At 58.3% G+C, this 56045-nt stretch carries 61 protein-coding genes (2 of these 61 cut by a window edge); 22 read left to right on the plus strand and 39 right to left on the minus strand.

Going from position 1 to position 56045, the window contains the following annotated elements; translation table 11 throughout:
* On the plus strand, nucleotides 1-267 hold the 3' portion of the coding sequence (locus Q1B46_RS08930) for an AzlD domain-containing protein (RefSeq protein ID WP_299662839.1). The gene continues 66 nt to the left of window position 1, outside the view; the window shows 267 of its 333 coding nt (coding positions 67-333); its start codon lies beyond the left edge, outside the window; it ends in the stop codon at nucleotides 265-267.
* Here the strand turns inward: Q1B46_RS08930 and Q1B46_RS08935 are convergent.
* From Q1B46_RS08935 to Q1B46_RS08965, 7 genes are all read right to left on the minus strand, one after another.
* A complete protein-coding gene (locus tag Q1B46_RS08935; RefSeq protein ID WP_299947098.1) occupies nucleotides 256-888 on the minus strand; it encodes a hypothetical protein in 633 nt (210 codons plus the stop codon). The two genes, Q1B46_RS08930 and Q1B46_RS08935, sit on opposite strands and share 12 nt — an antisense overlap.
* 21 nt (nucleotides 889-909) lie before the next feature.
* Nucleotides 910-1044 carry an aa3-type cytochrome c oxidase subunit IV gene (locus Q1B46_RS08940; protein ID WP_299947100.1) on the minus strand — a complete coding sequence of 45 codons (135 nt, stop codon included), beginning with the start codon at nucleotides 1042-1044 and terminating at the stop codon, nucleotides 910-912.
* A gap of 68 nt (nucleotides 1045-1112) precedes the next feature.
* Nucleotides 1113-1667 (minus strand): hypothetical protein, encoded by a 555-nt coding sequence (locus tag Q1B46_RS08945; RefSeq protein WP_299947102.1) that lies wholly within the window; start codon nucleotides 1665-1667, stop codon nucleotides 1113-1115.
* Entirely contained in the window at nucleotides 1654-3492 is a 1839-nt protein-coding gene (locus Q1B46_RS08950) for a glycerophosphodiester phosphodiesterase family protein (protein ID WP_299947104.1), read from the minus strand. The genes Q1B46_RS08945 and Q1B46_RS08950 overlap by 14 nt, the downstream gene beginning before the upstream one ends.
* Nucleotides 3493-3556: 64 nt before the next feature.
* A complete protein-coding gene (locus Q1B46_RS08955) occupies nucleotides 3557-4006 on the minus strand; it encodes a DUF6173 family protein (protein ID WP_299662834.1) in 450 nt (149 codons plus the stop codon).
* 4 nt (nucleotides 4007-4010) lie between these two features.
* Nucleotides 4011-5057 carry an MBL fold metallo-hydrolase gene (locus Q1B46_RS08960; protein WP_299947106.1) on the minus strand — a complete coding sequence of 349 codons (1047 nt, stop codon included), beginning with the start codon at nucleotides 5055-5057 and terminating at the stop codon, nucleotides 4011-4013.
* Nucleotides 5057-6760, minus strand: coding sequence for an acyl-CoA dehydrogenase (locus Q1B46_RS08965; RefSeq protein ID WP_299947108.1), 1704 nt, complete (start codon nucleotides 6758-6760; stop codon nucleotides 5057-5059). The genes Q1B46_RS08960 and Q1B46_RS08965 overlap by 1 nt, the downstream gene beginning before the upstream one ends.
* A 132-nt stretch (nucleotides 6761-6892) precedes the next feature.
* Between Q1B46_RS08965 and Q1B46_RS08970 the strand changes: the two genes are divergently transcribed.
* Nucleotides 6893-7840 (plus strand): L-threonylcarbamoyladenylate synthase, encoded by a 948-nt coding sequence (locus Q1B46_RS08970; RefSeq protein WP_299947124.1) that lies wholly within the window; start codon nucleotides 6893-6895, stop codon nucleotides 7838-7840.
* On the opposite strand, the gene Q1B46_RS08975 is transcribed toward Q1B46_RS08970, so the two are convergent.
* Nucleotides 7837-8391 (minus strand): YqgE/AlgH family protein, encoded by a 555-nt coding sequence (locus Q1B46_RS08975; protein WP_299662829.1) that lies wholly within the window; start codon nucleotides 8389-8391, stop codon nucleotides 7837-7839. The genes Q1B46_RS08970 and Q1B46_RS08975 overlap by 4 nt on opposite strands.
* A 148-nt stretch (nucleotides 8392-8539) precedes the next feature.
* On the opposite strand from Q1B46_RS08975, the gene Q1B46_RS08980 reads away from it, so the two are divergent.
* Nucleotides 8540-9352, plus strand: coding sequence for a protein-disulfide reductase DsbD domain-containing protein (locus Q1B46_RS08980; RefSeq protein ID WP_299947126.1), 813 nt, complete (start codon nucleotides 8540-8542; stop codon nucleotides 9350-9352).
* Between the two features lie 4 nt (nucleotides 9353-9356).
* The gene (locus Q1B46_RS08985; protein WP_299947128.1) at nucleotides 9357-9791 is read left to right on the plus strand and encodes an NUDIX hydrolase; all 435 of its coding nucleotides are present in this window, start codon (nucleotides 9357-9359) and stop codon (nucleotides 9789-9791) included.
* On the opposite strand, the gene Q1B46_RS08990 is transcribed toward Q1B46_RS08985, so the two are convergent.
* The 6 genes from Q1B46_RS08990 to Q1B46_RS09015 form a co-directional block, all read right to left on the minus strand.
* Nucleotides 9771-13172, minus strand: a complete 3402-nt coding sequence (locus tag Q1B46_RS08990; RefSeq protein ID WP_299947131.1) for an efflux RND transporter permease subunit — start codon at nucleotides 13170-13172, stop codon at nucleotides 9771-9773. The two genes, Q1B46_RS08985 and Q1B46_RS08990, sit on opposite strands and share 21 nt — an antisense overlap.
* Nucleotides 13173-13177: 5 nt before the next feature.
* The gene (locus tag Q1B46_RS08995; protein WP_299947133.1) at nucleotides 13178-14635 is read right to left on the minus strand and encodes an HlyD family efflux transporter periplasmic adaptor subunit; all 1458 of its coding nucleotides are present in this window, start codon (nucleotides 14633-14635) and stop codon (nucleotides 13178-13180) included.
* A 105-nt stretch (nucleotides 14636-14740) separates the two neighbouring features.
* Nucleotides 14741-15283 carry a molybdenum cofactor biosynthesis protein B gene (gene moaB / locus Q1B46_RS09000; RefSeq protein ID WP_299947134.1) on the minus strand — a complete coding sequence of 181 codons (543 nt, stop codon included), beginning with the start codon at nucleotides 15281-15283 and terminating at the stop codon, nucleotides 14741-14743.
* A gap of 6 nt (nucleotides 15284-15289) precedes the next feature.
* A complete protein-coding gene (locus tag Q1B46_RS09005; protein WP_299947136.1) occupies nucleotides 15290-15910 on the minus strand; it encodes a LysE family translocator in 621 nt (206 codons plus the stop codon).
* Nucleotides 15907-16506: a metallophosphoesterase family protein gene (locus Q1B46_RS09010; RefSeq protein ID WP_299947138.1), complete on the minus strand. Its 600-nt coding sequence runs from the start codon at nucleotides 16504-16506 to the stop codon at nucleotides 15907-15909. The genes Q1B46_RS09005 and Q1B46_RS09010 overlap by 4 nt, the downstream gene beginning before the upstream one ends.
* Nucleotides 16503-17267, minus strand: a complete 765-nt coding sequence (locus tag Q1B46_RS09015) for a uracil-DNA glycosylase (RefSeq protein ID WP_299947140.1) — start codon at nucleotides 17265-17267, stop codon at nucleotides 16503-16505. Before Q1B46_RS09015 ends, Q1B46_RS09010 begins: the two co-directional genes overlap by 4 nt.
* Nucleotides 17268-17352: 85 nt before the next feature.
* Between Q1B46_RS09015 and Q1B46_RS09020 the strand changes: the two genes are divergently transcribed.
* From Q1B46_RS09020 to Q1B46_RS09060, 9 genes are all read left to right on the plus strand, one after another.
* Nucleotides 17353-17967 carry a scavenger receptor class F, member 2 gene (locus Q1B46_RS09020; protein ID WP_299947142.1) on the plus strand — a complete coding sequence of 205 codons (615 nt, stop codon included), beginning with the start codon at nucleotides 17353-17355 and terminating at the stop codon, nucleotides 17965-17967.
* Between the two features lie 59 nt (nucleotides 17968-18026).
* Nucleotides 18027-18962, plus strand: coding sequence for an aspartate carbamoyltransferase catalytic subunit (locus tag Q1B46_RS09025; RefSeq protein ID WP_299947144.1), 936 nt, complete (start codon nucleotides 18027-18029; stop codon nucleotides 18960-18962).
* Complete coding sequence (locus Q1B46_RS09030) at nucleotides 18959-19477, plus strand: hypothetical protein (protein ID WP_299947146.1); 519 nt, start codon at nucleotides 18959-18961, stop codon at nucleotides 19475-19477. Before Q1B46_RS09025 ends, Q1B46_RS09030 begins: the two co-directional genes overlap by 4 nt.
* On the plus strand, nucleotides 19462-19848 hold the full coding sequence (locus Q1B46_RS09035; RefSeq protein ID WP_299947148.1) for a hypothetical protein: 387 nt from the start codon (nucleotides 19462-19464) through the stop codon (nucleotides 19846-19848). Before Q1B46_RS09030 ends, Q1B46_RS09035 begins: the two co-directional genes overlap by 16 nt.
* Nucleotides 19845-21125: a dihydroorotase gene (pyrC, locus tag Q1B46_RS09040; RefSeq protein ID WP_299947150.1), complete on the plus strand. Its 1281-nt coding sequence runs from the start codon at nucleotides 19845-19847 to the stop codon at nucleotides 21123-21125. Before Q1B46_RS09035 ends, pyrC begins: the two co-directional genes overlap by 4 nt.
* Nucleotides 21125-21730: a glycerol-3-phosphate 1-O-acyltransferase PlsY gene (gene plsY / locus Q1B46_RS09045; RefSeq protein ID WP_299662803.1), complete on the plus strand. Its 606-nt coding sequence runs from the start codon at nucleotides 21125-21127 to the stop codon at nucleotides 21728-21730. The genes pyrC and plsY overlap by 1 nt, the downstream gene beginning before the upstream one ends.
* Nucleotides 21727-22002, plus strand: coding sequence for a hypothetical protein (locus Q1B46_RS09050; protein WP_299947153.1), 276 nt, complete (start codon nucleotides 21727-21729; stop codon nucleotides 22000-22002). Before plsY ends, Q1B46_RS09050 begins: the two co-directional genes overlap by 4 nt.
* A gap of 172 nt (nucleotides 22003-22174) precedes the next feature.
* Complete coding sequence (locus Q1B46_RS09055; RefSeq protein WP_299662799.1) at nucleotides 22175-22648, plus strand: YHS domain-containing (seleno)protein; 474 nt, start codon at nucleotides 22175-22177, stop codon at nucleotides 22646-22648.
* 262 nt (nucleotides 22649-22910) lie between these two features.
* The gene (locus Q1B46_RS09060; RefSeq protein ID WP_299947155.1) at nucleotides 22911-23444 is read left to right on the plus strand and encodes a porin family protein; all 534 of its coding nucleotides are present in this window, start codon (nucleotides 22911-22913) and stop codon (nucleotides 23442-23444) included.
* Between the two features lie 42 nt (nucleotides 23445-23486).
* On the opposite strand, the gene Q1B46_RS09065 is transcribed toward Q1B46_RS09060, so the two are convergent.
* Nucleotides 23487-24470, minus strand: a complete 984-nt coding sequence (locus tag Q1B46_RS09065; RefSeq protein ID WP_299947157.1) for a quinone oxidoreductase — start codon at nucleotides 24468-24470, stop codon at nucleotides 23487-23489.
* A gap of 215 nt (nucleotides 24471-24685) precedes the next feature.
* Here Q1B46_RS09065 and Q1B46_RS09070 point away from each other — a divergent pair, with 215 nt between their 5' ends.
* Nucleotides 24686-25543: a DUF2189 domain-containing protein gene (locus tag Q1B46_RS09070; protein ID WP_299947160.1), complete on the plus strand. Its 858-nt coding sequence runs from the start codon at nucleotides 24686-24688 to the stop codon at nucleotides 25541-25543.
* Between the two features lie 15 nt (nucleotides 25544-25558).
* Here the strand turns inward: Q1B46_RS09070 and Q1B46_RS09075 are convergent, their stop codons facing one another.
* Nucleotides 25559-26545, minus strand: a complete 987-nt coding sequence (locus Q1B46_RS09075) for an NAD(P)H-quinone oxidoreductase (protein ID WP_299947165.1) — start codon at nucleotides 26543-26545, stop codon at nucleotides 25559-25561.
* A 72-nt stretch (nucleotides 26546-26617) separates the two neighbouring features.
* Entirely contained in the window at nucleotides 26618-27310 is a 693-nt protein-coding gene (locus Q1B46_RS09080; protein ID WP_299947168.1) for a COQ9 family protein, read from the minus strand.
* Nucleotides 27311-27421: 111 nt separating this feature from the next.
* Between Q1B46_RS09080 and rpsU the strand changes: the two genes are divergently transcribed.
* Both rpsU and Q1B46_RS09090 read left to right on the plus strand, forming a co-directional pair.
* The gene (gene rpsU / locus Q1B46_RS09085) at nucleotides 27422-27628 is read left to right on the plus strand and encodes a 30S ribosomal protein S21 (protein WP_005614280.1); all 207 of its coding nucleotides are present in this window, start codon (nucleotides 27422-27424) and stop codon (nucleotides 27626-27628) included.
* 296 nt (nucleotides 27629-27924) lie between these two features.
* Nucleotides 27925-29118 (plus strand): CAP domain-containing protein, encoded by a 1194-nt coding sequence (locus Q1B46_RS09090; protein ID WP_299947170.1) that lies wholly within the window; start codon nucleotides 27925-27927, stop codon nucleotides 29116-29118.
* A gap of 52 nt (nucleotides 29119-29170) precedes the next feature.
* Here Q1B46_RS09090 and ppk2 read toward each other — a convergent pair whose 3' ends face one another.
* Together ppk2 and Q1B46_RS09100 are read right to left on the minus strand one after the other, a co-directional pair.
* Nucleotides 29171-30088, minus strand: a complete 918-nt coding sequence (gene ppk2 / locus Q1B46_RS09095) for a polyphosphate kinase 2 (protein WP_299947172.1) — start codon at nucleotides 30086-30088, stop codon at nucleotides 29171-29173.
* 171 nt (nucleotides 30089-30259) lie between these two features.
* A complete protein-coding gene (locus Q1B46_RS09100; RefSeq protein WP_039540625.1) occupies nucleotides 30260-30718 on the minus strand; it encodes an Lrp/AsnC family transcriptional regulator in 459 nt (152 codons plus the stop codon).
* A 135-nt stretch (nucleotides 30719-30853) separates the two neighbouring features.
* Between Q1B46_RS09100 and ald the strand changes: the two genes are divergently transcribed.
* The gene (ald, locus tag Q1B46_RS09105; RefSeq protein WP_299947175.1) at nucleotides 30854-31972 is read left to right on the plus strand and encodes an alanine dehydrogenase; all 1119 of its coding nucleotides are present in this window, start codon (nucleotides 30854-30856) and stop codon (nucleotides 31970-31972) included.
* Between the two features lie 186 nt (nucleotides 31973-32158).
* Here ald and Q1B46_RS09110 read toward each other — a convergent pair whose 3' ends face one another.
* Nucleotides 32159-32965 (minus strand): mechanosensitive ion channel domain-containing protein, encoded by an 807-nt coding sequence (locus Q1B46_RS09110; RefSeq protein WP_299947177.1) that lies wholly within the window; start codon nucleotides 32963-32965, stop codon nucleotides 32159-32161.
* Between the two features lie 220 nt (nucleotides 32966-33185).
* Here Q1B46_RS09110 and Q1B46_RS09115 point away from each other — a divergent pair, with 220 nt between their 5' ends.
* The gene (locus Q1B46_RS09115; protein WP_299947180.1) at nucleotides 33186-33884 is read left to right on the plus strand and encodes a glutathione S-transferase N-terminal domain-containing protein; all 699 of its coding nucleotides are present in this window, start codon (nucleotides 33186-33188) and stop codon (nucleotides 33882-33884) included.
* A gap of 47 nt (nucleotides 33885-33931) precedes the next feature.
* On the opposite strand, the gene Q1B46_RS09120 is transcribed toward Q1B46_RS09115, so the two are convergent.
* The 9 genes from Q1B46_RS09120 to Q1B46_RS09160 form a co-directional block, all read right to left on the minus strand.
* Entirely contained in the window at nucleotides 33932-34378 is a 447-nt protein-coding gene (locus Q1B46_RS09120; protein ID WP_299947182.1) for a YtoQ family protein, read from the minus strand.
* Between the two features lie 84 nt (nucleotides 34379-34462).
* Nucleotides 34463-36859: a phenylalanine--tRNA ligase subunit beta gene (gene pheT / locus Q1B46_RS09125; protein ID WP_299947185.1), complete on the minus strand. Its 2397-nt coding sequence runs from the start codon at nucleotides 36857-36859 to the stop codon at nucleotides 34463-34465.
* A gap of 87 nt (nucleotides 36860-36946) precedes the next feature.
* A complete protein-coding gene (locus tag Q1B46_RS09130; RefSeq protein WP_299947188.1) occupies nucleotides 36947-37354 on the minus strand; it encodes a cupin domain-containing protein in 408 nt (135 codons plus the stop codon).
* Between the two features lie 51 nt (nucleotides 37355-37405).
* Nucleotides 37406-38209: a polyhydroxybutyrate depolymerase gene (locus Q1B46_RS09135; RefSeq protein WP_299947190.1), complete on the minus strand. Its 804-nt coding sequence runs from the start codon at nucleotides 38207-38209 to the stop codon at nucleotides 37406-37408.
* 563 nt (nucleotides 38210-38772) lie between these two features.
* The gene (gene pheS, locus Q1B46_RS09140; protein ID WP_299662762.1) at nucleotides 38773-39846 is read right to left on the minus strand and encodes a phenylalanine--tRNA ligase subunit alpha; all 1074 of its coding nucleotides are present in this window, start codon (nucleotides 39844-39846) and stop codon (nucleotides 38773-38775) included.
* A gap of 70 nt (nucleotides 39847-39916) precedes the next feature.
* Nucleotides 39917-41287 (minus strand): glutamate--cysteine ligase, encoded by a 1371-nt coding sequence (locus Q1B46_RS09145; RefSeq protein ID WP_299947193.1) that lies wholly within the window; start codon nucleotides 41285-41287, stop codon nucleotides 39917-39919.
* A 64-nt stretch (nucleotides 41288-41351) separates the two neighbouring features.
* Nucleotides 41352-41879, minus strand: a complete 528-nt coding sequence (locus Q1B46_RS09150) for a hypothetical protein (protein WP_299947195.1) — start codon at nucleotides 41877-41879, stop codon at nucleotides 41352-41354.
* On the minus strand, nucleotides 41876-42724 hold the full coding sequence (locus Q1B46_RS09155) for a GNAT family N-acetyltransferase (RefSeq protein ID WP_299947197.1): 849 nt from the start codon (nucleotides 42722-42724) through the stop codon (nucleotides 41876-41878). Before Q1B46_RS09155 ends, Q1B46_RS09150 begins: the two co-directional genes overlap by 4 nt.
* Nucleotides 42721-43446: a 16S rRNA (uracil(1498)-N(3))-methyltransferase gene (locus tag Q1B46_RS09160; protein ID WP_299947199.1), complete on the minus strand. Its 726-nt coding sequence runs from the start codon at nucleotides 43444-43446 to the stop codon at nucleotides 42721-42723. Before Q1B46_RS09160 ends, Q1B46_RS09155 begins: the two co-directional genes overlap by 4 nt.
* Nucleotides 43447-43458: 12 nt before the next feature.
* Here Q1B46_RS09160 and ubiA point away from each other — a divergent pair, with 12 nt between their 5' ends.
* The 3 genes from ubiA (at nucleotide 43459) to Q1B46_RS09175 (ending at nucleotide 46708) form a co-directional block, all read left to right on the plus strand.
* A complete protein-coding gene (ubiA, locus tag Q1B46_RS09165; protein ID WP_299947202.1) occupies nucleotides 43459-44421 on the plus strand; it encodes a 4-hydroxybenzoate octaprenyltransferase in 963 nt (320 codons plus the stop codon).
* A gap of 66 nt (nucleotides 44422-44487) precedes the next feature.
* Nucleotides 44488-46386: an OmpA family protein gene (locus tag Q1B46_RS09170; RefSeq protein ID WP_299947557.1), complete on the plus strand. Its 1899-nt coding sequence runs from the start codon at nucleotides 44488-44490 to the stop codon at nucleotides 46384-46386.
* 1 nt (nucleotide 46387) lies between these two features.
* Nucleotides 46388-46708, plus strand: coding sequence for a hypothetical protein (locus Q1B46_RS09175; RefSeq protein WP_299662747.1), 321 nt, complete (start codon nucleotides 46388-46390; stop codon nucleotides 46706-46708).
* A 5-nt stretch (nucleotides 46709-46713) separates the two neighbouring features.
* Here the strand turns inward: Q1B46_RS09175 and Q1B46_RS09180 are convergent, their stop codons facing one another.
* The 3 genes from Q1B46_RS09180 to pgsA are packed head-to-tail and all read right to left on the minus strand — an operon-like array spanning nucleotide 46714 to nucleotide 48076.
* Complete coding sequence (locus Q1B46_RS09180; RefSeq protein WP_299947206.1) at nucleotides 46714-47157, minus strand: molybdenum cofactor biosynthesis protein MoaE; 444 nt, start codon at nucleotides 47155-47157, stop codon at nucleotides 46714-46716.
* Between the two features lies 1 nt (nucleotide 47158).
* Nucleotides 47159-47404 (minus strand): molybdopterin converting factor subunit 1, encoded by a 246-nt coding sequence (gene moaD, locus Q1B46_RS09185; RefSeq protein WP_299662741.1) that lies wholly within the window; start codon nucleotides 47402-47404, stop codon nucleotides 47159-47161.
* 3 nt (nucleotides 47405-47407) lie between these two features.
* Nucleotides 47408-48076, minus strand: a complete 669-nt coding sequence (pgsA, locus tag Q1B46_RS09190) for a CDP-diacylglycerol--glycerol-3-phosphate 3-phosphatidyltransferase (protein WP_299947209.1) — start codon at nucleotides 48074-48076, stop codon at nucleotides 47408-47410.
* Between the two features lie 190 nt (nucleotides 48077-48266).
* On the opposite strand from pgsA, the gene Q1B46_RS09195 reads away from it, so the two are divergent.
* Nucleotides 48267-49151: a DMT family transporter gene (locus Q1B46_RS09195; protein ID WP_299947212.1), complete on the plus strand. Its 885-nt coding sequence runs from the start codon at nucleotides 48267-48269 to the stop codon at nucleotides 49149-49151.
* On the opposite strand, the gene uvrC is transcribed toward Q1B46_RS09195, so the two are convergent.
* From uvrC to Q1B46_RS09230, 7 genes are all read right to left on the minus strand, one after another.
* The gene (gene uvrC / locus Q1B46_RS09200; RefSeq protein ID WP_299947559.1) at nucleotides 49148-51022 is read right to left on the minus strand and encodes an excinuclease ABC subunit UvrC; all 1875 of its coding nucleotides are present in this window, start codon (nucleotides 51020-51022) and stop codon (nucleotides 49148-49150) included. The genes Q1B46_RS09195 and uvrC overlap by 4 nt on opposite strands.
* A gap of 290 nt (nucleotides 51023-51312) precedes the next feature.
* A complete protein-coding gene (locus Q1B46_RS09205; protein WP_299947215.1) occupies nucleotides 51313-52092 on the minus strand; it encodes an SDR family oxidoreductase in 780 nt (259 codons plus the stop codon).
* 21 nt (nucleotides 52093-52113) lie between these two features.
* Complete coding sequence (locus Q1B46_RS09210; protein ID WP_299662726.1) at nucleotides 52114-53076, minus strand: calcium/sodium antiporter; 963 nt, start codon at nucleotides 53074-53076, stop codon at nucleotides 52114-52116.
* 168 nt (nucleotides 53077-53244) lie between these two features.
* Entirely contained in the window at nucleotides 53245-54042 is a 798-nt protein-coding gene (locus tag Q1B46_RS09215) for a S49 family peptidase (RefSeq protein WP_299947220.1), read from the minus strand.
* A 104-nt stretch (nucleotides 54043-54146) separates the two neighbouring features.
* On the minus strand, nucleotides 54147-54908 hold the full coding sequence (locus tag Q1B46_RS09220; RefSeq protein WP_299662719.1) for an ABC transporter permease: 762 nt from the start codon (nucleotides 54906-54908) through the stop codon (nucleotides 54147-54149).
* On the minus strand, nucleotides 54905-55834 hold the full coding sequence (locus Q1B46_RS09225; RefSeq protein ID WP_299947224.1) for an ABC transporter ATP-binding protein: 930 nt from the start codon (nucleotides 55832-55834) through the stop codon (nucleotides 54905-54907). Before Q1B46_RS09225 ends, Q1B46_RS09220 begins: the two co-directional genes overlap by 4 nt.
* A 92-nt stretch (nucleotides 55835-55926) precedes the next feature.
* Nucleotides 55927-56045, minus strand: partial view of a CoxG family protein gene (locus Q1B46_RS09230; RefSeq protein WP_299947227.1) — the 3' portion only. 397 nt of this gene lie beyond the right edge of the window; the window shows 119 of its 516 coding nt (coding positions 398-516); its start codon lies off the right edge, out of view; its stop codon occupies nucleotides 55927-55929.

Here is a 56045-nt window from a genome sequence, read left to right on the forward strand (position 1 = left end):
CTGAGATTTACCTTTATCGGGTTGGTCGGGGATCGCCCGATGCCCCCCTGGTTGCTGCGTCATTTGCGCTATACGGCCGTTGCGATCATTCCGGCCCTGATTGCCCCGTTGGTGGTGTGGCCAGCGGCCACGAACGGGCAACCGGATGTGCCACGCATGGCGTCAGCAGCGGTTGCACTGACGGTTGGAATAGTCACGAAAAACGTATTGGCAGCCATCTTCTCGGGGGCCGCTACGCTGTACGGTCTGCTTTACCTAGTTGGTTGAGGCCGCTTCAAGCTGATTGAGCCGCGCGTTGTTTGCGGCCAGACCCTGCTGCAGATCGGCCGAGTCACTCTCGCGGTATTCCGTGGTCACGACACCCGGAATCTGGCCAAACTGCTCGGACAGTTTCACAGGATAGAAAGTGGTGCTCATTTGCTCGAAACCCGGAACCTGCTGCAACAATTGCGAGGTTGAGTTCGCGCAGTACGCTCCGGCCACCGGGCCCATCTGCTTGGCCAGTTGCAGCGCGATCTCGGCCTGTTGTGGCGTCACTTCAATGGTCTGGATGCGGGCATAGTGCGTCTCGCGCGCGTGGCTGCTGCGATAGGCGCGCTCGACATTGGGTGTGATGCCATAAAGAACGTCGTTCTTGATAGGCACGACATCCGCCCGAAATGAACCGGCAGGGTCAAAAATCACCCTTTCGCTGCCGCTGATCATCAACGATGTATGCGCGCCTGATCCGGTGCGCGTGCTGATCATGGTGTACAGCGTCAGCGTCGAAGGCCCAGGATCGCGATACGAACGCGATGCAACCTCGGACTGGTCAGCCTGAGGGCGCTGAGACCCGACACAACCAGCAACCAATGCCGCCAGCAGGCAGGCTATCAAAATTCTGAACATGGAGCGCGCGCCTCTGGGTACTTAGGCCGCAAACACCGCCAGGAAAACACAAAGGGCAATACATGCCACCACAAACCAGGTGGTGAACTTGACGAACCCGTCAAAGGTTTTGGTTTGAACGGTGATGTCCATCTCGCCGTGCTTATGATCAGCCATGTGTCAAAGAATCCCAATTCGCGTGTTTGGAGTGTTGGATAATGCAAAATGTCTGGCCTGTCACGACGTCAATCGCGCGCAGGTGCGTCAAAAACTGAACACCCAGGATAACCAAACCCCCAACGCCATGGCAATCCGCTGCAGGGGCCACCGCCAAAGCGTACTGCCATGAACATCGCCTCAGAGGTGATCGAATGGACTGATCGGATCTGATCCGGCGACATGTCATAGCGTTCGGCATATTCGTCGGCATAGGTTTCGCCATGGGTTTTAACGCATGTGCGCAGGGCGTCGTCGGCGGCGAGGCGGGCGTCAAAGCTTGCTTTGGCCTGTAACGCACCGCCCGCGTTATGATAGGCACGATCATGGGTGACGCAGCAATATTCCCACGGCGGATGCGCCTCATAAAGTAGGCTGAACTTGGGAAAGGTCTCAGCAACCAGACGCCAGCTGGTGGACAAGCCGCCCGAACAGCCGTCCGTTTCAAACGGGGACAGTGCAGCATCACGGATGGACTTTACCAACGCCCGATGCGCAGGCATTTCAACGCTGCGCATCAGATCTTGCCCGGCTGCAGGCAACGCGCAGCAGGCGAGAACGACGGCGAGTCTAAGGGCTCTCATCGCGCATCTCGGACGTATCGAGCGACAAGCCAAAGCTCGTTGCCAACCACAGCATCAACCGCTCACCCGGCCCCATCTCGGCGCGGATGCGTAGCACCTCGCGCGCCGTCGCCGGACGGTCTGTGATCAACCCGTCAACCCCCATCGAGGCCATCGCAGACATCTGCAGCGGGTCATTCACCGTCCAGACGTAAATGTCCTTGCCCGCATCATGGATCGAGCGGATCAGACCCGGTGTAACCGTCGCCGCGTTCACGGCGACAAAATCGCCCTCTAGCCCCGACAGATCGCCAATTGCCGTAGCCGCCAGAACACCCGCGCGCCAGTCAGGGCGCAGCGCTTTCATCTTCTGCACTACTGGGTACTTCAGCGACATTGTGGCGATGTCGTCCTGCATCTCCAGCTCTTCGACAATGGTTGCAACGCGGTTTTCCAGATCGACGTCATGACCATAGTATTTCAGCTCGATGATGACCTTGGATTTGCCCTTGGCTGCCTGCAGAACATCGTGCAGCGTCGGTGTGCGTTCCGAGGCATATTCCGGGTCAAACCAGCTGCCGATATCAATCTCGGCAACATCTTCCATCGTTGCATCCCAGACCTTAAGCGGCACGCCCGCCAACTTCATGAAATCGCTGTCATGGGCAATGATAACCACATCATCGGCAGTTTCCTGGACGTCAATCTCGACCCAGTCGGCCCCATCTTCGATGGCCTTCAGGACCGATGCCATGGTGTTTTCAGGCCGCAAGGCCGCTGCACCACGATGAGCGATGACATCCGCATGATCCGGGGCTTGAACACGCTCCAGCAACTCTTGCCCGAACCAGAGGCCGACCAACACGGCAATGATCGCTCCACCTACTACGGAATAGAGTGGTGCGCGTAAATTTCCGGGTTCAGGATGCGGAATCTCCCGTCCTTGTGTCTCAAAGAACCCGTCCAACAAAACTGCCAGCGCACCCAGCGCAATGGCTGCCAGCACTAGGCCCGCCAGCGACCACAGACCCGCTATGACCAAGCTGTAGATCAGCGCAAAACGCAGGTTCGCGCTGTCTTGAAGCGGCACAAGATCAAATAGCAACCCAGCCACAACGGCGATCAGCGCAGCGATCGCAACCCGTGTGGCGAGCCAGAGGCCCAACTCGATCTTGAGCCTGCCGCGTTTGCCTTCCATCCGGTCCGTGCTGATCGCGAAGGCCTCGGCAGGCTTGCAATCCTCGAACAGTACAAGATGCAGCGCAAGCGCCCAGGCTGAGAGTCTGCGGATCAGGACCCACGCCAAACACAGCACGACAAAACCGATCAGTACCACCGCGACCCAGAACGAAGGTGGATGGAAGGTAAGGTAATAGTTGATGTCGTATTCCGTCAGCATCCACCATGCGATCACTCCGGCAACAACGACAAACGGCAACGCCAGTACCAGCACCCGCAGAATGAACCGCGCAGCGAACTCGAACAACGCAGGCAGGCGCGTCACGATCAACCGGATCGAGGCGCTGCCCGCGCGCCACGGATCGCGTTCGCCCATCCGCAGCGATCCAGCCATCACCGAAAAGACAAAGACCTCGGCCAGTAGGAACAGGCTAAGGACCACAACCGCCGCGATGAACCCGGCAGGCGACAGCAGGAACATCGCAATGTCCTGATCCGTCAGCGCCGACTGGTCTGATAGCGAAACAGCAAGATTGACGGCAATCGCAACGCCCGGCGCGATCAGCGCGACCAGCAGCAGCCGCACGGCAACATAGACAGGCACAAACACGCGCCGCCGAGCCCACGCGCCCCGATAGGCATTTGTAACGGCTGAGAAATTGGTCACGCGCGCGCCTCCTGAATTGTCGGTACATTCAAGGCTGCGCAAGTGTGAATTGCAAGGGTTAGCGTCAGCTTTCTTCCAGGTCCGCTGCCAGTCGGAAGCCGATGCGATTGGCCGGCTTGTTCTCGACCGTCTTGGGCAGAGCACGCAGCATCACGTTCAACTGGGTGACATGCTGGACAAGCTGGGTTTTTGCCCCCGTCGCATCCGAACCATAAAAGGTTATGATGTCCGGGTCGAAATAACCCATGCCTTCGATCCGCATCACGCCCGCATCGCCGCCGGTAAAGCCCATGGCGACCTCGTGATCGCCATCCAGCGTTTTCTCGAAATTCTGAATGTAGAGGATCAGCCGCTCATAAGCCCATTGCGCCGGGCTTTTGGTTTCAACCGGTTTTTGCAGGGGTTTTGGCAGGTCTTTGTTGCCCGACGCCGTTTCCGGATTGGCATGTACCTCGTAACACCGTGGCAAAGCTGCGGATTCTGCGGCCTCGGCCGATGTTTCGATCTTTTCCATTGCTCTACCCTTTGCGCTGATACTCCCACGCCCCGTCCGCGCGCCGCGTCCGGGTGACCACTCCAATGTGGTAGAGATGGTTCACATGTGCAACCGCCTCAACCAGCGCCAGGCCGTATTCCCCACCCTTGATGGGGCGCTTAAACAGCGGGGCAAAGCATTCCGCGGCGGTTTTGGGTTGATCGAGATCGTTCAGCAGACGTTCAAGCGCGCCGTGGTGGTTGTCGATCAACTGACGCATGCGGACTGGTAACCCTGTGAAGGGCAGTTTGTGCCCGCCCAAAACCAGATGATCGGGTCGGGAGAGCGGTCTCAGACGTTCGCAGGCCTCAAGCCAATCGGCCACCGGGTCAGCCATCGGCTCGGTCGCATAGACACCCAGATTTGAACTGATCGAGCTGAGAATCTGATCTCCGGTCAGAACCAGATTGTCGTCACGGCTCCAGAATGTGCAGTGTTCAGGTGCGTGACCATTGCCCATATGCACATCCCAGTCGCGGCCTCCCATGCGGATCACATCGCCCTGTTTGATCCGGGTAAAGCCCAGCGGCATCGGGTACACAGTGTCGGCAAAATTGAACGGACGCTCGGCCATCCTGCCAGCCAGCACATCCGCATCCATGCCAGCGCTGCGATAGTAATCCAGCGTTTCCTTTGGCCAATTCTCCTGCACGTCCAGCGTCAGCATTCGGGCGAACAGCCAAGCTGTGCGGCTGGTCACAAGCTCTGCCCCGTGCTCGGACTGGAACCAGCCCGCATTGCCGATGTGATCGGGGTGGTGGTGTGTCACAACCACCCGGCGCACTGGATTACCCGCCAGAGGTCCGGCCATCAGGGCCTGCCAAATGGCGCGTGCTTTCTTGGAAGAAAGCCCGGTATCGACAATCGTCCAACTATCGCCCTCATCCAACGCGTAGACATTCACATGATCCAGCGCCATGGGCAGCGGCAACCTGATCCACAGAACCCCTTCGGCGACCTCGATCCACTCGCCAGAAGCAGGCGGTTCTGCCCACGGATAACGCATCACTTGCGGAGCCTCGCCGTCCATCAGACCGCCAGCTCTTCGGCGCTGAGCGCATAGAGGTCATCGGCCCCGTTCTGCGCCTGCGCCAGCAAACCGGTGTATTCGGGCATCAGCGCGTTGATGTAGTACTTCGCCAGCTTGGCGCGCCGACCTTCAGGGTCGGCCAAAGCCGCAGACAGGTGGTAATGCCCGCCCAAAACCCGCGCGAAAGCCTTGAGATAGGCAGTCGCACCTGCAAACCGGTTGTTCATATCTGATTGTGCGACCAGCCATTCGGTTGTTTCCCGCAAGGATTCGGTGGCCTCCCACACCGGACCCGCGAGTTCAGGAATGGTTGCGCGGGCTTTTTCTGCCTGATCCTCGATCTCATCCAGCAGGCTCATAGCCGCCTCACCCCCGTCCATCATCTTGCGGGCCACAAGATCCATGGCCTGAATGCCATTCGTACCCTCATAGATCGCCGTGACACGCACATCGCGGTAATACTGCGCAGCCCCGGTTTCTTCGATAAAGCCCATTCCGCCATGCACCTGCACCCCGGTCTCAGACACGCGCATGCCGGTCTCGGTGCCAAAGGCCTTACAGATCGGCGTCAGCAAAGCCGCCCGCGCCGCCCAATCGGCCTCACCTGTGGCCTGCGCCATGTCGATGGATGCCGCGTTGGCCAGCATGATCGCGCGCGCAGCAAACACGTCCGCGCGCATGGACATCAGCATCCGCCTCACATCAGCATGGTCAATGATCGTACCCGAGGGCGTCTTACCCTGCTTTCGCTCCAAAGCATATTCCAGCGCGTGTTGATAAGCGCCTTCGGCCGCGCCAACACCTTCGCCACCGACGCCGAGGCGCGCGTTATTCATCATCGTGAACATCGCGGCCATACCGCCATGTTCTTTCCCGACCAGCCAACCCTTGGCCCCGTCATATTGCATCACGCAGGTCGGCGAGCCGTGGAGACCCATCTTGTGTTCCAGCGACACAACTTTCAGGTCATTGGCCACACCGGGATTGCCGTTTTCGTCGGGAATGTATTTCGGCACCAGAAACAGAGAAATCCCCTTGGTTCCCGGCACGCCATCGGGCAGACGCGCCAGCACCAGATGGCAGATGTTTTCGCAGAAATCATTGTCGCCCCAGGAAATGAAAATCTTCTGCCCGGTTACCGAGTAGGTGCCATCTCCATTGTCTTCTGCCTTGGAGGTCAGAGCCCCCACATCCGAACCAGCCTGCGCTTCGGTCAGGTTCATGGTGCCCGACCATTCACCTGCCATCATCTTGGGCAGATAAAGCGCCTTCAGCTCGTCGCTCGCATGATGCTCCAGCGCTTCAATCTGGCCTTGTGTCATCAGCGGGGCCAGTTGCAGCGACAGGCAGGCCGCGCTCATCATCTCGTTCACGGCGGTGGTCATGGTCATAGGTAGGCCCATTCCGCCATATTCGGGATCACCACTCATCCCGATCCAGCCGCCTTCGGCAATCGCCTTCCACCCCTCGGCATAGCCCGGAGAGGTCTGCAATACTCCGTTTTCCAACCGCGCAGGTTCCAGGTCACCGGGGCGCTGCAGCGGGGCCATGATTTCTTCGCACATCTTCCCGGCTTCGGTCAGAATGGCGCTGACCACATCTTCGCTGGCTTCTGAAAACTTCTCGGTCGCGGCGATCTGGTCAAAACCGATCACGTTGCGGAACAGGAATTCATAGTCTGAGATCGGGGCGCGATAGGGCATGGTTTCCCTCTAGGTCTGGCATGTTCGTTGCGTGGGGTTGGAATCCCGGCCCCACGCCGGTATTCATCTGGGCTGGCACGATTACCTACCGTTACCTGAACTGCAAGCAACCAAAACGCGGCGTCACGACCTATGACCCTTCTCGGCACGCAAGATTTATCCGCAGATTCCCAAGGCATCGCCAAGGCCGCTGACCTGCTGCGGCAGGGCCTGCTGGTCGCGTTCCCGACCGAGACTGTCTATGGCCTCGGCGGTGATGCAAGGAACGGCGACGCGGTGGCCTCGATCTATGAGGCAAAGGGACGACCCAGCTTTAACCCTCTGATCGCCCATGTCGCCTCAACCGAAACCGCGAAACGGTTCGTTGAGTGGACCGATCAGGCCGAGCTACTGGCGCAGGCATTCTGGCCCGGTCCACTGACACTGGTTCTGCCCTTGCGCTCTGACCATGGGATTTCGTCGCTGGTCACTGCCGGGCTCGATACTCTGGCGGTCCGCGTACCCGCGCATCCCACCGCGCGGGCCTTGCTGGCAGCGTTTGATGGCCCAGTGGCAGCCCCCTCGGCCAACCCTTCGGGTCAGATCAGCCCAACCACAGCGGCCCATGTCCGGGCGGGGCTTACGGGGCGCATTGCCGCGATTCTGGATGACGGGCCCTGCGGTGTCGGGCTTGAATCTACCATTGTCGGCCTGACGGGTGCCCCTGCTTTGTTGCGCCCAGGTGGTGTGGCGCTGGAACAGATCGAAGAGGTTATGCAGGCCAATCTGCATCACCATCAACCCGGTGATCTGTTGACCGCGCCGGGGCAGCTACAATCGCACTACGCGCCGGACGCACCAGTCCGCCTGAACGCAGAGTCGTGTCAAGGGGACGAGGTGTTGCTGGGATTTGGCACGGTCACCTGCGACCTGAACCTGTCTGAAAGCAGCAGCCTGCCCGAAGCCGCAGCCAATCTGTTCGCAGCGCTGCACAAGTTGAACGAAACCAGTCGTCCGATCGCCGTTTCACCGATTCCCAATCACGGGTTGGGGGCAGCCATCAACGACCGCCTGCGGCGCGCCGCAGCACCCCGCGATTAAGCGCGCCCTGCGCTGGCCGAGAGCGACAGGGGATCCACCCCAAGGGTGGCCAACGCGGCCTCCCATTTCTCATCATCGGGCACATCAAAGACCAGCTTCGAAGACGCGTCTGTCGTCAGCCAACCATTCATCGCGATCTCATCCTCAAGCTGATCCGGCCCCCAACCGGAATAGCCCAGCGTCAGCATCGAATTCAGCGGTCCTTTGCCCGTGGCCAGATCCTCGAGCACATCCAGAGTGGCGGTCATACTGAAATCATCTGCGATCTGCATCGAATGCAGGTTTGCATCATAATCCGAACTGTGCAGTACAAATCCGCGCGACATCTCAACCGGGCCACCAAACTGCACCAGACGTTCGCCCACCACCGGGATGCGGCAGGGGATGTTGAGTTGTTCCAGCAACGTCTTGATCCGCAGGTCAGAGGGTTTGTTGATGATCAGCCCCATCGCCCCGTCGTTACCATGACTGCAGATATAAACGACCGAATGCTCGAATCGCGGATCGCCCATGCCGGGCATCGCAATCAACAGTTTTCCCGTAAGGTCCATCAGCAGACATCTCTTATGCTCTGGGTTGGTCCTAGAATGACCCTGCGGAACCGGGAATGGCAAGGGATCAGCCGGGATTTCCGCGCATTTCACTGATGTGACCTGAACGTGACTTGGCATTCATGCCCGGAATGCGCATGTTCTGCATATGAAATTGCTTTGGAAATCCACCGTGGCCGCCCTGGCCACCACGCTTTGCATCGGTGCCCCTGCCCTCGCGCAAGGGGTAGACAATCTTGTGCAGCTTGAGGTGTTGGACGGTGGCAAAACCACCAATGGCACCTATCAAGGAGCTTTGCGCCTGACGCTCAAGGAAGGATGGAAGACCTATTGGCGCGCGCCTGGGGATGCGGGCATTCCACCCCAGTTTGACTGGAAGGGCTCTGGCAACATCGCGGATATCGCCATCACATGGCCCACGCCGCATGTGTTCGACCAGAACGGGTTCCGCTCGGTCGGGTATGTGGATCAGTTGGTTCTGCCGGTCGAAATCACGCCCAAGAACCCTGCGAAACCGGTACGATTACGCGGTGAGATGGATCTTGGCGTGTGCAAGGATGTTTGCGTGCCGGGCCGCTTGGACTTTGACCACACGCTGGACGCCAACGCCGGGCGCAACCCAACCATCGCTGCAGCCCTCGCCCAGCGCCCGTTTTCTGAGCGCGAGGCCGGAGTAGCAGGCGCAACATGCCATCTGACACCCACCGCCGACGGAATGCAGATCGAGGCGCATATCACCATGCCCTCGGCAGGCGGGGCCGAGTTTGCCGTGATCGAGCCGGGCAACCCGGCGCTTTGGGCGTCACAGCCCAAGACACGCCGTCAGGGCAACACACTGGTTGCCAGCTCCGAGGTCATCAGTGCCTCTGGCGGACCTTTTGCGCTGGATCGGTCCGAGGTTCGGATCACCGTGCTGGGGGCGAACCACGCGGTGGACATCAAAGGATGCAGTGCAGGCTGACCGGATGAGCCAGACCCCAAAGATTGGCGCGCTGGCCGTTGTGATACATGAAGGTCAGGCGTTGTTGGTTCAGCGCAACAAAGAACCCGATGCAGGCCTTTGGGGCTTTCCCGGCGGCCATGTCGAATGGGGTGAAACCGTTCTGGACGCCGCCGCCCGTGAACTGCGGGAAGAGACCGGTGTGATCGCCGAACCAATGTCCTATCTCGACAATCTAGACCTGCTGCTGCGTGATAGTGACGGGCAGATTCGGGCGCATTACCTACTGGTTGGTGTGGCGTGCCGCTATATCTCGGGCACGCCAATTGCAGCGGATGACGCGCGGGATGCGCAGTGGTTCCCCGTAGATCAAATCATAACCGGAGACCTTCCCATGAGCGACCGTGTGCCCGATCTGCTAAGGCTTGCAATTGCGCGATCAGGCCTTGGCGCGACCTGACAGGCGCGCATAAAACAGGCTCGACAGCAGTACACCCAACAGCAGGATCACTGTCGCGCCAGCCGCGAAGACGCCAAAACCCATCTGCAACACGCTTGGACCGTCAGCAGCTGGATAGAGTCCTGAAAGCAGCGGCAGCGGCGCGCCAGTTACCGCAGGCCAGATCATCGACGCCCCCAGCCAAGCCGCAAGCGCTGCGCCTGTTGCGCGAACTGCTGTGCGCACTGCGCGCTCTGGCGCGCGCAAGGCGCGCCGCATCGATACCATCGGGCGCGAAATGTCGTTCAGGATGGCCAGCAGCGCAGGCACCAGCAGCAAGATCAGCACCATCCCAAAACCCAACCCGTAGACCAGAGTGATCACCGTTGGTTTCAGGAACTGTGCTTGCTGCGAGCTTTCGTACATCAACGGCGTCAACCCCAGGACCGTGGTCAGCGTAGTCAACATCACCGGTCGCAACCGGTCTGCCGTGCCTTCAACAATTGACGGCACCAGCCCACGTTCCTGTTGATATCCATCGATCGTAGTCACCAGAACGATCGAGTCGTTGATGATGATCCCGGTCATTCCCAACAAGCCAACGACAGTGAACATACTCAGAGGGACTCCCCAGAGGTAATGCCCCCAGATCGCGCCCACGAGGCCAAAGGGAATGATCGCCATAACGACCAAAGGCCGCGTCCAACTGGCAAAGACCCATGCCAGAACCAAATAAATCCCCGTCAGACACAGGATCAGTCCGGTTCGCGCTTCTGTGAGGAACTCGTCCTCTTGCTCACTCAGACCTGACATGCGCCATTCGACCTGACGTTCAGCGGCAATGTTAGGCAGAATTTCTTCGCGCATGGCGCGTGCGATCTCGGCGGCCTGTACCGGGTCGTCCTCGGAAATATCGCCATTCACTGAAATCACCCGCAGGCCGTTCTCACGCCGGACGGTCGAGAAGCCCGACTTACGCTCGACCGACACAATATCGGCCAGCGGCACATAGATGCCATCAGGCGTCCGCAGCAGCGTGCGTTCCAGAAAATCGGCGGTCAGTTCGCCTTCGGGCAGTTCAACCCTGATCTCGGTGCTGCGTGGACCATCTGGGAAGGTCGCCGCCTCGATCCCGTTCAGACGGTTTCGCAGCACACGACCCAGCGTTTCGATGCGGAAGCCCAGCGCCTGGCCCTGCGCGGTCAAGTCCAGAATGAACTCTTCCTTATCATAGGCCAAATTGTCTTCAAGCGCCGAGACCTCGGAGTATTTCGAAAGCGCCAGTTGCAAATCTTCCGACGCGGATTTCAACGTGTTCACATCCGCGCCATAGAACTCGACGTCAATCGCATCGCCACCGGGACCAGAGCGCCAACCGCGGAAGCTGAGCAACTCGACCTTTGGATGACGCGGCACGAAATCCTGCAATTCACCCACAAATTCAAAGCTGGAATAAGGGCGCAGATCAGCGTCGATCAGTTCAATCGAGATACCGCCCAGCAGATCGTGATCCTTCCCATCTGCCGCGCGCAGTCCCCACCCTGCCGATCCGCCGATTTCGGCCAGAACATATTCGATGGGATTACGTCCATGACGCTCTTCGTAGATCTGGCCCAGTTCGTCGGTGGCCTGCTGGACCATGTGCATCATTTCCAGCGTCTCAGCGCGCGTGGCACCCTCGACCATGATGAAATTGCCCGTGACCGAGCCGCGTTCCGGCGCATTGAAGAATCGCCAGTTCACATCGCCCCGGATGAACAGCGCGATCTGGCTGGTTAGTATGACCACCATCAGCGCAACCACCACATAGCGCGCCCAGACCACCCATGCGACCAACGGGCGGAACAGGTGATCCCGCACCCAGCGGAAACCCTTATTCACAACGCGGTTGGGCCAGTCGTACCAATGTTCCTTGGCCGAATGCGCGATGGCATGGGCCATGTGGTTCGGCAGGATCAGGAAGCATTCAATCAAAGAGGCGATCAGAACGGCGATGACGGTGAACGGGATATCGCGGATCAGCTCTCCAAACCGGCCACCGATGGCAGTCAGGCCAAAGAAGGCAATGACCGTGGTAACAGTTGCCGCAAACACCGGCATCGCCATGCGGCGAGCGGCGCGCTCGGCGGCGACCATTGGGGCCTCACCCAGACGGCGGGCGCGGAAATCCGCATGTTCGCCCACCACGATGGCATCATCTACCACGATCCCCAACGTAATGATGAGACCAAACAGAGACACCATGTTCAGTGACAACCCGCCCAGATACATCAGTGCGATCGCCGCCGACATCGCCACCGGGATACCAGCGGCCACCCAAAAGGCGATCCGGGCATTGAGGAACAGAAAGAGCAAACAAACCACTAGGCCGAGGCCCACCAGGCCGTTGTCCACCAGAATATCCAGACGGTCAGTGATGGCCTGCGCGCGTGTGCGGATCAGCTCAACCGTGATGCCTTCGGGCAGGCTTGCCTGCATTGCGGTCACCACATCTTCGACATCGCGCTGAATTCCGATGGCATCACCGAGGTTCGACCGATCAACGCGGATCGACATCGCCGGGTTTTCGCCCACGAAATAGCTGCGGTTGCGTGTGACCCCCTCAACCCGGATCTGCGCCACATCACCCACAACCAGTTTTGAACCATCGCCAAAGTTGCGAAGGGCAATTCCTTCGATCTCTTCGGGGGTGCGTTTTTCGACGCCTGTTCGAATGCGCGCATTGGCACCCGAGACATCGCCTGCAGGGTTAGCGGTGACCTCGGCCGCGATGGCCGCTGCAATATCCGAGAGCGATATATCATTTGCGATTAGCTGCGCGGTGGGCACCTCGACCACCACGCGCGGTGCGGCCAGACCCCGGATCGTGGTGCGCGTGACGCCCGCCGCAAACAGGCGACTGATCAGCTCATCGGTAAACTTTGCCAATTGCTCGGCCTCGATGGGGCCGGTGATGACTACATCCGTCACGCGATCGCGCCAGGCCCCGCGCCGAATTGTCGGTTCTTCGGCGTCTTCGGGCAGGTTGGTGACGCTGTCGACGGCGGTCCGAACCTCCTCGACCGCGCGGGACATGTCCCAGTTAGGCTCGAACTCCAACCGGACCTGCGCCGAACCTTCGCGCGAGGTCGATTCGGTGCTGGCCACGCCTTCGACGGCCAAGAGCGCCGGTTCAAGCAACTGGATAATACCGTTGTCGACATCCTCAGGGCCTGCGCCGTCCCATTCGACATTCACATCGACACGTTCAAGGATCACGTCAGGAAAGAACTGCGCCCGCATGTTGGGGATCGCCGCAACGCCCAGCACCAGCATGACCAGCAGCAACAGATTGGCCGCTGTCCGATGTCTGGTGAAATAGCTCAGGATACCGCCTGCCGCGTTGGGAATGTCGCGGATCATAGCGCTTAGCCCCCTGCCCGGTTGTCATCAAGGCGGCGCACGAGGGCCGCGGGCACCTTTGCTTCGCTCAGTTGACCCAGAACCTGCGCCTTGTCTTTCTGCGACATCGCATTGCTGGCTTCGACTTGCGCGACAAGCTGGGCGCGCTTTTCATCCGAAAGCTCCACCATGCCCGGATCAACTTCGGCGCTGGCTTCGATCCGCAGGGGCCGTACGCGAACACCAGATCCCAGCAGAGGAGTTCGCCCGATCACGACCTCCCGGCCTTCCAGACCTTCACCGCGCAGCAGCACTTCGTCCCCCTGACGGCGGATCAGCTGTACAGCCAGAGGTTCCAGCCGATCATCCGGACCAAGCACCAATACATTGCCCGCAGCATCCAGAACCGAGGACGGCAGACGTACCACGTTATCGAGCGGCTGTTCCTCAATCGAAACGGTGACGAAATCCCCCGGCTTAAAGCCGGGCGCATCGTCGAGGCGGGCATAGATCAGACGCCCGGTCTGCCCTTCACCCGCAGCCCCGCTGTCACGACTGATCCGGCCCGTGGCGCTCAGATCCGTTCCCGTGACCTCAAGCGATACGGTGACCGGTGCCGAAATCAAGTCGCCCTGCGCATCCAGCAGCCGCACATATTGCGCAGTCGAGACCCGGAACGCGACTTCAAGCGCGTTGGGGTCAACCAACTCGGCAAGCTTTTCGTTGGCTGCAACCAGACGCCCTTCAACCAACGTGACCTCGGTCAACGTCCCGTCGAACCCGGCATGGATCGTCATGTCTTCGAGATCACGTTCGGCCCCTTCCAACGCGATGCGGGCGCGGGCGAACAAAGTAGTGGCCTGATCCACACGGGATTCTGCCTGCGCCAGGGCAATTCTGCGCGCCAGCACCGCCTGATGAGCCGATGTTGCGGCCAATTCCGCTTCCTCAGCGCTGGCAGCCGCACCAACGCCGCGCGCTTGCAGATCCTGCTGACGCTGTAGTGCCCGGTCACGCAATTCGGCCTGAGCCTCGGCTGATTTTAATTCGTCCTGCGCCAGCAGCAGCGAGCGTTCGGCATCCCGCTCTTCGAACTGCGCATCCAGCACATCGGATTTGGCGCTGTCCAGTGCCGATTGCATATCGGCCGGGTCCAACTCGACCAGCAGTTCACCCGCTGTCACGGTGCCACCATCTTCAAAATCTTCTGCCAAGGATACGACACGCCCACCCAAGGCCGCGCGCAGTTCCAATCGACGGCGGCTTTGGATCTGACCAAACGCCTCCAGATAGGGCGTGATGGTTTCCGGCTCGGCGGTGCGAACGCTGACTGCGAAGATCCGTTCCCGCGCCTCTGGGGCCTGTTTGTCCTTCGCCAGCACATCCTGCACCGCACCAGAAATCATCTGTGCGGCCACGATCAAAAGGCCCAGCGTCAGAAACGCCAGGAACACCCCAACAAGGCTTTGCCGCAGAAATCGCATCGGTTACTTACCTCGGGTCGCACATGCTGCTTTCCGCAAAGGTAGCCGGGTCGCAAAAAATGCCAAGCCACAAAGCGGTTATGATGCGTTAAACGCAGAACCAGTCTACTTCCGTCGCAGATGTTCGTCCAATCGGGGCATTATTTCCACGAAATTGCAGGGGCGGTGGCGATAATCGAACTGTTTTTCCAGAATCGCATCCCATGCGTCCTTGCAAGCCCCCGGGCTGCCCGGCAAGGCAAACAGATAGGTGCCACCCGCCACACCGCCGGTAGCGCGAGATTGAACCGCCGAGGTGCCAATCTTTTCCATCGACACGATGGTGAACACAGTTCCAAAGGCCTCAATCTCTTTTTCATAGACGTCGCGATGTGCCTCAACGGTCACATCTCGGCCCGTTAAACCGGTCCCGCCGGTCGAGATCACCACATCGATCTCGGGGTCGGCAACCCATACACGCAGCTGATTGGCAATCTGGGTGCGCTCATCCTTGATGATCTTGCGATCCGCTACTGAATGTCCCGCCTTTTCAATCCGATCCACCAGTGTCTGGCCTGATCGATCTTCGGCCAAAGAACGCGTGTCCGAGACGGTCAGAACCGCAATTCGGACCGGAATGAATTCCATGCTCTCATCAATGCGTGACATATGGCGTCAGGCCCTTTCCAAGACGGCAAGCCGAATAGCCAAAGCCGCAAATATACCGCCGGTAATCCAACCCATGATACGAGAAGCACGCGGGTTCGAGACGAGAATGCGCCCTGCTCTGCCTGCGAAGATACCGACCATCCCGTTCACTAGAACGCTGCCCGAAGCAATGATAGTGCCAAGGATCAGAAACTGCCCCAGAACCGAGCCCCGTGCGGGGTCCACGAACTGAGGGATAAAGGCCAGCACAAAAAGGATGACCTTGGGATTGGTCAGGTTCACCAGCAACCCCTCGCGGAACGCGTAATGGGCGGGCTTGGCCGGTGCATCATCCGAAACCGCCCCGTTCCGAATTGCGCCCCACGCAAGGTAAAGTAGATAGGCAACACCCATCCATCGGATCGCATCGAACAACCACGGTATCGCCGATACCACGGCACCAAGCCCAAGCCCGGCCAGCAGGACATGGACCAACAGCCCGACCGAAACGCCGAGATTGGCCAGCCACGCAGAGCGCGCGCCGGATCGCAGACCCTGGCCGAAACAGAACATCATATCGGCCCCGGGCGTGAAATTCAGCACCATTGCCGCCGGGATAAAGGCCAGCAGAGTGACCGTCTCGATCATGTTTTTACCTCGAACCAGTGCACTTTCGGGCCCAGATTTGCGACCTGTGTACGCCCGATTGTGCCGCGATAGCCCCAGCTGTCGTGGATATGGCCACAAAAGACGAAATCGGGTTGTATCCGCTCAACCGCGTCACGGACTGAGGTCGAACCGACGGACACACCCTGTGATGTCACATCGCCGTATCCTTTTGGCGGGGAATGCACGATCAGAATATCTGCAGCTTCACAGCGATCCAGCAGCTCTGCCGCTTCGGATTCGGTCAAATCACAGGACCAATCGCCAAAAGGCGTCGCCGGAACACCGTAGCCAAGCCCAAACAGGCGCAAACCATCCAGTGTCATACCCGTACCATGCAGAACATGTGCGCCATCAGGTGCGGCGGCGGTCAGTTCCTCGGCGCTTTCGGCATTGCCGGGCACAAGAACCAGCGGGGCAGCGATGCCCGACAGCATCTGCATTGCCTCATCCAGACCCTGCCGCGTATTGCAGAAATCTCCGGCGCCGATGACCAGATCGGCCTCGGTGCTGGCGGCAACCAAATCGGCTGCGCGGCTGCGTGCCATATGCAGGTCGGAAAACGCCAGAACCTTCATGATCCGGCCCCCAAACGCGCTTTTAACTCCAGCAGATCGGCCCAGGCCTGCCGTTTCATCTGCGGTTGGCGCAGCAGGTAGGCAGGGTGGATCATCGGGATGACCGGTAGGCTCAGCGCTTGATCCCATTGCCCGCGTAGCCGTGTTATGCCGCGTTTGCCCAGCACGGCCTGACAGCTAATATTGCCCATCACGACCAGAACCTCAGGCTTGGCCAGCGCCACGTGGCGTTCAAGAAACGGCTTCATCATACCAATCTCTTCCGGCTTGGGGTCGCGGTTCTGCGGAGGCCGCCAGGGCAGCACATTGGTGATGTAGACGTCCTTGCGGCGATCCAGCTCAATCGCCGCCAGCATCCGGTCCAGCAACTGCCCGGCGCGCCCGACAAAGGGCTTGCCTTCGCGATCCTCATCGCGGCCGGGTGCTTCACCTATGATCATCACCCGTGCGCCGGGCGTACCATCCGCAAACACCAACTGGCGCGCACCGCGTTTGAGGTCACACAGGTCGAACGCATCCATCGCAGTGCGCAAATCGGTCAGCGATCCGGCGGCTTTCGCCGCCTGCTGCGCAGCCGCAGTGGCGTCGACCGATTCTGGTTTCTTCGCAGGCTCAGCCGCAGTGGGCTTTTTCACTTTGGGCGCTTTGTCCGGCAACGCAAAACGGTCGATCGGCGCATCCGCGATCGCATCCGTTGCGCCCAGCTCGATCTGCCATTCCAGCAGTGCGCGCGCGCTGTGATAATCCAAGCCCGATTCCATAGCCCTCAATCTAACCGGCTTTTGTCCGAGGGAAAGCGAATAGAACTTGCCAGAACCCATTCACGGGACGACGATACCAATATTCATGCTGTTAATCCTGCGAATCCTTCTGGTCGGACTGTTGCTGATCTTGGTCAGCGATCCCGTTCAGGCGAGCTTTCTCGACCGAAACGGGCAATGCCGACCCGGTCAATTGCAATGTGGTCGGGGGTGTTGCCCTGCTGGCCAGCGCTGCAGCTTTGATGGGCGCTGTATCCCACCGGGGCACACCTATTGCGGCGGCGGGCGCACCTGCGGCCCGTTCGAGCGCTGCGTAGCAGGCGGCACGCGTTGCGCGCCTGCAGGGTTAAACAAATGCACCTCGCGGCTGGATTGCCCCGGCGACAGCTTTTGTAACGGGCGTGGGGAGTGCGAGCGCAACTCACCGGATTTCAATCCCGGCCCTGCCGTCACATGCAAGGATGGCCTGACCTGCGGACCCGGTTCCTCCTGCCTGCCTGGTGGCGGATGTTCGCGTCCGGGATGGTTTTTATGCGAAGAAACCGGCTCGCAATGCCGCCCTGGGTTCAAATGTTCGGCCCATCAGGGCTGCGTACCGGTCAAGGCCATTGATTGCGGCTATGGAAAGTGGTGCAAACCCGGTGAGCAATGCCTGCCCGAAGGCGGATGCGCAAATCTGCCTGAAGGGTCGGAACCTTAGGTTGCCTTGGGCCACGCGGCTTTCTATAAGCAGGCCGATTGTCCGACAGGAGCCAGCCCATGCGTTTCGCCCATCGTCACCTTCTTGGCATCGAGCATCTGTCGCAATCCGATATCACTGCCATCCTCGATCTGGCCGAGACATATGTCGATCTGAACCGGCAATCGGACAAGCATTCCGACGTGCTGTCAGGGCTCACTCAGATCAATATGTTTTTTGAAAACTCCACCCGTACGCAAGCCAGTTTTGAGCTGGCGGGCAAACGGTTAGGTGCGGATGTGATGAACATGGCGATGCAGGCCAGTTCGATCAAAAAGGGTGAAACGCTGATTGATACGGCGATGACCCTGAATGCGATGCACCCCGACCTGTTGGTGGTGCGCCATCCCCATTCCGGCGCGGTGGACCTGCTGGCGCAGAAGGTGAATTGCGCCGTGCTGAACGCGGGCGACGGGCGGCATGAGCACCCGACGCAAGCCCTGCTGGACGCGCTGACCATCCGCCGGGCCAAGGGTCGTCTGCACCGTCTGAACATCGCGATCTGCGGGGATGTGGCACATTCGCGCGTTGCACGCTCGAACCTGATCCTGTTGGGCAAGATGGAAAACCGCATTCGCCTGATCGGGCCCCCAACGCTGGTGCCTTCGCAATTTGCGGATTTCGGGGCCGAAATCTATGACGACATGAATGAAGGCCTTCAAGACGTCGATGTCGTGATGATGCTGCGCCTTCAAAAAGAGCGGATGGATGGCGGGTTCATCCCGTCGGAACGCGAATATTATCATCGCTACGGGCTGGACGCCGCGAAGCTGGCGCTTGCCAAGCCCGATGCCATCGTCATGCATCCCGGCCCCATGAACCGCGGGGTCGAGATCGACGGCACCCTGGCCGACGACATCAACCGATCCGTTATTCAGGAGCAGGTCGAGATGGGCGTGGCCGTCCGGATGGCTGCCATGGATCTATTGGCCCGCAACGTGCGAGAGGCCGCATGAGCGATCTGACCATCGCCCCAAACGAACGCGGCGTAATCCGCCTGTTCGCGCTGGATATGCGCCCGGAAGAGGCAAGGTTCCTGCGTGAACCGGGGGCTGCCGCTCAGGTGTTGGGGGTTGACGAGCTGGACCCCGAACAAATCGATATTTTCCCCGTGGCCGACCTCGAAGATCTGGGGCTCTATGGTTATCTGAACGAAGGCTGTGGCGTATCGGAAGACCAATTGGACCGCACGCGGCTTAAGGCTATCGAAGGTTGGGTGATGGTCTTGCGCAGCGCCGCGTTTCAAGGGCACCCAGCAAATCTTGCGCTAGATCCCCGTGTGCGCCTGCTGGGCCTGTTCACCGAAGAGGCCACCAACTGGACCGGCGGCCCGATCGAGACCGAAAGCGCCAAACCGTTCTCTGCCCCTCAACCCCCGCCAACCAATAACGAACCCCGGCGCATCGGATCATCCGTCATCGCTTTGCTGATCCTGATTGTCGTAGGAGGTGCCCTGTGGCTGATCCTGTGATCTTTACCCCTGACAGGGGCGCCTATATCCGCACCAATGCATGGCTGGCTGCCTTTGCGATGACCGGCGCGATGGTGGTGCTGTGGCTGATCGGAAACGCCTATATCTGGACCGGCGCGCCGGCCGGTCTGGCCGCGATTGGCATCCGGGCATGGTATCTGGCCTCGGAAGAACTGACTGCCACGTGGGAGATGACTGACACGACCCTCACCGGTCCGGGCCCGCGCAAAGTGGCGCTGAAGCAGATCCAGTCGGTCAACACGATGGGCAGTTTTGTTCAAATCGTTACCACAAGCGGCGACAAGCACTTGATCAAATACCAGGCCGATCCGGCCGCCACCAAAGCCGCAGTCGAAAGGGCCATGGCATGAGCAACTTGATCTTCACCAACGCTCGCCTGATTGATCCTGAGGCTGGCACGGACGGCATCGGCTGGTTGCAAGTCAACGATGGCCGGATCGCGGCGCGCGGCGAAGGCAAAGCTCCGAACTCTGATGCATCTGTCATCGACTGCGGTGGCCAGTGCCTTGCCCCAGGCATCGTCGATATTGGCGTCAAGGTCTGCGAGCCCGGTGAACGGCACAAGGAAAGCTATAAGTCTGCCGGACTGGCTGCAGCGGCCGGGGGCGTGACAACCATCGTTACCCGCCCCGATACGCTGCCTGCAGTGGACACGCCCGAAACGATGGAATTCGCAACCCGACGGGCACAGGCGGATGCGCCTGTCAACGTCTTGCCGATGGCCGCCCTGACCAAAGGGCGAGAAGGGCGCGAGATGACCGAGATCGGGTTCCTGCAGGATGCGGGTGCCGTGGCCTTTACCGATTGCGATCACGTCGTCAGCAACACCAAGGTGTTTGTACGTGCATTAACCTACGCGCGGTCCTGCGACGCATTGGTTATTGCCCACCCGCAAGAGCCGGGGCTCAGCAACGGCGCGGCGGCGACCAGTGGTAAATTCGCCGCTTTGCGAGGGTTACCAACAGTCTCGCCCATGGCCGAGCGCATGGGGCTGGACCGCGATATCGCCCTGCTGGAGATGACAGGGGCAGCCTACCATGCCGACCAGATCACCACCGCGCGCGCTCTGCCCGCGCTGGAGCGTGCCAAGCGGAACGGGCTGGATATCACGGCCGGAACCTCGATCCACCATCTGACGCTGAATGAGCTGGATGTGGCGGACTATCGCACTTTCTTCAAAGTGAAACCTCCACTGCGTTCTGAAGACGATCGACAGGCCGTAATTGAAGCAGTGCGCAGCGGCTTGATCGACACCATCAGTTCCATGCACACCCCGCAAGACGAAGAAAGCAAGCGTCTGCCCTTTGAAGAGGCGGCCTCGGGCGCAGTCGCACTAGAAACGCTGCTGCCTGCGGCGCTGCGGCTGTATCATTCCGACCAGCTGGACTTGCCGACACTGTTCCGCGCCATGGCCCTGAACCCGGCCAAACGGCTGGGGCTGGATAGTGGCCGCCTGACAGAGGGAGCGCCCGCTGATCTGGTGCTATTCGACCCGGATGTTCCCTTTGTTCTGGACCGTTTCACACTGAAATCAAAATCGCAGAACACACCGTTTGACGGCCAGCGGATGCAAGGTAAGGTCACCGCAACCTATGTCGCTGGACAAGAAGTCTACCGGAGAGCCTGATGCCCCTGATTGACAGCACGATAACTCAGCTCATCTTGTGGGCCGCGCTGGGCTACCTGATCGGATCCATCCCGTTTGGCATGATCGTCGCGCGCGTGATGGGGCTGGGAAATCTGCGGCAGATCGGTTCAGGTAATATCGGTGCGACCAATGTCTTGCGCACCGGGAACAAAGCGGCGGCAGCGTTGACCTTGTTTTTTGATGCCGCCAAAGGGGCTGTGGCCGTTCTGCTGGCAGGTGCGCTGGCTGGTGAAGATGCCGCACAGATTGCAGCGCTTGCCGCATTTCTGGGGCATTGCTTTCCGGTTTGGCTGGGCTTCAAAGGCGGGAAAGGCGTGGCAACCTTTCTGGGCCTGTGGCTCGCGCTGGACTGGCGCGTCGGGATTGCCTGCTGTTTGACCTGGCTGGTGGCGGCGCTGATCTGGCGCATATCGTCAGTTGGCGCGTTGGCTGCTGCTGCGTTGTCAACCACTTGGATTATGGTCCTGACAGATGGCAGTACCTTTATCCTTGGAATTATTCTGACTCTTTTGGTCTATTGGCGGCACAGCGCCAACCTTGTGCGGATCAAGGCAGGAACTGAGCCGAAAATCGGAAAATCGTGACTGCGCCCGACGCTTTTCTGGATGCAATAAATAGCTTGCCTACGGGCACATTCACCGGGACTGCCCGGCAATCTAGATATGTGGTTTCCCACCAGATCATGGCGGGCGGGAAGTCTCACAAGCTGGTGGCGCACCAACTGGGCGGTCCCGACTACATCAGCCTGAACCTTTACCTTACGAAGAATAGCGGCGCGTTGCTGCGCCCCTGCGAAATGCCCGCTGAAAAAGTGGTGACATTTGTTCTTGCGCTAGTTCCCGACGTGCAGAAATGAACATCCAGTATTTGTGACCGCACAATCACAATTGATTGCTTTGAACGTGAACAGGCCACTGCCCAACTGAGATTTTGTGACGACCAATTGTAGGCGTCGCGACAATCAAATCCGGTTCGCCCGGGCAAAATTACGGTGCTCTCAAGCGAGCCTATTCACGAAAGGTGAAGTCATGAACAAGTTCAAATCCATCATCAGCGGTGTTGCGCTGTCCGTTGCCATTGCAAGCTCGGCTATGGCCGCTGGCGTCGAAATCAACGCAAGCTCGACAGGTCTGGCAATGCAGGGTTATGACCCGGTCGCCTATTTCACCGCAGGTGAGGCCACAAAAGGTGACTACAAAATTACCACGCTGCACAACGACGCGCTGTACCGTTTCTCCTCCGAAGAAAACAAAGTGGCATTTGAGGCAAACCCAGAGGCGTACCTGCCTGCATATGGTGGCTACTGCGCCTTCGGTACCGCGATGGGCTTCAAGTTCGACGGTGACCCGAACTACTGGAAAATCGTCGACAACAAGCTGTACTTGAATCTGTCGAAAGACATTCAGGAGCGTTGGGAAGGCGACATCCCGGGCTTTGTTGAGCAAGCAAGCGCGAAGTGGGACGATATCGCTGACAAGGACCCCGCTGAACTGCAGCAATAACTCGCTGAAAATACCTTTTTACATCGGCGGCAGATCGTATCTGCCGCCGATTGTCGTTTGAAGGTGCCTTGTTGCGACCTATCTAAAACGAAAGACAAGCTCCCAAATTGAATGGGCCAGCGCCGTCAATATCGGCCACACAAAATCGGTTCGGAATAGACAAAACATCACTGATCCGGCCAGGGGGTCGGACCGTGGTTTCTAGCGTGGGGCTGTCGACAAACAGGCGCGGCAGCAGATTTCGACCAGAAGGAAATAGACGATGACAGGAAAATTGGCACTGCTCGCGTCAGTCGCGACATTGGCAGCAGGATCCGCGATGGCGCAATCTTCAGGCAACTGGACCGGTTTCTATGGCGGTGCACAGATCGGGTACGCTGACATCGACACCAACGTCTCAGGCGTGGACGGGGATGGCGCGATTGGCGGTATTCTCCTTGGATATGATTATGATCTGGGCGACTGGGTTGTCGGTGGCGGCTTCGATTATGATTGGAGCGACATCGATCTCTCAAGCACCGCCACAGTCGAGAAGGTTTGGCGGGTCAAGGCGCGCGCGGGCTACAAGGTGAACCCGCAGGGTCTGCTATACGGGACCGCCGGATATGCCGATGCGGATACAGATAACCTGGGCAGCGACAATGGTTGGTTCATTGGCGCGGGCTATGAACAGATTGTTGCCCCCAATATCAGCGTCGGTGGCGAGCTTCTGTATCATGAGTTTGACGACTTCAACTCTTCGGGCGTTGATGTAGATGCAACGACGCTCCAGCTTCGCGTCGCGTATCGGTTCTGAGGGTTTGTTACGGGCCCGGCAGTTTGTGCCGGGCCTTGTCGATCATGGAACCAGAATTGTACTGCCGGTGGTCTGCCGCGCTTCGAGCGCGCGATGGGCATCCGCGATCTGATCCATCGGAAATTCCTGGTCGACATGGATCTTGACCTCGCGCCCGTCCACTTTGCCAAACAGACGCCGCGCCATCGCCTGGCAGGTTGCGTGATCCGAGATATGGGTGAACAGGGTCGGACGTGTGATTTTCAATGATCCCCGTTGCGCAAGCATTCCCAAATCGACAGGTGGTACTGGCCCCGAGGCATTGCCAAACGAGATCATCATGCCCAAGGGTTTCAGGCAATCCAGCGATCCCTCGAACGTGTCCGCGCCGATGGAGTCCATCACCACATCAACCCCTTTGCCTCCGGTAATCTCAGTGACACGTTCAACAAAATTTTCTGCTCGATAGTTAATGCAATGCGCCGCGCCATTGAATTGCGCCAGGCTACATTTCTCATCCGTTCCGGCGGTGCCGATCAGCTTGATCCCTTCGGATTTCGCCCATTGGCAGGCGATCAGACCAACCCCCCCGGCGGCGGCATGGAACAGCACGGTATCGCCGCGCCGAAGCGGGGTCGTGCGGTGAAACAGGTATTCGACCGTCATGCCTTTTAGCATCATGGCCGCAGCAGTGCGGAATGAGATACTTTCGGGCAACGGGCAAACCTGAGCGGCAGGCATAACGCGTGCTTCAGAATAAGCACCCGGCGGTCCAGCCGCATAAGCAGCACGCTGACCTGGTGTTAGGTGTGTGACACCCTCGCCCACAGCCTCGATCACACCCGCCGCCTCCATCCCCAACGCATGGGGCAGATCCATTGGATAAAGGCCGGTGCGCTGATACACATCAATGAAATTCAAACCGCAGGCATGATGGCGAATGCGCACCTCTCCCGGTCCCGGTTCCCCCAGCGGGCGATCCTCGATCCGTAAGACCTCTGGTCCGCCGTGTTCGTGAATGACGACTGTGCGCGCCGTTTGCTGCATGATACCCTCCGTTGCCTGTTGAAACCAAGCTAACATGCCTGATCGGCAGGGCAATCTTTGTGATCTCATAACGGTGATCAGGCAAAACTTCGCAAAATATGTTATAGTGCCGACAGACGTTGTGAATGGGCAGACGTTGCCGGCTGATCCGGTCACGCGAATTTGCCACACCGGATACATCCCGCGGCGCACCCACGCCAGAAAAGGGGATGAAGATGGACAAGACAATCGGTAACCCAATCACCTGGGTCGCCCGAAATCTGCGGGCAACCACTGAGCATGTTTCGGAATCGGTGACCGAGATGGGCAGTGCGGATGTCCGCACTTTGCCGACCGTGCACACTCTGACCATGCAAGATCTGCGCGCCTGCCTGAAGGCTGGATACACCGATTTTCTGGAAACTCGGGCAGATGCAATCTTTATCGTCCTGATCTATCCAATCGCAGGCCTGTTGATGTTTGGGCTTGGGCTGAACATGAATCTGGTGCCATTACTGGCCCCCCTTGTCATGGGCTTTGCCCTGATCGGGCCCGTCGCAGCCGTTGGACTTTATGAGATCAGTCGCAAGCGGGAACAGGGCGCCGAGGTTCACTGGCTGGACGCGTTCGGCGTATTCCGCTCACCTTCCTTTGGTGCAATTCTGGCGTTGGGCTTCTATTTGGTCATGTTGTTTTTGGTCTGGCTGATGGTCGCACAAGGTATATATGCGCAGACGCTCGGGCCAGAACCTCCGGTTTCGGCCACAGTATTCATGACCGAGGTTTTCACCACCGGAGCTGGCTGGATCATGATCATCATCGGCACCGCCATCGGCTTCTTGTTCGCGCTGGTCGCACTGGCGCTTAGCGTGGTCAGCTTTCCACTGCTGCTGGATCGCAAGGTTGGTGTACCTGTGGCCGTGGTAACTTCGGTCCGGGTCCTGCGTCAAAATCCCAGCGTGATCCTGACCTGGGGCGCCATCGTGGCGACGCTTCTGATACTGGGTGCCATTCCGATGTTGCTGGGACTGATCGTCGTCATGCCCATTCTGGGCCATGCCACATGGCATCTATACCGCCGGGCGGTCGCATGACCGCGCGGCGTCAGCTTAACCGGTGACCTTCAGAACGATCTTGCCGATATGTCCTGAGCTTTCCATTCGTGCATGGGCGGCTGCGGCGTCGGCCAGATCAAATTCGGAATCCATCACCGGCGCGACCTTCCCCGCCTCAAGCAGAGGCCAAACGGCTTCGCGCAGGTCCTGCGCAATGCGCGCCTTGGCCAGATCGCTTTGTGGACGCAGGGTGCTGCCGGTCAGCGTCAGGCGTTTGACCATCATTAATGCGAAGTTCAATTCGACAACCGGGCCCTGCAGGAACGCGATCTGAACCAGCCGCCCGTCCTCGGCCAGCGCTTTGACATTTCGTGGAATATAGTCGCCGCCTACCATGTCGAGGATAAGATTTGCACCACCCTCAACCCGCATCGCGGCCACAAAGTCTTCGTCGCGATAGTTAATCGCCTTTTCCGCACCAAGTGCTAGGCAAGCTTCGCATTTCTCAGCCGACCCAGCGGTGGCAAATACCCGAGCGCCAAACGCATTGGCCAACTGTATTGCAGTCGTACCGATCCCGCTGGAGCCGCCATGGACCAGAAGCCGCTCACCCGCTTTCAAACCACCACGGGTGAAGACGTTGGACCAGACGGTAAAGAACGTCTCAGGCAGGCATGCCGCCTCTTTCATACCCATTCCCGCCGGAACCGGTAGGCAATGCGCGGCAGGCGTGGCGACATATTCGGCATAGCCACCCCCCGGTAGCAGGGCACAGACCTGATCACCAATGGCCAGTCCTTCGACACCAGAGCCAATCGCCACCACTTCGCCCGAGGCCTCAAGCCCCGGCAAGTCGCTGGCGCCCGGGGGCGGATCATACGCCCCCGCCCTCTGCAGCGCGTCAGGACGATTCACACCAGCATAGGCGACTTTGAGTATCACCTGACCTTCAGCCGGTTCCGGCATCGGACGTTCGGCTAGCTGTAACACATCCGGACCGCCCGGCTGGGTGATCTCAACAGCGCGCATCGTCTGGGTCATCGGCATATCTCCTTTGCCCAATGCCTAGCAGGCAGCAGTGCAGAGGCCCAGCAACAAGTGAAAGCGTTGCGATTATTTCCTGGGTGACAGCGAACCGGGCAGGTTATCGGACATCTTGACCGGCGCTTTGACATGACCTGCCAGCCAGTTTGGTACGGCCAAGAACGGTTTCAGTAGCGGATTGCCATTCACCTGCGCCTTCAGCTTCTCGAACTGCATCACGCCCTCAATCCGCCGATCAAGGAAATCCCACGTCGCCTGATAATTCGGGCTGTCATCACCCAGCCAATACAGCAGAGTCGAGGAATACACTCCCGACAGCGTCGCGCGTTTGGTGTACCAATTCACATCGTCCGAGCTGTCGCCCAATGCGTTCCAGATCAAATCGCAGGTGCCCCAAACTGCTTTGGCACCATCCGCAGCATAGATCGGCAGCGCGAACAGGGTCACACCCCGGCGCACGGCTTCATTGTTATCGACCGCTTGCAAACGGAACCTCACGGCGGCGGCTATCTTGTCGCGGAACTTCAGCCCGCTCAGGTCCTCGGTTTTGATCCGCTCCTGCATCGCCCGGTCACCGCGCGCATGAAAAGCCAACGCCAGATCGACAGCGCCGCGCGGGCAGATCGCACGGGCAAGCCCAACGTCCAGATCGCAATCGTCGATGGCGGCGCGAAAGCCGGATTCGGACCAGCCATCAAAGGGCACATGGTCCAGAATCGCATCCAAAAGCTGTTCTTTGGTGTCTTCGTAAGTGGCGGTCATGTCAGGTCTCCGGTCTGCAGGTCCAGTACTAGACAAGTTATGCGCGCTTTGCTATACGGCCACTTCCTGCAATTTCCTTGCAACTCTATCTAGAAAGGTGGTGACAACCACATGCAGGTTAGTGTTCGCGACAATAACGTCGATCAGGCGCTTCGTGCCCTGAAGAAAAAGCTGCAGCGCGAAGGCGTGTTCCGCGAAATGAAGCTCAAGCAACATTTCGAGAAACCGTCCGAGAAAAAAGCGCGCGAGAAAGCTGAAGCGATCCGCCGTGCCCGTAAACTGGCACGTAAGAAAGCACAGCGCGAAGGTTTGCTCTAAAAGCTGCCCGCGACTCGTCCAGCTTTGGATGACACTATTTGACGACCCCCGAGGCATCGCCCGGGGGTTTGTCGTTTTAGGGCGGGCATTCCTGCCCATTCCCCAAATTGACCAACGCGGCAACTTGCCGATTCCACCGCGTGTTGCTTTGTCGGCATTTTACAGCGCAGCGAATCGCCGTTTGGTTGCATTTCGCCGCCGAAAAACGCCCCTTCCGATTACTCCTCTGTTCAGCCTTCTTTGATCGCCGGTAGGTGGGGCCGTCCACTCAGACATAACCAAAAAAGGAGGCACTGATGTCGACAGCAAGTACAATCGAGCGCGAAATGCTCACGCTGATCAACCAGGAGCGCACATCCCGCGGTCTTGACCCCCTACAACTTGAAACCCGCCTGAACGACTCGTCCGAAGATCACAGCACCTGGATGCTGGATACCGACCGGTTCAGCCACACCGGTCAGGGCGGATCATCCGCGACTCAACGGATGCAGACCGCAGGGTTCGACCTGTCCGGCAGCTGGCGCACCGGTGAAAACATCGCCTGGCAATCCGAGCGCGGCGCACCGGGTGTCAGCGATGATGTCGCCCAATTGCACCAGAACCTGATGAACAGCCCAGGCCACCGCGCCAACATCCTGAACCCCGATTTCAAATATATCGGCATCGGGATCGAAGAGGGCGACATGCAAGGTTATGACGCGGTCATGGTAACGCAGAACTTTGCCGCGACTCAGGGTGACGTCGTTCTGGATAATGGTGGCACCACTCCGCCCGTAACACCGCCGGTTGATGAAGTAGCGGAACCAGAAGAGGAAGAGGTCACCAACCCGACCGAGCCCGAAGTTCCGGATACCGATGTGACCGAGACTGAAGAGCCGGTTGAAGAAACGCCGGATACAGACGTCACCGAAACTGAAGAACCGGTAGAGGAGACCCCAGAACCGGACGTCACCGAGACCGAGGAACCCACGGACGAAACGCCGGATACAGACGTCACTGAAACCGAGGAGCCGACGGACGAAACACCGGATACGGACGTAACCGAGACCGAAGAGCCCACGGACGAAACGCCGGATACAGACGTCACCGAGACCGAAGAGCCGACGGACGAAACGCCGGATACAGACGTCACCGAGACCGAAGAACCGGAAACACCCGACACCGATGTGACCGAGGTTGAAGAACCCGAGCCGGAAACACCGGAAATCGTCGATAATGGTGATCCGGGGGCAGATTGCTTTGACGTTCAGGCCTTCCTGGCCGGGATCGAAGCATTCGTGAATGCATTGCAGGCCCATTTCGACCAATTCGAATGGTCCCCGGTACAACATGCCGACATGGTGCCCGAAACGGATGATTTCGATCTGATGCTCGACAATGACACGACGGACGACATGATGGAAACCGTTGAAAACACAGTCGAAGACATGAATGACGATATGTGCGGCATATTCGTGTTTGAAATGAACTGCGGGTTTGATTTCGGTTGATCAGCCCATTTAGGTGCGGGGGATAATTTCCCCGCACCACACACCATCCAGATCAGTAAATCTTGGGTACGTACAAATCATCAGGCAGAATGCGCCGTTCATACTCGGGGTTATAGCGCCGATCGGGCAGGTTAACCTTTTCCTGTGGTACGTCTTCATAAGGAATTTTGGTTAATAGGTGCTCGATACAATTGAGGCGTTCGCGTTTTTTGTCATTGCCTTCGACAATGTACCACGGTGCCTCTGAGATATTGGTGCGAAAGAACATATCCTCTTTGGCCTTGGTGTAGGCCTCCCACCGGATGCGAGATTCCAGATCCATCGGCGAGAGTTTCCACTGTTTCATAGGGTCGTGAATGCGCATCAGGAATCGCAACTGCTGTTCTTCGTCGGTGATCGAAAACCAGTATTTCAGAAGAATGATCCCTGATCGCACTAGCATGCGTTCGAATTCGGGAACGTCCTGAAAGAACTGTTCGACCTGATCCTCGTTAGCAAAGCCCATCACACGCTCAACACCCGCGCGGTTGTACCAAGACCGGTCGAAGAACACGATCTCACCTGCGGCAGGCAAATGCGGCACATAGCGCTGAAAGTACCACTGGCTTTGTTCGCGACGGCTGGGCGCTGGCAACGCAACCACGCGCGCGACACGTGGGTTCAGGCGCTGCGTGATCCGTTTGATCACCCCGCCCTTGCCCGCACTGTCACGGCCTTCGAACAGGATACAAACCTTGGCCCCGGTGTGTACCACCCAATCCTGAACCCTGATCAGTTCGGCTTGCAGGCGCAAAAGGTTGCGGAAGTAGACCCTGCGATCCAGCAAATCGGGATGCTGATCCTTGTAGATCTTGCGAACCTCCATCGAAAGCATGGGTTCGCTGAATTCGATCTCGAAATCCTCGTCCAGCGAATCTTCCAGTTCGGCTTCCAGCCAGCCTTTGGGGGTTCCGTTGCTTTCGTAAGCCAAGGTCTGCTCCTTATCGTTCGTCGGGTTCGGACCGTACGGGGCCAGTGTAACCATCAGATGTCAGCGCGCGTTGCCAAGGTGGCACATATGGTCAGAACCATCGATTTTGAACCGATCAGGCGGCAGATACAAGCAGCGCGACGGACACAAGGCGCCCGATTGCTGGCTTTCTCACACCGGTAGAGCGGTGGTCTTGAAAACCGTACGCAAGGCAAACGAACTTTGCATCTGCGCCACCCCCGGTAGGCGAGACAGGTATTGCCGATGGATACGAGCAAAATCTTCGGTGTTTTCAGCAACAACTTTCAGAATGTAATCCGCCGTTCCGGCCATCAGGTGACATTCAAGCACATCAGGTATCCGGGCAACGGCCTTTTCGAAGGCTTCCAGCACCTCTTCTGCCTGACCTTGCAAAGTGATCTCGACAAACACGGTTGTCGGCACGTTCATTTTGCGCGCATCCAGCAAGGCAACATAGTCCTTGATATAGCCTTCCGCCTCAAGCCGCTGCACACGCCGGTGACAGGCAGAAGGTGACAGATTCGCCTGCTCGGACAATTCCGAATTGGACATTCGTCCTTTGCGCTGCAGGGCCGCCAGAATCTTTCGATCAGTCGCATCTATCGTCATCTGCGCACATCCATTGCGTCATTTCATCATATGATCGGATAATTTCCCACAACTTTATACTTTGGCAAGCAGGGTTTCATAAAAATTGCGCCACAACATGCCCATAATTTAGGCAGCTTATGAATGGAGTCTCTTATGAAAATCGGCTGCCCCAAGGAAATCAAACCCCAGGAGTTTCGTGTCGGGATGACCCCGAACGCTGCTGGCGAAGCTGTAGCCCGCGGTCACGAGGTTATCATCGAAACAGGTGCTGGGATGGGCTCGGGCTTTGACAATGACGCCTATATCGCCGCAGGTGCCCGCATCGTCGATACCGCAGAAGAAGTTTTTGCCACTGCCGACATGATCGTAAAGGTCAAGGAACCTCAGGCGGGCGAGCGCAAGATGCTGCGTGAAGGCCAGTTGCTGTTCACCTACCTGCACCTGGCACCCGATCCAGACCAGACCCACGATCTGCTTGCCTCGGGCTGCACCGCGATTGCCTACGAAACCGTCACCGACGCAAATGGCGGCCTGCCCCTGCTGGCACCGATGTCCGAAGTTGCCGGTCGACTGGCACCGCAGGTCGGATCCTGGACCCTGCAGAAGGCCAACGGTGGCCGCGGCGTCCTGATGGGCGGCGTCCCAGGTGTTGGTCCTGCCAAGGTGATTGTCATCGGCGGTGGTGTCGTTGGCACCCACGCAGCCAAGATCGCAGCGGGCATGGGCGCAGACGTAACCGTACTGGACCGCTCGCTTCCGCGTCTGCGTTATCTGGACGACGTGTATGGCGGAACCTTCAAAAACCAGTACTCAACAGCAGGCGCAACTGCTGAGCTGATCCAGGACGCCGACATGGTCATCGGCGCGGTTCTGATCCCCGGCGCCGCAGCCCCCAAACTGATCACCCGTGAGCAGCTATCGACCATGAAACCCGGTGCGGTTCTTGTCGACGTGGCGATCGACCAGGGCGGTTGTTTTGAAACCTCAAAAGCAACCACCCACGCCGATCCGATCTACGACGTTGATGGCATCATGCACTACTGTGTGGCCAACATGCCGGGTGCCGTGGCCCGCACATCGACCATCGCGCTGGGGAACGCCACATTGCCGTTTATGCTGTCATTGGCGGGCAAGGGCTGGAAACAGGCATGCCAGGATGACCCACATCTTCTCGAAGGGCTCAACGTACACGCCGGTCAACTGACTTATGACGCCGTTGGTGTAGCACTGGGAATTGACGTCGTATCACCAGCCGAGATCGTCAGGTCGTAACGCTCCCGCCCCTGTAAGCGCTCTCTGACGAGTGCGCTTTACAGCGTTGGGCCGCGCACCACGCCAAAGGCGCGGCGCTTGGGTCATCAAGCCCAGCCACATATGAAAAGGCGCTGCGCAATATGCGCAGCGCCATGCCCAACCGGAGGAGGGCATTTCCAATGCCTGATCGACAGGCGGGAGGGCTTAACCCTCTTTGTGAATTTCCACCGAATGCGGATAGGGTATAGATACACCCTTGGCGTCAAACGCTTCTTTTATCGTCTTCGTAAGCTCGAATTTCACGTCCCAATAATCGGCAGCGGCGCACCAAAGGCGCGCGGTCAGATCGACCGAGCTGTCGCCCAGGTTGGTCACCCGCACCCAAGGCTCAGGATCGCTCATGACACGAATGTCAGCCTTGGCAACGTCCAGAATGATCCCCATCGCCTCATCCGCGCTGTCGCCATAGTCGATGCCAAACACCAGATCGACCCGGCGCGTATCATGGGCTGAATAGTTGGTGATCACCGAGCCCCAGGCCTGACCGTTAGGAACGATGATCTGGACATTGTCGGGTGTCACCAACTCGGTCGTAAACAGGTTCAGGTCTTTTACCGTACCCGCAGTGCCACCGATATCGACATACTGACCCAGTTTATATGGGCGAAATACAACCAGCATCACGCCAGCAGCCAGATCGCTGAGCGTGCCCTGCAACGCCAAACCAATAGCCAGCGACGCGGCACCCAGAATGGCAACAACGCTGGTCGCTTCAATTCCGAAAATGCCAAGGATGGCAACCACAACCATTGCCAGAATGACCCACTTGACCAGGCTGGCAACGAAATTGCCCAAGGTCGGGTCAATATGCGGCGTCGCATTGATCCGACGACGTACGAGACCTGCGATAGCCCCTGCCACGATCCAACCCAGGACCAGAACGATCAGCGCCTTGACCGCGCTCATGATCAGCGGGCCAAATGCGCCCACCTGTGTTACGACATCTTCCACGTGCTTCTCCTTTGCACCAACAGCAAACCCGCGCCTTTGGCGCGGGATCGTCGGAAAGTTTGGGCTAGTTTTACGCTCAGGTCTAGGTGCGGGATTCCCGAGTTTTCCCCCTGCTGTTCTCCAGCAAACATCCAGTGACCGACCACGCACAGTCATGCACCTTACAATCCGGACCAAATCCACCACATTGGGACAGATGTCACCGTTTCAGGAGCCCCCCATGTTGGACACAACCTCATTCCCGATCATGGCCAAATGGCCACCACAATTTCCCGACCGCATCCAACTCTATTCCTACGCAACTCCCAACGGCGTCAAAGCCTCGATCATGTTGGAAGAGACCGGCCTGCCTTATGAAGCGCATCTGGTCACGCTGGCAGATGCAGATGTCAAAAGCCCCGAGTTTCTGTCGCTGAACCCCAATAACAAGATCCCGGCGCTCATTGATCCGAACGGGCCCGATGGTGCTCCGTTAGGTCTTTTCGAAAGCGGTGCGATCCTGCTCTATCTGGCCGAGAAAAGCGATATGTTGTTGGGGCAGACCAAGGCGGACAAACACCGGGTCACCCAATGGCTGATGTTTCAAATGGGCGGGCTGGGTCCGATGTTCGGCCAGCTGGGCTATTTCCAAAAATTCGCCGGCAGTGAGATCGAAGACCCCCGTCCCCGCGAACGATATGTGAACGAGGCCAAGCGTTTGTTGAATGTTCTGGATACGCAGCTAGACGGACAGGACTGGATTGCCGGGGACTATTCGATCGCGGATATCGCCATCGCGCCCTGGCTGAATGGCCTCGACTTTTATGGCGTCAAAGAGGTGATCGGCTGGGATGGCTACACTAATGTCACCGCCTATCTCGATCGCTTCCTGGAAAGACCTGCGGTCCAGAAAGGTCTGACGACCCCGCCTCGGGACTAATCTGAAAAACGGGCGGCGGCAGTCCAACGCCGCGCCCGTTTTATTTGTCAGCCCGGCAATCCGCCGGTCTCAACATAGCGCAGGATCTCCACGACTTGAGAAGGCTCCTCAGCGACCGCAAGTGCAGCCGCATCCACCTCTTTCAAGGCATGCTGATGATCTGGCCCGTGCAGAACAATGATCGATTTTCCCAAGGCCGCTGCATACCCTGCGTCAAAGGCCGCATTCCACTGCTTGTATTTGTCGCCAAAACGCACAACGACGATATCCGCATCTGAAATCCCCTTCCGGGTCCGGATCGCATTCACCATCGCGCCCTTGTGGTCGTGCCAGTACTTGTTCGGCTCCGCCCCCAGAATCTCAACCCCACAATCGTCCGAGGCCGCGTGATCCGTAACCGGGCTGCTAAACACAACATCCAACCCCTCGGCCCCGGCGATAATCTGTTCGCGCCAATCCGTGTGAATTTCACCGGACAGATAAACCTTCAACATCTCCAACTCCTCCTGACATGAAAAAAGGGCGCACCCCGCCCCTTCTTCTTGTTAAAAATACGGCCGCCGGAGGCGGATGCAACGTTAGCCACGCAACACGCCACCTGTAGCTTTCGCCACCTTCTCGACGATCTTGGCTGTCACCGCCTCGATATCGTTTTCCTTCAGGGTCGCTTCCGATGGTTGCAACCGCACGGTAATGGCCAAAGATTTCTTGCCCTCACCCAGACTTCCGCCGATGAATTCGTCAAAGACGCGCACATCCTCGATCAGGGCCTTGTCGGCCCCCGCAGCGGCATTGACCAGCGTCAGCGCCTCGACATCAGCATCAACCACGAAGGCAAAATCACGCTCGACGGCCTGCAGGTCACGTAATTCCAAAGCCGAGCGGGTCGCGCCGGATTTCCGCGGCATCGGCACCTCATCCGGCCAGATCGTAAAGGCGACGGCCGGGCCCTTGATGTCCATCGATTGCAATGCACGCGGATGCAGTTCACCGAACACCCCCAGAACCTTCTTTGGTCCCAGGCATATCTTGCCGTGCCGACCCGGGTGCCACCAGGCATCTCCGTCGCGCAAAATCTGTACCTTGGCGGGCGCACCAATGGCCGCCAGCACCGCCTCAGCATCAGCTTTCGCGTCATACAGATCAACAGGCCGGGACGCGCCGTGCACATCCTTGGGACCACTGTGGCCAACCAACAGACCCGTGATCTGGGTTTGCTGATCACCCGGCTCGCCATCATGGAATACAGGTCCGACTTCGAACAAAGCCAGATCGGCATACCCCCGTGCCTGATTGCGCGCTGCCGCCTGCAGTAGGCCGGGCAGCAGGTCGGGGCGCATATGGCTCATCTCGGATGAGATCGGGTTTTCCAGCTGCGTGGCTTCGTCACCGCCACCGAACAACGCCGCCGACGCCTGATCAATGAAGGTGTAGGAAACGCATTCATTGTACCCCAGCGCCGCGCAGGTCCGCCGCGCCATCGACTGGCGGCGCTGCGTCGGTGTCATGACCGGTTTGGGGATGCCCGTTGTCGTGCGCGGCAAAGGTATGCCCTGTAGTTTGGTCAGGGACGCGATCCGGGCGACTTCTTCCACCAGATCAGCCTCACCCATGATATCCGGTCGCCAACTGGGCACCTGGGCCATTTCACCATCCAGACGGAAGCCCAAACGGGTCAGTGTCTGCCGCTGCTCGCTTTCCGGGATGTCCATCCCGACCAGAGATTGCACCCGCGCAGCATCCAACTTAAAGGCCCGCGTGTGGTTGGGTGCTTTGCCTGCCTCAACCACATTCGAGGCCTCTCCACCGCAGATATCCAAAATCATCTGCGTTGCGTGCTCTAACCCTTCGCGCGTGAACTCCGGATCGACGCCGCGCTCGAACCGGTACCGCGCGTCCGAGTTGATCTTGAGCGCACGACCGGTCAGAGCAATCTGAATATGATCCCAGAACGCGCTTTCAAGGAAGACGTTCACCGTTTCTTCGGTACAGCCTGTTTCCTCGCCACCCATGATCCCGGCAATCGATTCCGGGCCCTTGTCGTCGGAAATCACCATCATACCGGGCTGCAGGATGTATTCCTTCTCATCCAATGCGACCAGCTTTTCACCACCCTCGGCGCGGTGTACGCGCAGGTTGCCCTGCACTTTGTCCGCATCGAAAACGTGCAGCGGGCGATTGCGGTCAAAGGTCATGTAGTTGGTGATATCCACCAGAGCTGAAATCGGACGCAGGCCAATCGCCTTCAATTGATCCTGCAGCCATTGCGGGCTGGGTCCGTTCTTAACGCCACGGATCAATCGCCCGGTGAAATGCGGGGCGCCGTCCAGTGTATCTTTGTCGATCGATACCTTGATGGGGCTTTCGAAATCACCCGCCACAGGCACGTAGTCACGCACTTTCAGCACACCCAATCCGCGTGCCGCCAGATCGCGTGCGATGCCCGCGACACCCAGTGCATCGGGGCGGTTCGGCGTGATCGCAATCTCAATCATCGGATCAATCTTCGACGAGTCGTTCTCGGCCAGCCAGTCCACAAATCGGTCACCCACCTCGCCCGAGGGTAGTTCGATGATGCCGTCATGCTCTTCCGACAACTCCAACTCGCGCTCGGATGCCATCATGCCAAAGCTTTCGACACCCCGGATCTTGCCAACGCTGATCGTGATATCCAGACCCGGGATATACATGCCCGGTTTGCAGACCACGACAGTGATGCCTTCGCGCGCGTTGGGCGCACCGCAGATGATTTGCAGATCGCCCTCATCTGTCTCAACCGTGCAAACACGCAGTTTGTCGGCGTCCGGGTGTTTCTCGGCATGTTTCACATGGCCCAGCGTAAAGCCCGCCAGTCGGTCGGCTGGATTCACGACCTCTTCGACCTCAAGGCCCAGATCGGTCAACGCCTCGGTAATCTCATCCACCGAAGCGTCGGTATCAAGGTGATCTTTCAGCCAGGAAAGTGTGAATTTCATCGATCGGGTTCCGCCAGTAAATCTCGGGTCAGACCGCGTTTACCGGATATTGCCCAGAGGGGAAAGAGGGCGCGTATGGCCCTGGCCCTACTCAAGCGGGACTGTATTGGACACTGTATCTGACCCGGCATACACAGCCAGAACCCGCGCGATCCCGTCACCTGTATTCTCGCCCACATGAGGTGAGTTCAATGCCTCGACCAGCGCATCACCCGTTTTGAAAACCTTGATGCCAGCAGAGCCATAATCGACCGTAATCTCGCCCTCAAGAATGTAACCCACCAACGGAGCTTCGTGCCGGTGCAGGCCAGTTTTCTGCCCTGGCTGCAAGGTAACAACGGCCACGGTGATCTGTGGCGTACCATCGGGGTATACCAACGGCTCACCGGCCGCCGTGGTTGTCGTGTTCAACAACACATCCACCGGCGGATAGGTTTCATGGGCAAAGATAGGAGCCGCCGCCAGAATCAAAGCCGTAGTTAGACGAAATCGCATAAATTTAGATCCTTTATCAGTTGGGCGCGCCAAGCCAATGCAAACTCTGCATCATGGATAGGTCGGAGCCCGACCCAGCAGTTCATCCAATTGTCGCCCGATCCAACCATGGGGGATGAAATGCCCACCTGGATGCGTATCCAACACAACCTGCCCCTGCGCACAATCAGTCCACTCTACCCGGCTGAGCGTCAGGAAGGGCTTCACGTTCCAATCTCCACGCGGGGTTGCACCATTGCAGTCGAACTTCGCCTTCCACAGCGCCACTGGATAAGTCGTATCCCCGTCTGGCCCAAAAGGAAAATCCATCACCGTATCATCCAACCCGTGCACATGGCGCACCTCGCGCGGGGCTTCCGGGCAGTCCTCGGTCTGACGGATCGAGCCAGCAACAGCCAGCAGCGCCGCGATGTCATTGCCCGACTGGCACACATAGCGCCACGCCATCGCGCCACCATAAGAATAGCCCGAGACATAGATACGTTCGGGATCGATCGGATAGCGACTGGCCACATCCTCAAGCACCCGATCGGCAAAAGGCACGTCTTGGGTATCGGCGGTCCAGAAATTCCAACTTTTGCTCAGCCCGTTCGGGGCCACCAACAGCACATCGCGCAGTTTCGTGGCCCCGGCGATGCGTTCATGGTTCACGACCACATCGCCCTGCCGTGCCCAGCCGTGGAAATGCAGGAGCACAGGCAGAGGCGTTTCGCCATCCCAACCCTCTGGTTCCAGCACATGGTACGAGCGGTCGCCGATTTCGCAGGCGGTATCGCCGTGGCAGTTGGATTTCCACGGCCCCATGGCAAGGGTCGGAGTCGTAATCATCAGAAGAAAAAGCAGTCGATAGATCATGGGCCGGAGCCTAGCGACCTGCGCCGCACTGTCACGTAACTTATTGGTGTAGGCCACACGTAGGCCGGGCTTCAGCCCGGCACCCGTCTGACCAAATCAACAAGCTGCGCTGTCGCCAGACCGTAGGATGGCGATCCTCGGGTTGAACTGGGCACTTTATGCCAGCCAAATCCGAGTGTTGTTCGAGCGTGGCACCGACGGAGACAAATCGCCAGCCCGTGCGGGCGGTCTGGCGATAGCGCGGCGGCCTATCGGCCTTTGCTCCGCGCTTTTTATTTTCTTTTCTTAGTTCCGCCCTGTACGCGCGTAATTCGGTTTTTTTCTTCCTGTCGCTGCCTCATTTGGATGCCAGAGCGAATGTACGCGGCCCAAATACCTGGGGATAGCGCTACAAGAAGGATGAAGCCCAACAAGGCAGCACTTGGGCCTATTAAAAAGATAGCAACCCGCGTAGCTAGAACTGTACCGAGCAATAGGCTCATCAACCAACGAATGGGTGCGCTAGAAACACGATCATTCCACCAGTCAAAGTAGCGAGCCAAATACAATCCTACAGGGTACATCTACCGACTCAAACCACCATGCAAGTTCGGCATGTCCAACGCCGCGAACCCATAGTGCCGCAACCACCGCAAGTCTGAATCAAAGAACGCCCGCAGATCAGGAATGCCGTATTTCAGCATCGCCAGACGGTCGATGCCGATACCAAATGCAAAGCCCTGATAGACCTCGGGATCAATCCCACCGGCGGCGATCACCTTGGGGTGGACCATGCCGGAACCAAGGATTTCCATCCAGTCGTCGCCCTCGCCGATCTTAAGCTGACCGTTATCCCAGGAACAGCGGATATCGACCTCGGCCGACGGTTCGGTGAAGGGGAAGTGCGAGGCGCGGAAGCGCAGCTCGACATCGTCGACCTCGAAGAAGGCTTTCACGAACTCTTCCAGAACCCATTTCAGGTTTGCCATCGAGATGTCCTTGTCGATGGCCAGCCCCTCGACCTGATGGAACATCGGTGTGTGGGTCTGATCATAATCTGCGCGGTACACGCCGCCCGGACAAATGATGCGGATCGGCGCGCCCTGTTTCTCCATCGAGCGGATCTGAACGGGCGAGGTATGGGTGCGCAGCACATGCGGCGGGCGTTCATCACCCTCGGCGCGGTGCATATAGAACGTGTCCATCTCGGCCCGCGCGGGGTGGTGGCCGGGGATGTTCAGGGCATCAAAATTGTGCCAATCGGTTTCAATCCGAGGCCCTTCGGCGACGGAGAATCCCAGTTCGGCAAAGATCGCGGTCAGTTCCTCGGTCGCCTGACTGACCGGGTGGATCGAGCCTTGACGGCGCGGGCGGGTCGGCAAGGTGACATCCAGCCATTCGGTGCGCAAACGCTCATCCAACGCGGCATCGGCAAGGGCTGCTTTCTTGGCGGAAAGCGCCGAGTTGATCTCATCCTTCAGGGCATTCAGCGCAGGGCCTGCAACTTGGCGCTCTTCGGGGGTCATCTTGCCCAACTCGCGCATCTTCAGCGCGACCTCGCCCTTTTTACCGACGGCAGAGACGCGGATCGCCTCAAGCGCATTTTCGTCGCCCGCTTCAGCGATCTGCCCCAGATATTTTGCCTTAAGATCGTCCATGACGCCCTCTGAATTTGGTCGCCAACCTGCTATCGGCCCCGCCTCGCGAATGCAAGCGGGACGGTCGGGATCAATAGCTGTATTCGGGATAAATCCGGGTCAGGTCGCCATTCCAGTCACCATTGTAGTGATCCAGCAACTCATCCGCCGGAACCTTGCCCGTATCGATGCTGTCCTTCAGCGCGTTCAGGAAATGCGTCTCGTCGTGCACCAGCCCACCCGCTCCGGGAAGTGCACGGGATGCCAGACCGGCCTCGGCAATCGAGACCACTTCGCGCGCCAGATCATGCATGTTGATGTTGCCGACCCGCGCTTGCAGGCCATCCTTGGCGGCCTCAATCCGCAACGCTTCGCGTGTCTCGGCATCCCAGCCTTTGACCAGATCCCAAGCGGCATCCAGCGCGCTTTGATCATAGGTCAGACCGACCCAGAAGGCGGGCAACGCGCACAGGCGACGCCATGGTCCACCATCAGCGCCGCGCATCTCCATGAACTTCTTGATCCGTGCTTCGGGGAATGCGGTGGTCAGGTGATCAGCCCAATCGCTGAGCGTGGGCGTTTCACCCGGCAACGCGGGCAGCTTTCCCTGCAGGAAGTCGCGGAACGACATGCCCAGAGCGTTGATATATTGCCCGTCGCGATAGACGAAATACATCGGCACATCGAGCGCGTATTGAACGTAGCGCTCAAAGCCAAATCCCTCTTCGAACACAAATGGCAACATGCCTGTGCGCGCATCATCCAGATGACGCCAGATATAGCTGCGCCAGCTTTTCTGACCGTTCACCTTGCCCTCGAAGAACGGAGAGTTCGCGAACAGCGCCGTAGCGACAGGTTGCAACGCCAGCGCCACGCGCAGTTTCTGTACCATGTCGGCCTCGGACCCAAAGTCGATATTGACCTGAACCGTGCAAGTGCGCCGCATCATAGCGCGGCCCATGGTGCCGACTTTTTCCATATAGTCGTTCATCAGCCGATAGCGGCCTTTCGGCATCAACGGCATCTCGTCGTGGGTCCAGATTGGGGCCGCGCCCAGACCGATAAAGCCCACGCCGATCTCATCGGCGATATCCTTGACCTCGCGCAGGTGGGTATTCACCTCATCGCAGGTCTCATGAATGGTCTCAAGCGGAGCACCGGATAGCTCCAGCGCGCCACCGGGTTCAAGGCTGACATTGGCCCCGTCCTTTTCCAGACCAATCAGGTGCCCGGCTTCGCGCACCTCGGCCCAGCCGTGGCGACCGCGCAGGCCTTCCAGCACAGCAACAATCGAGCGCGTGCCTTCAAACGGCAGCGGCTTCAGCGTATCCTTGCAATAGCCGAACTTTTCATGCTCGGTACCGATGCGCCAATCTTCCTTGGGCTTGCAGCCTGATTCCAGATATTCGGCCAGTTGCTCATGGCGTTCGATCGGCCCGCCGCCGGACTGGGGAATGGACATGAACCGTGCTCCGATCCTGCTGTGTCTGTGTTTGGGCCAGTCCTGAGCGCAAACCGTGCCAGTGTCAATGCAACCGCAGATGTGCAGGTCGCGAAGGCGTCCGTTCCCAGATAACCACCGGATGTCCAACGCCACCATTAAGTTCCGACAGCATTTGTTCCGTTTTCAGCCCCGGAAGGTTGGAAAACACGTCGAACAAAGCTTCTGCCCCTTCAGCGTTCACCGGAATGTGAAGGGTCGGCTGCCCCGGTTGATCCAAAACCCAGAGCGCGGGACGTGAGGTGGGGTCCAACGCCAGCCTCTCAATCTCGCGCGCGGCGATCATGCCGCCATCAAGAGGGCCCAAATATGTGATCTGCCCCTCATCGATGGAGACCACACCCGGACCGCCCGCCCCAGTTCGAAACCGACTGCGTTGTATTCCGACGATTGCCAGCGCCCCCGAGATGGCAACCAGCACCCAACCCAGCCAGCCCAGCAAACCGCCGGGGCCGCTGATCCAGCTTAGGCCAAGGATCAGAACAAACCCCGCAACCAGCACTTCGCGCCAACGCCATAACGCCAGTTTGGCTTCGGGTCGGATGAAACTCATGCTACGTCCTCCGGGCTTTTGAACAAGATCAGCGAGAACTGGCCCGCAGGTTGAAACCCAATTGCCATATAAGCACGCGCCGCGGATTCGGAAGCCGCAAACAGAACTGAACGGGACACTCCGGTGTCCCGCGCCTCGGTCAGGTGCAAGGCAACTGCGAGGCGCGCATAGCCACGGCCGCGCAATTCGGGGGGCGTGTATACACCCCCGATCTGAACAATCTCGGGCAGGCGGGCGTTGAAACCGGTCATGGCAACGGGCTGTTCGTTGACCAACAGAACCCGGTGAGAATCACGCTTGCAATAGGCTTCGAAATCTTCTGCGGCCTGTGTTCTTGCCCTTTCAGGATCAAAATCCATGGCCTCGATCAGATAGTCCCGCCGCCAGTTTTCTGTGATCGCCCAATCAAGATCCTGCAACGGGGCAAGTCTGGCGTCCGAAACGTCCGGCACAAGCAACTGGTCCAGCTCCAACGAGAACCCTGGCTCATCGCTGTTGAGTGTCGCGGGCCTGTCTTCCCAACCGCCCAGCCGCATGAGCCGCCGCGCCTGTTTGGCTTCGGCGGCGATACCGAATAGTGCGTGACCCCTGATAAGGCAGAGCGCTTGCGCCAGCTCTTCATCCGAGCAATCGGGACATTGCAGCAGGACCATGCCTTCGTTTGTAATAGCAAACACAGCGCGTAACGGATCGCCAAGTATCCACGCTTTCAACGAACGGGGATGTGGTCCGCGCAAGCCGAAATCGCGCAGATTGGCCAATGGAAACATGGATGTCTGGATGTGCCGTGACAGAAATGCATCGATATCCGGCAGGTCCAATTCCTGCGCTGTTCGCCAGGTCACGACCAATCCCCCAGCGCCTGTTGCCACATCGCCATCGCCGCAACCACCGCGGTATCGGCACGCAATATACGAGGCCCAAGGCTGACCACATGGGAATATGGCAAGGCCTTTAGGCGCTTGCGCTCAGGCACGGAAAACCCACCCTCGGGGCCGATGAGAATGGCCCATGGCTGGCCCTTTTCGTTTTCGGCCAGCCGAAGGGAAGCGCCAACCTCAGCCTCATCACAGAACATTAACTGCCGATCGTCAGGCCATGCGGCAAGGACGCGATCCAGTCGTTGCAGATCAGTGACCTCGGGCACGAAGGTGCCGCCGCATTGCTCTGCGGCTTCGACCGCGTGCGCTTGCAACCGGTCCTGCCGAATACGTTCGGAATTGGTGAACTCAGTCTGTACGGGCATGATCCGCGCCGCGCCCATTTCGGCCGCTTTTTCCACGATGAAATCAGTACGGGCCTTTTTGATCGGAGCAAAAAGCAGCCACAGGTCCGGCGGAGGCTGCAATGGTTTCGTTTGCTTCACGCAGGACAGTACGCCACCCCGTTTGCCCGCTTCGGCAACCCCGGCCAGCCATTCACCATCCTGCCCGTTGAACAACGCGACATTCCCACCAACCGACAGCCGCATGACCCCGAACAGGTAATGGGCCTGTTCGCGCGTCAAAGGAACCGATTGCCCCGGACCCAGAGGGTGCTCTACATACAGTCTGATCTTCGCAGTCATGAGACCCTACATATGCAAGGCAATGCCCCAACACCAGACGGTCAGGTCGCCGACGCCGCGACCGGAAACTGGGTCGACACGCACGCACCCGCCTTTGCCCGCCCCTACCTGCGGCTCAGCCGGGCTGACCGACCCATCGGCACTTGGCTGCTGCTGATTCCCTGCTGGTGGGGTCTGGCACTGGCGATCCTGAGTGACGGCAACCCACGGTGGGAAGATCTTTGGATCGCCGTAGGATGCGCCATCGGGGCCTTCCTGATGCGCGGCGCGGGGTGCACATGGAACGATATCACCGATCGAGAATTCGACGGGAAGGTGGAACGTACAAGATCACGCCCGATTCCGTCTGGTCAGGTTAGCGTGCGTCAGGCGGTGTTCTGGATGGTTCTGCAATGCCTGTTGGCGTTGGTGATTCTGCTGTCCTTCAACCGTGCGGCAATTGCCATGGGCGTCCTTTCGTTGCTGCCGGTTACGATCTACCCGTTCGCAAAGCGCTTTACGTGGTGGCCGCAGATCTTTCTGGGGCTCGCGTTCAACTGGGGCGCCCTGCTGGCTTGGACCGCGCATACCGGAACGGTCGGCTGGCCGGCGGTCATGCTCTATCTGTCAGGCATTCTATGGACGCTGTTTTATGACACGATCTACGCCCATCAGGATGCAGAAGATGACGAGCTGATCGGTATTAAATCCACCGCCCGGTTGTTTGGCACAGATACCGCGCGATGGCTAAAGTATTTTCTGATCGGAACGGTCAGTCTGATGGGCTTTGCAATTATTGATGCCGCTTTGCCCGAAGCATCGGTTCTCGCCTTGGTCGTCGCCCTTGGCGGGCCTTGGGCGATGGGGTGGCATCTGGCCTGGCAATTGCGGGGTCTGGACACGGAAGATAACGCCAAATTGCTGCAATTATTCCGAGCCAATCGAGACACCGGCCTGATTCCGCTGATCTTCCTCTGCGTCGCCCTTTTGCTTTGATTGCACCTCTGGGCCGGGCTCTGTATGAGTCCGGAATCAACCGCCCGAGGAGTCTCGATCCCAGCCATGCGCTTGCCTTACCCCATCGCTGTTGCGTTGATCTTTGCGGTTTCTGCGGGTCTGTCCCTGATCGCCGCCAGCTTTTCGGTCAGCAAGATCGAAGACGCATCCGAGTTTGCAGTGCGACGCGTGCTGAACCTTCAAGCTCATGACTGGGCCGAGGTAGAATCCGATGGGTTGCGCGTTGTCCTGACCGGCACCGCCCCCGATGAGGCCACGCGGTTCAACGCCCTTACCGCCGCTGGGACAGAGGTTGATACCTCGCGCGTGATTGACGAGATGGAGGTGGCGCCCACCGCCGACCTGACCCCACCCCGTTTCTCGGCCGAGATCTTGCGCAATGACAGTGGCATTTCAATCATCGGACTGGTGCCCGCCAGTCAGGATCGCGACGATCTGATAAACAGGCTACAGCGGCTTGATCAAAGCGCGCCCGTTTCAGACCTGATGGAAAGTGCCGACTACGCCGAGCCCAAGGGCTGGGATCAGGCCATCGATTATGCGATCAAGGCGCTTTCCGATCTGCCCCGCGCCAAGATATCGGCTAGCCCGGGGCTTGTGCGCATCACCGCCATCGCAGATAGCCAGCAAGAGAAAGACACGCTGGAACAGAACCTAAGCCGTGCTGCACCGCCGGGCTTGCGAATCGGACTTTCAATCACGGCCCCTCGCCCAGTGATCACACCCTTTACGCTGCGCTATCTGATAGATGAGGAAGGCGGGCAATTTGATGCCTGTTCCGCCCAAAGTGAAGAAGCGCGGGACCTCATCATCGCAAGCGCGCGAGAGGCTGGTTTGACAGGGCCAAATTCCTGCACGATCGGTCTGGGGGTTCCCTCGCCCCGCTGGCCCAACGCCGCACAGTTGAGTATCCGGGCGCTGGCCGAGATCGGTCAGGGATCGGTCACCATGTCAGACGCCGATGTCACGTTGGTCGCGGCCCAGGATACCAACCCGCTTCTGTTTGATCGCATCGTGGGGGAGTTGGAGAACGCCCTGCCCGATGTATTTGTCCTCCACGCCGTGTTGCCCATGCCCGAGCCGGATGATCCGGCAGGTCCCGTCGAATTCAGCGCCACACTCAGCCCCGAAGGTCTGGTACAGTTACGGGGTCGCGTGGGTGACGAGACATTGCGCGATATGACTGACAGTTTCGCGCGCGCGGCCTTTGGATCAGCGCAGGTCCACACGGCCACTCGGGTGGTTCAGGACCTTCCGGCGGATTGGCCAGTGCGTGTGTTGGCCGGGCTCGATGCCCTATCTCACCTGCACAATGGTGCGCTGACAGTCACACCAGACGATGTTTCGCTGACTGGCATCAGCCATGATCCCGAAGCCAAGGCGCAGATCGCTGGATTGCTGTCGGACAAGCTGGGCGATGCGCAGGATTTCAGCCTGTCGATCACCTATGTCGAACCTCCTGCACCGGAAGATGCACTGCCGGACCCGGAGGTTTGCGAAGAACAGATCGCCGAAGTTCAGACAAGCAGCAAGATCGCGTTCGAGCCCGGATCAGCAACAGTGGCCACCGACTCGCGCGATGCATTGAATGAGATTGCTGACATCCTGCGCGAATGCGGTCCGATCCGATTGGAAATTCAGGGCCATACCGACAGTCAGGGCCGTGAGGAAATGAACCAGCAGCTCAGCCAGGCGCGTGCCCAATCCATTCTGAACGAACTGCGCGGGCGACGCGTGCCGACCTCAAGCTTTTCGGCCGTTGGCTATGGTGAAACGCAACCCATTTCCGACAATGGCACCGAAGAAGGCCGGGAAGAAAATCGCCGCATCAATTTTCATCTGATCAAACCCGAACAAACGGCCGATACCGAGACCGGGCTTGAAGCCATGGAATCAGAAACACCGGACACCGATGCCTCGGATGCAGGCACAGAGGACCAGTAAAGTGAACAGAATAGAATTTGTTATCGCCACCGCAGTCATCCTGTTCGCAGCGTTCTGCATGGGCTGGTTCGCCAACTGGCTGGCCCATCGCCTGTCGCGCGTGCGCCAAAGCGACGTGGCCGATCTGGATCGCATGAGTCAGGAACTGCACGAGGCCGAGGAAACCCGCGATCAGGCGATCACCTATCTGCAACAACGCGAAGCAGAGTTGACCAATCAGTTGACGCAAACCGAAGCCGAGCTGACTGCAGCGATGGAAGGGCTTCGCGCAGCCCGGCAGGAAGCCGAAGAATTGCGCGGCCGGATTAACAACGCGGATTGATTGGCCTACCAGCGGGTCAGTGCGTCCTCATCCGCATCCTTCGCGGCGACCCATTCTGCGCCGGACGTCGTTATTTCCTTCTTCCAGAACGGCGCGCGGGATTTGAGGTAGTCCATCAGATATTCTGCCGCCTCAAACGCGTCCTTGCGATGCGGGGCAGCGGTGGCGACCATCATGATCCTGTCACCAGGGGCAAGACGTCCGTGGCGGTGGATCACCAGAACATCCCCAAGCGACCAGCGCTCCATCGCCTCTTGCGCAATGTTCGTCAGGGCGCGCTCGGTCATGCCGGGGTAATGTTCGATCTCCATTATATCCAAATCGCCTGTGGCCAAGTCGCGCACAACGCCCGTGAAGGTCACGATTGCCCCATTGGCATCGTCTGTGGCGGCAAAAGCATTGGCTTCGGCCCCAAGATCAAACGGGGCATCCTGCACGACGATCCGCATCTTAGCCACCCGTCATGGGTGGAAAAAATGCAACCTCGCGCACACCGGTCAGAGGGGCGTCGAAATCCGACAGCTCCTGATCCAGCGCCACGCGTAGGGCAGACAGATCGGCAAATGCAGCGGCATAGCGATCCTCGCGGGCGCTGAGTTCGGCAACCAGATCCGAGACCGTTGCCGCATCCGTTTCTACCTTTTCTTTAGGCAGGCCGATACGTTCACGCACCCAGGCGAAATACAGCACGTCCATCGATTAGCTCTCCTTCAGGTGAGGCATAGCTTTACGTAGGTAGTCATAGCCGGTGATCAATGTCAGCGTGGCAGCAATCCAAAGCAGCCACAGACCGATCCGGCCTGACCAGAACATACCCTCAAGATACCAGCGCATATGGCCCAAATCTTCCACTTGACCGGTCAGTACCTGATCTATGGTCGTGGCGTCCATGCCGAATGTGGCCATTACAAAGTGATGTTCGAATATTCCTTGTGAAAACAGGATCGCGATCGCGACCATCTGCGCGGTCGTCTTCCACTTGGCCAGTTTGGTCACCTTCAAAGTGCCAGCCACGTCGCCCAAATATTCCCGCAGGCCCGAGACAAAGACTTCGCGAAACAGAATCACTGTCGCGGGTAACACCAGCCAAGGTGTCCAATGCTCGGTCGAATATCCGACCAGAATCATCAGCGCGATCACCACCATCGCCTTATCGGCAATCGGATCCAGCATGGCACCGATCTTGGTTTCCTGTTTCCACGCCCTTGCCAGGTAGCCATCGAACCAATCTGTGATGGCGGCCGACATGAACAGGATCAGTGCAAACCAATCCGCGTAGGGGCGCGTGAAATACAGAAACATCACGGCAAGACCGGGCGCGGCAACAAGGCGCAGCACGGTCAGGATATTCGGCAGGTTCCATTTCATGGTTTGGACCCTACATCGCCGGTTCAAGACAGAAAAGGCAGGGTCGCAAAAAACTAACCAAGCACAAGTAATTGCAGTACTGCGCGTCGCAGCATCGCAACAGCGGGATCTCATTCAGATACGTCTTGGCATCAGAGCGCTTTGAGGTCAGATTGACGGTCGGTCCGGCCAGAAAGCACCCAACCCCAACATGACACCGCACATTCAAACCGATCCCCGGTCGAACCTGATCGGCAGCGCCTGGATGGTGGCTGCAATGGCCCTTTTCGCGCTGGAAGACGCGTTGTTGAAAGGCGCGTCGGTCAGCCTACCAATCTGGCAGGTTCTGATTCTGTTTGGCGCGGGCGGCGCAGCAATATTTGCCTGCGTTGTAACGGCGCGCGGTGGACGCTTATTCCACCCCGATGTCTTGTCGCGCCCGATGAAGATAAGAGTATTGTTCGAGATTCTCGGGCGCATGTTCTACCTGCTGGCCATCGCGTTGACGCCACTCTCGGCGGCAACGGTGATCTTACAGGCGACGCCATTGGTTGTAGTTGCGGGGGCCGCGCTGATCTTTGGCGAAACTGTCGGTTGGCGTCGGTGGAGCGCGATCATGATCGGATTGCTCGGTGTCGTCATCATCGTCCGCCCGACAGGCGACAGCTTTTCGATGCTCTCGCTTCTGGCCGTGTTGGGTATGTTGGGATTTGCGGGCCGCGATCTTGCCAGTCGCGCAGCACCCGCCACATTGGGAACCGATGTGCTTGGGTTTTACGGGTTTCTCGCGATCGTAGTGGCCGGGCTGGCCTATCAACCTTTAGAAGGCACGCCCATGGTGGCGTTGTCTGCCGTCAGCAGTCTGCAGATTGCTGCGGCGGTGACACTCGGCACCATGGCCTATGCCTCGCTGATGAAAGCCATGCGGACTGGCGAAGTCTCTGCGGTGACGCCGTTTCGCTATTCGAGGCTGCTATTCGGAATTGGGCTGGGCGTCTTTTTGTTCGGAGAGCAGTTAGACCGGACAATGTGGATCGGTTGCGCACTGATCGTAGCCTCGGGGCTTTACATCCTCTGGCGCGGACGGAAGGCCTAACCCTTGTCGTGAAAGAAGTCATAGACCTTCTGCGCTAAACCAGCCGAGATCCCCTCAACTGCTTTGAGATCCGCCAAATTGGCCCGACCCACTGCTTTAGCGCTGCCAAAATGGGCCAGCAAAGCCCGTTTGCGCGCGGCCCCGACGCCTGGAATTTCATCGAGCGGCGTCGCACCCACGGCCTTTGCTCGCTTTGCGCGATGCGTTCCGATGGCAAAGCGGTGCGCCTCGTCCCTTAAGCGCTGGATGAAGTACAGAACGGGATCATTGCGTTTCAATGCAAAGGGGCGCTGGCCGACGCGGTGGAACTCTTCTTTGCCATGGTCTCGATCCACACCTTTGGCGACACCGATCATCGGGATGTCTTCAACCCCGTGCGTCTGCATGATCTCATGCACAGCGCTCACCTGCCCGGCACCGCCATCGATCAGAAGCAGATCCGGCCACTGCCCTTTGTCCCGATCCGGGTCTTCCTTTTGCAGGCGGGTGAAGCGGCGTGTCAGAACCTCTTTCATCATACCGAAGTCATCGCCCGGGGTCAGATCATCACCACGAATGTTGAACTTGCGATAGGCGTTTTTCATATAGCCTTCAGGACCTGCCACAATCATCCCGCCAACCGCATTGGTGCCCTGAATGTGCGAGTTATCGTAGACCTCGATCCGAGCCGGCGGTGCGTCCAGACCAAACGCCTCAGCAATACCGCGTAGCAGCTTGGCCTGTGTCGCGCTTTCCGACATGCGCCGCGCCAGTGATTCACGCGCGTTGCGCAAGGCACCTGCAATCAGTTCCTGCTTTTCACCGCGCAAAGGAACCAGGATCTCTACCTTGCGCCGTGCCTTCTCTGTCAGAGCCTCCTGCATCAGATCGGCATTTTCAATTGCATCAGACAGGATCAACTGACGAGGCGGTTCCTTATTGTCATAGAATTGACCCAGGAAGGCTTCCATCACCTCAGCGGGGGATACATCAGGTCCAACCCGAGGATAGAAATCCTTGTTCCCCCAATTCTGATTGGCACGGATGAAGAACACCTGAACACAGGCCTGTCCGCTATCCATATAAAGGCCGATCACATCCGCCTCGGCCACGCCGCGCGGGTTGATGCCCTGAGAGGTCTGCACCTGCGTCAGCGCCCGGATACGGTCGCGCAAGCCAGCGGCGCGTTCGAATTCCATCGCCTCTGATGCGGCCATCATCTGTTCGGCCAGATCCTCCTGCACCTTAGTGGATCGACCTGAAAGGAACCGCTCGGCATCTTTTACGCTTTCGCGATATTCTGTATCCGAGATCAGACCAACGCACGGCCCCGAACAACGCTTGATTTGATAAAGCAGACAGGGCCGTGTGCGGCTGTCGAACATGGAGTCCGAGCAATTACGCAGCAGGAACGCCTTTTGCAGTTGGTTTAACGTCCTGTTAACAGCCCCTGCACTGGCGAAGGGTCCAAAATAGGCCCCCTTTTCCTTCTTGGCTCCGCGATGTTTCTTGATTTGCGGAAAGGCATGATCCTTGGCGACCAAAATGTTTGGAAAACTTTTGTCATCGCGCAGCAGCACGTTGTACTTGGGCTTAAGCTGTTTGATCAGGTTTTGTTCCAGCAGCAACGCCTCGGTTTCAGTCCGCGTGGTCAGAAACATCATCGAAGCGGTCGAGGCGATCATCCTTTCGATCCGACCCGAATGCCCCGTACGCGTGTAATTCGAAACCCGCGCCTTCAGGTTCCGTGCCTTGCCCACGTACAAAACCCGACTTTCCACATCCAGCATCCGGTACACACCGGGCGAGTTGTCCAGTGTTTTCACATACCGCTGAATGCAGGCATAGCCTGTGTCTTGGGTCGAGGAATTGGGATCTGTGCTGGTGGTCATAGGACTGAGATATGATTCTCTGACCATGGCTGCAATCTTGTGCGCTTCAGATCAAGAGAAAACAAATCCACGACTTCTGTGGATAAGTGTGCAGATAACTTTTGAGGCATCGCGTTTTTCCCTTGAATCCTTGCCTATTCGCTGAACTGCACAAAAAATAGGCAGTATTTTAAGCACCTGTTTTTAAATGATATTTTTTATTACCTGCGACAAGTGTATGAAAATTAAGACAATTTTGTAACGCACAGGTAACACAAATGAGAGCGGTGCAAAACTTGCAGCAGTTTTACCTATTCTACTCCTAGAACATCCGGCGTCTGCCAGCCCAGATGCTGCCCGCCATCAACGCATAGAAGTTGACCGGTAACCGCGTGTGCATCCAGAAAATAACCCAGCGCGGCAGTGATATCTGTCGGGTTTGCACCACGCTCGAGAATTGTGTTCTGCCGCTGCGCGTTAAAGTGTCTCTCGCTTTGCCGATGGCCCTGGAGCGTCGGGCCCGGGCCAATCGCGTTCACGCGGATTGCGGGTGTCAATGCCTGCGCTGCGGTCCGAGTCAGGGCCCACAGACCCATTTTGGCAATCGTGTATGACATGAATTCTGGCGTCAGCTTGCGCACGCGCATATCCACCATGTTTACAATCAAGCCGACGGCTTGGGGTTCACCCTGTGCATCAAGATCCGGTTGCAAACCCTGTTCGGCCATGGCCTGGGTCAGGACAAATGGTGCCCGCAAGTTGCTGTCGAGGTGCCGGTCCCAGCTTTGACGTGTCGCAGTGTGAATGTTGTCGTATTCAAAGACGGACGCGTTGTTGATCAGACAGGTAATCGGTCCGCCCAGCGCCTCAGCCGCACGGGGTAACAATGCGCTGGTCTGGGATTCGTCAAGCAGATCAGCTTGCAGCGCCACCGACCTGCGACCCAAGGTCTGCACCTCATCGACAGTTTCACGCGCTGCCTGTTCCGAACTGGCGTAATGCACCGCCACATCCATGCCACGTCGTGCCAGATACAGCGCCATGGCGCGACCCAAGCGTTTTCCGCCGCCGGTCACCAATGCTCGGGTCATGGGTTCTCTCCCCAGGTCAAATCACGCCAGAAGGCTGACTACATAGATCATGTAAAGCAGAGTCAGGATGAAACCCCAAACCCGTGTGATATCTTTTTTGAAGAAAACAAACGGGATCAGCAAAAGCGACGAACCCAACATCACCCATAGATCAAAGCGCAGGAACTCGCCATCAACCGGGATACGCCCAAACAGGGTCGTGATGCCGATAATGGCCAGCAGATTGAACATGTTCGATCCGATGACATTGCCCAACGCCACGTCCGCCTGACGCCGCAAGGCGGCCATAACCGTTGTTGCAAGCTCTGGCAGTGACGTCCCTACTGCGATCAGGGTAAGGCCGATCACAGTCTCGCTCACACCATATTCCCTGGCGATGACCGTCGCATTGTCCACCAACAAATGCGCGCCCATTGGCAAACCGATCAGCCCGAGCAGCAAATAGACCGCCACTTTCCAATAGGGCATGTTGGGGTCTGCTTCCTCAAGGCCTTCAAGCTCGTCCTCGTCCTCGCATTCCTCGCCACAGGCTTTGCGGTGGGCACGTGCCTCGCGAAAGGCATTGGTCAGGACCAGAGCCAGCGCTGTCAACAAGATTGCCCCGCTGACCAAATTGAAGACGCCACAAAAGGCCAATCCAATGAACAGGACCGATGCGAGAAGCATGAAAACGTAGTTCTTGCGGCTGTCACATTCACTTGTGTGCAACGTCGCCAGCATCGCGGGCAGGCCAAGTACCAGCAAGATATTCGCAGTGTTCGACCCCACCACATTGCCCAGCGCAATACCCGGTGCGTTTTCCTTGATCGCACTGATCGCAATCAGAAGCTCGGGGGCCGAGGTACCAAATGCAACAATGGTCAGGCTTACAATTAGGGCGGGGACACCCAGACGCAGGCTAAGATTGACCGCCCCACGTACCAATGCATCACCAGCCAGCAGCAGGATCAGCAGCCCAAGGCCGGAATACAGCCACGCCGTCATCCACGGCCTCCTTTTTCACATGAACACGGGCCTTTACCGATCCGGAAACGTCCACAACGCGGACATTTCGCAGAGCTCAGCCGTTTCTGCCCTGGAAAGCGCAACTTTCCAAACATCGCCAAAACGCCCATGGCGATCAGGAACAGAGTGACTATTTTGATGATCACGTCACAGCCCGAAACGCGCATAGGCTGCGCGCTCCTCCAACCCGGCAATGGCATCCTGCGCCATCGTCGCCCCAAAGCGTGACCAGATCGGTTTACGCAGACCGTACCGGCGGAATCTGACCTTGTCGCCGAACTTTTCCTGCATTTTGGGCTTCAGATGCGCGATACCGTCGATCAGGCCCAGCTCTTGCGCGCGGCGGGCCAGCCAGACCTCGCCATTGAACAGATCTGCATCGGTATCCAGCTTACCGTCCCGGCGGGTTTTGACATGCGCTATGAAATTCTCGTGGATATCACCCAGCAGCGTCTTGAGGCGGGCAACGTCCTCTTTCTTTTCCGGCGCAAACGGATCGAGCATCGATTTCGACTGACCCGCTGTGTGCACGCGTCTTTCGAACCCCTGTCGGCCCAAAAAAACATGCGCGCCAAACCCCGAAGAAATTACACCGATCGATCCCAGAACCGAACTGTCATCCGCCCAGATCTCATCTGCCGAGGCAGCCAGCCAGTACCCACCCGAGGCAGCCACATCTTCGACGAAGGCATAGACAGGAATATCAAGTTCCTCCGCCAACCGTCGAATACGGGCACCGATCAGAGAACTTTGGACGGGCGATCCACCTGGTGAATTAACCTCAAGCGCCACAGCGGCGGGTTTACCCTTGCGAAAGGCTTTCTCCAGCACCGGTGCCAAGGTGGTCGCACTCATCGACCCGCGCCCGGCCATTCCGATGGCGCCGGACAGACGAACAACGGCCACAAGGGGCTGCTTTTTAATAAAGGGCAGGCTGAGCTTCATGGAAGCCGATGTAGAGCGCGCCGAGGTTGTAAACAAGGGACCCGCACGGCCATAACCGCGACGTGAACCAATTTCACACACCTGATGGGCAAAAATGCAACGCCCTAACTGCGGATGCGCCAGCCGGTTTTGAATATCCAGCCGATGATCGCAAGGCAGATTCCGGTGAAGGCCAGTATGGCAAGAAGACTCCAGAATATCGGCACATCAGCGATGCCATAGAACGACCAACGAAAGCCTGAAATCAGGTAAACCACGGGGTTGAACAGGGTGATCGTTTGCCAAAGAGGAGGCAGCATCGAGATCGAATAGAATGTGCCACCCAAAAAAATCAACGGCGTCACAACAAGTTGAGGCACAAGCGACATCTGTTCAAAATTCCCGGCCCAGATTCCCACAATGAAGCCCAGAAGGGAAAAACTGAGGCACGACAAGATCAGGAAAGCGGCCATGGCGAACGGGTGTTCTATGCGTATGTCGACAAAGAAGGTGGCTGTCGCCAAAATGACGAGCCCCACAAACAACGCTTTTGTCGCCGCAGCGCCGACATAGCCGATGACGATTTCAATGAAATTAACGGGCGCTGACAGCAGCTCATAGATCGTACCCAGAAACTTGGGGAAATAGATGCCAAAGGACGCGTTTGAAATCGACAACATCACCACCGATAACAGGATAAGGCCCGGCACGATGAAGGCTCCGTAGGACACACCCTCGATCTCTTGGATTCGGCTGCCAATGGCGGTACCAAACACCACGAAATAAAGAGAGGTCGACAGGACTGGCGACAAAAAGCTCTGCGCAAGTGTGCGGAAGAACCGGGCCATTTCGAACCGGTAGATGGCGGCAATCGCGGACCAGTTCATGCGGGTTCTCCGGATACGAGGTTAACGAATATCTCTTCCAGGCTCGACTGCCGGGTCTGAACGTCACGCAATACCAGCCCGGCCTGCGCCACGTCATTCAGCAAAGTGGTGATCCCGGTTCTTTCGGCATTGGTATCGTAGGTATAGATCAATGCATCTCTGGCCCCATTCAAAGCCAGGTTATGCTCGGACAAGCTGTCTGGTATGGTCGCAACAGGTTCGGTCAGCATCACCTCGATCTGTTTCTTACCCATCTGCGCCATCAGAGTGTTCTTGTCCTGCACCAGCAGAAGTTCACCCTTGTCGATCACGCCCACGCGGTCGGCGATCGCCTCGGCCTCTTCGATATAATGCGTGGTCAGGATGATGGTGACGCCAGCCTGTTTCAGCTCGGCCACAATCTCCCACATATCCTTGCGCAACTCGACATCAACACCGGCGGTGGGTTCATCCAGAAACAGCACCCGTGGCTCATGCGCCAAGGCCTTTGCAATCAGCACACGGCGTTTCATGCCACCAGACAATTCCTTGATTGCATTGCGACGCTTATCCCACAGGGACAGCTTGCGCAGAATCTCTTCAATCCGGGCATTGTCACTGCCATGGCCGAACAGACCGCGCGAAAACCGGACAGTATTCCAGACCTTTTCGAACGGCTCCAGCGCGATCTCTTGTGGCACCAAGCCGATCATCTTACGGGCCGCGCGATAATCGGCCTGAATGTCATACCCGCCAACGGTCACCGAGCCCGAGGTCGGGGTGGTAATCCCGCAAACCGTTGAGATCAGTGTTGTTTTGCCGGCACCGTTGGGTCCCAACAGCGCAAGAATCTCACCCTCTTCGATGTCCAGAGACACGCCTTTCAGCGCCTCAAAACCATCAGCATAAGACTTCCGCAAATCCCGGATGGACAAAATGGTCGACATATGTTCCCTCGTTCTGGCCCCGCAACCTATCGCGACAGACCATCGTGGAACAGTCCGATTCCGCACAATGTCATGCGCATGTACGCAGGGGCTTAGTCCCGTCCGGCCAAACGACCCAGCCAACCCTTTTTAGCGTCTTCCCCCGTGGCTTCGTCTTGCGGTGGCGGTCCTTCGAAATGCTCTTGCAGGTTGGCAAAGAACTGATCGGCCA

The organism is uncultured Ruegeria sp., assembly GCF_947500045.1.
Classification (GTDB): Bacteria; Pseudomonadota; Alphaproteobacteria; order Rhodobacterales; family Rhodobacteraceae; genus Ruegeria.

Coding starts and splice junctions, on each gene's coding strand:
- Q1B46_RS08935 (WP_299947098.1), bottom strand. CDS start 888: ATGTTCAGAATTTTGATAGCCTGCCTGCTGGCGGCATTGGTTGCTGGT.
- Q1B46_RS08940 (WP_299947100.1), bottom strand. CDS start 1,044: ATGGCTGATCATAAGCACGGCGAGATGGACATCACCGTTCAAACCAAA.
- Q1B46_RS08945 (WP_299947102.1), bottom strand. CDS start 1,667: ATGAGAGCCCTTAGACTCGCCGTCGTTCTCGCCTGCTGCGCGTTGCCT.
- Q1B46_RS08955 (WP_299662834.1), bottom strand. CDS start 4,006: ATGGAAAAGATCGAAACATCGGCCGAGGCCGCAGAATCCGCAGCTTTG.
- Q1B46_RS08960 (WP_299947106.1), bottom strand. CDS start 5,057: ATGGACGGCGAGGCTCCGCAAGTGATGCGTTATCCGTGGGCAGAACCG.
- Q1B46_RS08965 (WP_299947108.1), bottom strand. CDS start 6,760: ATGCCCTATCGCGCCCCGATCTCAGACTATGAATTCCTGTTCCGCAAC.
- Q1B46_RS08970 (WP_299947124.1), top strand. CDS start 6,893: ATGACCCTTCTCGGCACGCAAGATTTATCCGCAGATTCCCAAGGCATC.
- Q1B46_RS08975 (WP_299662829.1), bottom strand. CDS start 8,391: ATGGACCTTACGGGAAAACTGTTGATTGCGATGCCCGGCATGGGCGAT.
- Q1B46_RS08980 (WP_299947126.1), top strand. CDS start 8,540: ATGAAATTGCTTTGGAAATCCACCGTGGCCGCCCTGGCCACCACGCTT.
- Q1B46_RS08985 (WP_299947128.1), top strand. CDS start 9,357: ATGAGCCAGACCCCAAAGATTGGCGCGCTGGCCGTTGTGATACATGAA.
- Q1B46_RS08990 (WP_299947131.1), bottom strand. CDS start 13,172: ATGATCCGCGACATTCCCAACGCGGCAGGCGGTATCCTGAGCTATTTC.
- Q1B46_RS08995 (WP_299947133.1), bottom strand. CDS start 14,635: ATGCGATTTCTGCGGCAAAGCCTTGTTGGGGTGTTCCTGGCGTTTCTG.
- moaB (WP_299947134.1), bottom strand. CDS start 15,283: ATGTCACGCATTGATGAGAGCATGGAATTCATTCCGGTCCGAATTGCG.
- Q1B46_RS09005 (WP_299947136.1), bottom strand. CDS start 15,910: ATGATCGAGACGGTCACTCTGCTGGCCTTTATCCCGGCGGCAATGGTG.
- Q1B46_RS09010 (WP_299947138.1), bottom strand. CDS start 16,506: ATGAAGGTTCTGGCGTTTTCCGACCTGCATATGGCACGCAGCCGCGCA.
- Q1B46_RS09015 (WP_299947140.1), bottom strand. CDS start 17,267: ATGGAATCGGGCTTGGATTATCACAGCGCGCGCGCACTGCTGGAATGG.
- Q1B46_RS09020 (WP_299947142.1), top strand. CDS start 17,353: ATGCTGTTAATCCTGCGAATCCTTCTGGTCGGACTGTTGCTGATCTTG.
- Q1B46_RS09025 (WP_299947144.1), top strand. CDS start 18,027: ATGCGTTTCGCCCATCGTCACCTTCTTGGCATCGAGCATCTGTCGCAA.
- Q1B46_RS09030 (WP_299947146.1), top strand. CDS start 18,959: ATGAGCGATCTGACCATCGCCCCAAACGAACGCGGCGTAATCCGCCTG.
- pyrC (WP_299947150.1), top strand. CDS start 19,845: ATGAGCAACTTGATCTTCACCAACGCTCGCCTGATTGATCCTGAGGCT.
- plsY (WP_299662803.1), top strand. CDS start 21,125: ATGCCCCTGATTGACAGCACGATAACTCAGCTCATCTTGTGGGCCGCG.
- Q1B46_RS09055 (WP_299662799.1), top strand. CDS start 22,175: ATGAACAAGTTCAAATCCATCATCAGCGGTGTTGCGCTGTCCGTTGCC.
- Q1B46_RS09060 (WP_299947155.1), top strand. CDS start 22,911: ATGACAGGAAAATTGGCACTGCTCGCGTCAGTCGCGACATTGGCAGCA.
- Q1B46_RS09065 (WP_299947157.1), bottom strand. CDS start 24,470: ATGCAGCAAACGGCGCGCACAGTCGTCATTCACGAACACGGCGGACCA.
- Q1B46_RS09070 (WP_299947160.1), top strand. CDS start 24,686: ATGGACAAGACAATCGGTAACCCAATCACCTGGGTCGCCCGAAATCTG.
- Q1B46_RS09075 (WP_299947165.1), bottom strand. CDS start 26,545: ATGACCCAGACGATGCGCGCTGTTGAGATCACCCAGCCGGGCGGTCCG.
- Q1B46_RS09080 (WP_299947168.1), bottom strand. CDS start 27,310: ATGACCGCCACTTACGAAGACACCAAAGAACAGCTTTTGGATGCGATT.
- rpsU (WP_005614280.1), top strand. CDS start 27,422: ATGCAGGTTAGTGTTCGCGACAATAACGTCGATCAGGCGCTTCGTGCC.
- Q1B46_RS09090 (WP_299947170.1), top strand. CDS start 27,925: ATGTCGACAGCAAGTACAATCGAGCGCGAAATGCTCACGCTGATCAAC.
- Q1B46_RS09100 (WP_039540625.1), bottom strand. CDS start 30,718: ATGACGATAGATGCGACTGATCGAAAGATTCTGGCGGCCCTGCAGCGC.
- ald (WP_299947175.1), top strand. CDS start 30,854: ATGAAAATCGGCTGCCCCAAGGAAATCAAACCCCAGGAGTTTCGTGTC.
- Q1B46_RS09115 (WP_299947180.1), top strand. CDS start 33,186: ATGTTGGACACAACCTCATTCCCGATCATGGCCAAATGGCCACCACAA.
- Q1B46_RS09120 (WP_299947182.1), bottom strand. CDS start 34,378: ATGTTGAAGGTTTATCTGTCCGGTGAAATTCACACGGATTGGCGCGAA.
- pheT (WP_299947185.1), bottom strand. CDS start 36,859: ATGAAATTCACACTTTCCTGGCTGAAAGATCACCTTGATACCGACGCT.
- Q1B46_RS09130 (WP_299947188.1), bottom strand. CDS start 37,354: ATGCGATTTCGTCTAACTACGGCTTTGATTCTGGCGGCGGCTCCTATC.
- Q1B46_RS09135 (WP_299947190.1), bottom strand. CDS start 38,209: ATGATCTATCGACTGCTTTTTCTTCTGATGATTACGACTCCGACCCTT.
- pheS (WP_299662762.1), bottom strand. CDS start 39,846: ATGGACGATCTTAAGGCAAAATATCTGGGGCAGATCGCTGAAGCGGGC.
- Q1B46_RS09145 (WP_299947193.1), bottom strand. CDS start 41,287: ATGTCCATTCCCCAGTCCGGCGGCGGGCCGATCGAACGCCATGAGCAA.
- Q1B46_RS09150 (WP_299947195.1), bottom strand. CDS start 41,879: ATGAGTTTCATCCGACCCGAAGCCAAACTGGCGTTATGGCGTTGGCGC.
- Q1B46_RS09160 (WP_299947199.1), bottom strand. CDS start 43,446: ATGACTGCGAAGATCAGACTGTATGTAGAGCACCCTCTGGGTCCGGGG.
- ubiA (WP_299947202.1), top strand. CDS start 43,459: ATGCAAGGCAATGCCCCAACACCAGACGGTCAGGTCGCCGACGCCGCG.
- Q1B46_RS09170 (WP_299947557.1), top strand. CDS start 44,488: ATGCGCTTGCCTTACCCCATCGCTGTTGCGTTGATCTTTGCGGTTTCT.
- Q1B46_RS09180 (WP_299947206.1), bottom strand. CDS start 47,157: ATGCGGATCGTCGTGCAGGATGCCCCGTTTGATCTTGGGGCCGAAGCC.
- moaD (WP_299662741.1), bottom strand. CDS start 47,404: ATGGACGTGCTGTATTTCGCCTGGGTGCGTGAACGTATCGGCCTGCCT.
- pgsA (WP_299947209.1), bottom strand. CDS start 48,076: ATGAAATGGAACCTGCCGAATATCCTGACCGTGCTGCGCCTTGTTGCC.
- Q1B46_RS09195 (WP_299947212.1), top strand. CDS start 48,267: ATGACACCGCACATTCAAACCGATCCCCGGTCGAACCTGATCGGCAGC.
- uvrC (WP_299947559.1), bottom strand. CDS start 51,022: ATGACCACCAGCACAGATCCCAATTCCTCGACCCAAGACACAGGCTAT.
- Q1B46_RS09205 (WP_299947215.1), bottom strand. CDS start 52,092: ATGACCCGAGCATTGGTGACCGGCGGCGGAAAACGCTTGGGTCGCGCC.
- Q1B46_RS09210 (WP_299662726.1), bottom strand. CDS start 53,076: ATGACGGCGTGGCTGTATTCCGGCCTTGGGCTGCTGATCCTGCTGCTG.
- Q1B46_RS09215 (WP_299947220.1), bottom strand. CDS start 54,042: ATGAAGCTCAGCCTGCCCTTTATTAAAAAGCAGCCCCTTGTGGCCGTT.
- Q1B46_RS09220 (WP_299662719.1), bottom strand. CDS start 54,908: ATGAACTGGTCCGCGATTGCCGCCATCTACCGGTTCGAAATGGCCCGG.
- Q1B46_RS09225 (WP_299947224.1), bottom strand. CDS start 55,834: ATGTCGACCATTTTGTCCATCCGGGATTTGCGGAAGTCTTATGCTGAT.